The following is a 52,591-nucleotide window of genomic DNA, read 5'->3' as shown; positions in this document are numbered from 1 at the left end:
AGTTCGCGCTCCTCTCGGCGACGATTCTGGACAAGGAGGCGTTCTGTCGCGGCGTCGGGCTCGACCCCTCGAACGTGGCACTCGTCGACGTGCCACACACCTTCCCGCTGGACAACCGCCCGCTCTACGACGTGACACAGGGGAAGATGACCTACGAGCATCGGGACGAGACGGTGCCGAACGTCGCGCGACTGCTCGTCCGCCTGATGGCCGCCCACCCGTCGGAGAAGGGCATCGTCCACTGTCACTCCTACGCGATTCAGGAGCGACTGGCCGACCACCTCGACGACTTCGGCGTCGCGGCGCGTGTGCGGACTCACGACCGGGACGACCGGGACGCCGAACTGGAGTCGTGGAAAGCAACGGGCCGTCCCGACGTGTTCCTCTCGGTGAAGATGGAGGAAGCGTTGGACCTACGGGGTGACCTCGCGCGCTGGCAGGTGCTCTGTAAGGCACCGTATCTCAACACGAGCGATTCGCGGGTGGCGCGCCGCCTCGAAGACGGGCAGTGGAGCTGGTACTACCGGGTCGCGCTCCGGACGGTGATTCAGGCGGCGGGCCGGGTCGTCCGCGCTCCCGACGACCACGGCGCGACCTACCTCGCGGATTCGAGCCTGCTGGACCTGTTCGACCGGGCGCGGACCGACATGCCTGACTGGTTCGCGGACGCCGTGGATGCGATGAGTCGCCCCGACTTGCCCGAGTTCGACCCGCAGGCGGCGCTTGCCGAGACGAACGGCGCGGCGTCACGTGGAAACGGACGGACCAAGCGGACACAGACGCGCCAGTCGTCGAACGGGGGCGGCGCGAGTGGCGGCGACGACGGGGGCGACGACAGCCACCCCCTCTCGGACGTGTGGGGAGAATGAGGCATGGGTGACAACGCCACCCACAAAGTGGCCATTCGTTTTTCAATCACCGCTCGATTGTGGGATTTGAGCAATTCAGTCTACGAAGCCTTAGGTACCGTCGAATCGTAGGTCGAGTCTACTCAAATGCGTAGCCACTCGTTTCGGTCGTCGGTGACGCTGTATCGCAACGGAACTCTCACGCTCGCGCAGGCGGCGCGACACGCTGGCTGTTCGGAGGCGGCGATGGCCGCGGCGGCGACGACGCAGTCTGCGCGGACGACATCAGACACGAGCGCCGACGGCACCGCGCTCAGTCGCTCCGTCGACGTCTGACTGCCCTCACTCGGGCAGGACGTGAAGTCCGGCGCGAGTTTTGACGACGGGCGTCGTCTCCGCGTCGGGGTCGAAGAAGTCCGGGCGCGGCACCGTTTTGGCGGCGTACGTCTCGGGGTCGAGTATCTGGACGGCGTGGTCGTCCTCGACGGTTACCACCGTCGTCTCGACGGCGTCGTCGCGGGTGGCGAGACGGTGCCCCGGCGTGTCGCCCTCGAAGGGTTCCTCGTAGTCGTCGCCCGTCGCGAGGCGGACACCTTTCAGATTCCCGGTGACGCTGGTGACGAGGACGGGGCCGTCGTCGTCCTCTGGGTCGATGATGTCGCCGGGCGTGAACTTGGGCAGGCGGACCGCGTAGGTGACGCGATACACCTCGTTGCCGTCGCCGTCCTCCGTAACGAGGGTGGGGAAACTCTCCACGTCGCCGCCGAGCTCGCGCGTGATGCGACGGGACACCTCCTCGCCCAGTCCGTTGGTCGAGAGCTTCACGTTCGGGCCGTCGTCGGTCTCTTTGACCTCGGTCACGAACGCCTCGCGGTCACCGTCGCCCTCCTTGTCGGCGACGTGTGACTCGGCGATTTCGACCGCGCGGGACCGCTCCTCGGGGGTGGGCGTGCGGTCGGTCGCCCGAACCTGGACGGTGCTGGCGTAGTAACCGCCGGCGATGCGCCCACAGCGGTCACAGGTGCCCCGCGAGATTTTGACGGGGACGACCACCGACTCCTCGAGCGGCGTCTGGCGGACGACGCCGGTGAACTGGCAGTGCATGCGGATGGTGGTCTCGTCGACCTGTTCGGGGTCGACCGCCCACGTCACGTCGCGGGCGTCGACGTGGACGCCGAGGGCTTCGCTCACCTCGTCGATGGCCACGTCGGTGTAGTCGCGGGCGTCGACGTCGACCCAGCGGTTGCCGCGCTGGACGGCGCCACAGCCAGAACAGACGAGCACCTCGATTCGGTCAGGTGCGTCGACCAGGTCGAAGTCGTCGAAGTAACAGGCGTCACAGAGCCGCCGGTCTCGGTCCCGCGGCTCGCCCGGTAACGGCTCCGCACGGGTCGGGACCGGGTCGCCACAGCGGGGGCAGAACTCGCGAGACTCGCTATCGCTCATCGGCCGGCAGTAGTCGGTCGTGGCGGTTAAGCCCCGCGACATGGCGAGCGATACTGTTTACCTTCGGCCGCGAATATCGGTAGGTATGGAGTGGAAAGCCGACTGGGGACTGCGAGGGCGGATGGTCCTGACGATGTTCCTCCTCTTTGCCCTCTACATCGTCTTCATCGCCATCCTGTCGCAGTACATGGGCCTGTTCGGCATCGTCGTCGTGATGGGGCTGTTCTCGCTCGGCCAGTTTTTCTTCAGCGACCGACTGGCGCTGTACAGCATGGGCGCCCACCGGGTCGACGAGAGCGAGTATCCCGACCTACACGCGACGATTGGCCGACTGTCACAGCAGGCCGACCTGCCGAAACCCACCGTCGCCGTCGCGGAGACGGAGGTGCCGAACGCCTTCGCGACGGGGCGCTCGCCGTCGAACTCGACGGTCTGTGTGACGAAGGGATTGCTCCGCAGCCTCGACGACGACGAACTGGAGGGGGTGCTGGCACACGAACTCGCCCACGTCAAGAACCGGGACGTGATGGTGATGACCATCGCCTCCTTCCTCTCGACGATTGCGTTCATGGTCGTCCGCTGGGGGTGGCTATTCGGCGGGAACCGCAACCGACAGGGCGGCGGGGGCGTGTTCGTCGCCATCCTCGTCTCGCTGGTAGTGTGGGCCGTCTCCTTCGTCCTCATCCGGGCACTCTCGCGATACCGCGAGTACGCCGCGGACCGCGGTGCGGCGGCGATTACGGGCAACCCGTCGGCGCTCGCCTCGGCGCTCATGACCATCTCCGGGCGGATGGACCGAGTGCCACAGGAGGACCTGCGCGAACAGGCGGAGATGAACGCCTTCTTCGTCATCCCCATCAAGAGCGGCGTGGTCGGCCGCCTGTTCTCGACGCACCCGCCGACGGAGAGGCGGGTCGAACGGCTTCGCGACATGGCGCGTGACCTGGAGACGTAGATGGGGCTGTTCGACACCCTCCGCTCGGTGCTCGGCTTCGGCGCCGACGCCGCCGCGACGCGAGACGCCGACCCCGAGGACCTGTTCGGGATGAGTACCGCCTACGTCACCATGGAGGCGGACCTCGATTTCGTCCCCGCCGGTGCCGCGGCGCTCTGTTTCGCTTCCGTCGACAGCACCGACTTCGACGCCGCCGTCGACGAGGTGTCGACGATTCTCGACGCCGGCGCCGAGGAGACGGGGACCACCTTCCACCACCACGAGGACGACCACGGCTATCACTGGGTCGTCCTCGAAGACGACGACCCGGAGGACCTGGTGACGAGCGTCCACTTCGCGGCGGACACGTTCGAGGAGGCGGATTTCGGCTCTCGACTCCTCGCCGCCGTCTTCGGGTTCGTCCGCCCGCGCGACGACACCCGCGCATACTGGGTCTACTCCTTCCGGCGCGGGGCGTACTACCCGTTCGCCCCGACTGGCGGCCACGAGCGAGACAACCGCGTGGAGTTCAAACTCGCCTCGGTCCTCGACGGCGAACTCGACGTGGAAAACGACGAGAGCTACTGGTACCCGATGTGGCCCGACGCCCCCGACGGCCACCCCTGGGAGTAGCGCGACTTCGCTCCTAAACGTTCGCGTGACGCGTCAGCGACCCGCATGCCGTCATCGAGTTTCACTTTCACCACGGTGTTAACGAGGCTTTATGTACGGGCCGGCACAAGCGAGGGAACATGGCAGAAGACGATTTGGAGAAGCTTCCGGGCGTAGGGCCGGCGACGGCAGACAAGTTGGTCGACGCGGGGTTCGAAAGCTATCAGAGCATCGCAGTCGCCAGTCCGGCGGAACTCTCGAACACCGCCGACATCGGCGAATCGACGGCGAGCGACATCATCAACGCGGCGCGTGACGCCGCGGACATCGGCGGATTCGAGAGCGGGGCGGCCGTCCTCGAACGCCGCGAACAGATTGGCAAGCTCACCTGGAACGTCCCCGAGGTGGACGAACTGCTCGGCGGCGGCGTCGAGACACAGTCCATCACGGAAGTCTACGGCGAGTTCGGTGCCGGGAAGTCACAGGTCACGCACCAGCTCTCGGTGAACGTCCAGTTGCCCAAAGAGTACGGTGGCCTCCGGGGGAGCGCCATCTTCGTGGACAGCGAGGACACGTTCCGCCCCGAGCGCATCGACGACATGGTGCGAGGGCTGGACGACGAGATAATTCAAGCGACGATGGACGACCGCGGCATCGAGGGGTCGCCCGGCGACGAGGAGGCGATGGAAGCGCTCGTCACCGACGTTCTCGACAAGATTCACGTCGCCAAGGCGTTCAACTCCAATCACCAGATTCTGCTGGCGGAGAAGGCAAAGGAACTCGCGAGCGAACACGAGGACACCGAGTGGCCGGTGCGTCTGCTCTGTGTCGACTCGCTCACCGCGCACTTCCGCGCCGAGTACGTGGGCCGTGGCGAACTCGCGGACCGGCAGCAGAAACTCAACAAACACCTGCACGACCTGATGCGCATCGGCGACCTCTACAACACCGCCGTCCTCGTCACGAATCAGGTGGCCTCGAATCCGGACTCGTACTTCGGCGACCCCACCCAACCCATCGGTGGCAACATCCTCGGCCACACCTCGACGTTCCGGATGTATCTCCGCAAGTCCAAGGGTGACAAACGTATCGTCCGACTGGTCGACGCGCCGAACCTCGCCGACGGCGAGGCCGTGATGCGCGTCCAAGACGGCGGCCTGATGCCCGAGTAACTACTCTTCGGTCGTCGTCTCGTCGATTTCGAGGTCGCCCTCGTGGATTTTGGCGCCGTCCTGAACCACCTTCTCCGCGAGGACGGCACACTTGATTCGCATCGGACTGATGTCGACGCCGAGCATCTCCACCACGTCGTCGGTGTCCATCTCGGCGACTTCGTCGAGGGTCTTCCCGGGGAGACGTTCGGTGAGCATGCTGGCGCTGGCCTGACTGATGGCACAGCCGTCACCGGAGAAGCTGACGTACTCGATGGTTTCACCGTCGTCGGCGAGCTGGACATCTATCTGGATGGTGTCACCGCACGACGGATTCTCGCCGACGTGAGAGAACGACGGGTCCTCGAGAGCCCCGTGATTCCGGGGGTTCTTGTAGTGGTCGAGAATCTGCTGTCGGTACATATCCGAGCCCATACCCATAGTTACCTCCGGGTAGGTGGCTGCCGAGTAAAAGGATTCCGGGAGTTAGGCCGCGAGGGCCCGGTCGGCGTCCTCGTAGGCTTCGAGGAGTTCGCGGTAGCGGTTGCGGATGGTGACCTCGGAGATGTCCGCCACCTCACTCACTTCCTGCTGGGTGATCTGCTCGTTGGTGAGCAGGGGTGCGGCGTAGACGGACGCGGCGGCGAGGCCGACGGGGTTCTTCCCGCTGTGGACGCCGCGTTCCTTCGCGGCTTCGAGCATCTCGCGAGCGAGGTGTTCGGCCTCGTCCGAGATGTCGAGTTCGGAGGCGAACCGAGTGACGTAGCTCACCGGGTCCGCGGGCGCGACTTCGAGGTTGAGTTCGCGCACCACGTAGCGGTAGGTGCGTTTGAACTCCTCTTCCTCGACGCGGCTGACGCGGGCGACTTCGTCGATGGTTCGGGGGACACCGGCCTGTCGGGCCGCGGCGTAGAGCGAACTCGTCGCGACGCCCTCGATGGAGCGGCCGGGGAGCAGGTCGTCCTCCAGCGCGCGGCGATAGATGACGCTGGCCGTCTCGCGGACGTTCTCGGGGAGGCCGAGCGCGGAGGCCATCCGGTCGATTTCGCCGAGCGCCTGTCGGAGGTTTCGCTCCTGATGGTCACGGGTCTGGAACCGTCGGTTCCAGGTGCGAAGTCGCTGCATCTTCTCGCGCTGATTCGAGCTCAGCGCGTTGCCGTAGGCGTCCTTGTTCTGCCAGTCGATGGTGGTCGACAGACCCTTGTCGTGCATCATCTGGGTCGTCGGGGCACCGACGCGGGACTTCGAGTCCCGTTCGCTGGAGTCGAAGGCGCGCCACTCGGGGCCGTGGTCGATTTCGTCTTCCTCGACCACGAGGCCACACTCGCTACAGGCCGTCTCGCCGTGTTCCGCGTCCGTCACCAGCGAACCGCCACACTCCGGGCAGACGTGTTCCTGTTCGCTCTCGGTTGTCGATTGCTGTTCGTCGATGGTCCGCGTCTCGTTTGCCGTCCACGTGTGTGTTTCAGTCATGATAGGGTGGGACGCCACGAGGTGCCGAGCGGGGGGACCGGCCCTCGTAGCGCTTCTTACCAATAGTAAGTCTGACAAGTATATAAAGATTTCGCTGAAATAGCCGAGTGCATATAAGGACACCGAAATATACACCAACTATACTGACATATCCCCGTCTGTCGATTACATCTACTATAAAAATCCTTTGTGCGTTGTTGACACGGACGGGAGACTCACGAGTTCGGAGAACGGAGACAGAACCGCAAGGGCGTCGTGCCGTCCGTCGGACGACGCTCGTGGCGTTACTCGCTCTGGATGCGCGGCGCGAGCATGAACGTCACGTTGCCCATGCCCTCGGCGAAGTCGTAGTGGAGTTTCACCGGGAACTCCTCGCCGAGTTCGATGGTCACCTCGGCATCGCCCGGAATCGCCTTGTTCATGTCCTTGAGGTAGTCAAGGGAGAACAGCGAGTCGGCGGGCCCGGCGTCCAGACGAATCAGGTCGTCGGTCCCCATTTCGAAGTCCACGTCGTCGGTGTCGCCCTCGGCCTCGATGTGGAACGTCTCCGCGCTCTCGTCGACGCGGAGGTTGATGTGGTCGGAGACCATGTCGGCGGCGGTGATACCGCGGTCGAGTTGGTTCCCCTCGACGACGATTTCGGCCGGCAGGTCGAGGTCGGGGATGTCCGGTTCTTGGCGGATGGAGTCGGGGTCGATGAGCGCCAGCGTGTAGGAGAGACCGTCGATTCGGATGTGAAGTTTCCGAGTCTCCTCGTCGAGTTCGAGGTGGACGAGGTCGCCGGCGTTCCCCATGCCCGCGATGTCTTCGAGACGAGCGAGGTTGACGCCGATGACGCCGCCGTCGGCCTCGTAGGATTCGAACGCCCCCGCGTCAAGCGAGAGGTCGACCATCCCCACGTTCGCCGGATCGACGGCGCGGATCGACAGCCCGTCCTCGTTGAGCCGCATCTTGCACTCGTCGACCAACACGCTCACGGAGTCGAGGGCATCCCGGAGCGTCGACGCGCTCACGATGGCCTTGAACATGTATCGAGTGGTGTGCTCCATGCGTTAAATAATACCCGCTGTTCGGTCGCGGCCGCGCGCGACCCGCGCGGGTGAGCGTCGCAACACGATATGTTTATCACGGAGAGCTCGCGGCCGAACCAAACTTGGTTAACCAAGCATACCTGCTATGACCCTTCGTAAGCAAGTGCCCAACGGACTATCTATGGGTGTCATAGTTGACGTACGAATTCCGGCTCACGACTTCGAGTTCGGTCGTCGATTCCCGATACGGGACGGCGACGCCGAGCTCGAACGCGTCGAGCCGAGGGGGGACGACGATGTTGCGATTTTCTCGCTCTCGAATCCACCGACGAACCGAACGGACGGGGGTGAAAATCCCTTCACCGGCACCGACGGATATCAACTCGACCGGATTCACTTAGGCGACGAGCGGACGCTTCACGTCCTGGAGTGGGACGCGGACGCGGACCCACTCGTCCGACTCCTCGAGGAACACGACGGGTCGATTCGCCGCGGCACGGGGAGCACCGACGCCTGGACGTTCGAGACGCAGTTCCCGACACACGAGGCCTTTGACTCCTTTCGCTCCGCAGTCGACGGCGCCAAGGCGAACGTCGAGGTGCTACGCGTGTACAACCCGACGCGACAGGGGACTGGTGCCTGGTACGGACTCACGCCGCGCCAGCGTCGGACGCTCGAACTCGCCGTCGAGCGCGGTTACTACGACATCCCCCGCCGGTGCACGACCATCGAACTCGCCGACGAACTCGGCATCTCGGACCAGGCAGTCACCGAACGGCTCCGTCGCGGCATCGTGACGTTCGTCACCAACGCGCTCTTGCTCGACGATGAGTGACACTGAATCTGACTGTACGGCGCGTCGACACATTGATGTACGAACCTATCGAATCCTGGTTTGTCCCAAAGGGGGGAGAGGATGACGACGTCGAACGCAAATCAACACAAGCGGACGACGGTCGAAGGAGTGGGCGGGAACCGATACGAGGAGGGCCGCGTCGACGCCGTATTCGACGTACTTTCGGACGCACGCCGACGCCGCGTCGTTCGAGTGTTGCGAGACCACGGCGACGCGACGCCGGTGTCCGACCTCGCGGCCGCGCTCGCGGTCCGAGAACCCGGCGAGCACGAACCGGAGCGACTCACGGTGTCGCTCAGACACGTCCACCTGCCGAAACTCGAGGCGACCGGCGTCGTCGAGATGGTGGACGACGGCGCCGCGGTGCGCTACGGCGACGCACCGCTGGTCGAGACGCTGTTAGAGCAAGTGTAGGCCGGACGAGACGGGCCGTCACGGCAGGTGTCGAATTCGGCACGTCTTTCCGGTTCGACCGCCTCGTTACGACCATGATTCGAACGTCCTCAGACGCACGCGACGGGTGTGTGAGGCGGGTGTGTGTGTCATGACCGGGAAAGACGACTACTACAACCGCTCGAAACAGGAGGGCTACCGCGCACGGTCGGCGTACAAGCTCAAACAGCTCGACGAAACGTCGAACCTGTTCGCGCCGGGCGACACCGTCGTGGACCTCGGTGCGGCGCCCGGTGGGTGGCTCCAAGTCGCCGCCGAGGCGGTCGGCGAGAGCGGAACCGTCGTCGGCGTCGACCGCCAGCGAATCCGGGCGCTCGACTACGAGAACGTGTCGACGGTCCGGGGCGACATGACCGAGGACGCGACGCTCGACCGCCTGCGAGAGGTCGTCGGTGACAGCGGCGTCGACGCCGTCGTCTCCGACATGGCCCCCAACATGACCGGCGAGTATTCGGTCGACCACGCGCGGTCGATTCACCTCGCGCGACAGGCCTACCAGGTCGCGCTCGACCTGCTCGTGCCCGGCGGCGATTTCGTGGCCAAGGCCTTCGATGGCCCGGACCTCGCGGACCTCCGCGAGGAGATGGAGGCCGACTTCGAGTACGTCCGCACGGTCCGGCCCGACGCGTCACGCGACGCCTCCTCGGAGCTGTATCTGGTGGCGAAGGGGTATCTCACCGCGCCCATCGCCGCGGGCGACGAACTCACCGTCGAAATCACCGACGAGGGTGACGAGGGTGACGGCATCGCCAGCGTCGACGGGTTCACCGTGTTCGTCCCGGACGGGACGATAGGCGAGGAAGTCGAGATTCGAATCGAGGACGTGAAACCGCGGTTCGCGTTCGCCGAGCGCCGTTAGTCTCGGTCAGTCGCGGACACGGCGGCCTTCGCGGCGGCGTCGTCGCGCGAGCGAACGAGGCCGACGACAGCGTAGACGAAGGGCGTGTCGACGAGGGCGATGAGGAGTTTCAGGAGGTACTGACCGATCATCAGCGTGACCACGACGGACCACGGCGTGGTCGGGCCGATGCCGGCGTACTGGGGCAGAAGGTAGAAGGCGACGCCGACGAAGATGACGGTGTCGAGAACCTGACTCGTCGCCGTCGAGACGATGTTTCGGAGCCAGAGGAAGTCGCCCTCGGTCGCCTCGCGGAGGCGGTGGAAGACGACCACGTCCCAGTTCTGACTGACGATGTAGGCGAGGAGGCTCCCGGCGACGATGTTGGTCGCGGGAGCGAGGACGCTCTCGAACTGCGCGGCGAACTCGGCGTTACGGCCCGGGGCGAAGATGGTGGACCACACCAGCGCCAACAGGACGAAGTTCATCACGAACCCGACGTTGACCATCACCTGCGCGTCGCGGCGGCCGTAGAGTTCGCTGTAACAGTCGGAGGCGAAGAAGGTGAGCGCGTACGCCAGCGCCGCACCGGGGAGGAGGATGGAGCTACCGACACGCGGTAGCGCGACGGGCAGCGGAATCGCGAGCACTTTCGAGGCGGTCAACTGGGAGGTGACGAGCGCCGTCACGAACAGCGACAGGATGGCGACGCGGCCGACCGGCCACTCGGTTCGAGCACTCATTCGTCCGTCTCCAGTCGGTCGTGGCGGGCGTCGATTTCGTCGAGCAAGTCGAGCGTCTTCCGGACGGACGCGCGGATGGCGTCGCTCCGGTTTACGAACTTCCCGTCGTCACCGACGTGGTCGTCGAGGTCCGCGAGCAGCTCGTCGGGTATCTCGACGCTTATCTTGGCCATGCTGGAGTATTATCCAGCGAATATCTACGTCTTACGCTTTCGCCGTCCGGCCGCCGAGGTTCCGCCGCCCGCCGAAGGTGACGAGGAACAGTATGGCGAGGCCAACGCCGTAGGCGACCATGAGCGGAATCGTGACCATGAGCATCGTCGTCACGTCCGCGGGCGTCGCGAGGGCAGCGAAGGCCATGATGCCGACGGTCACCTCTCGCCAGCGCTCGCGCATCGTCCGGTAGGTGACGCCGGCGGAGTTGAGCAAGAGCATGAGGACGGGCACGTCGGCGAGGATGCCGATGCCCGCGGTGGTGAGGAAGATGAGCCAGAAGAAGTTGGTGATGCGGTAGGCGATGACCATGTTCGCCCGGACACCGTCGGCGACGAGATAGGAGATGACCGTCGGCGCGACGATGGAGTATCCGAGCGCGAACCCGGCGAACAGACCGACGACGAGCGCGGCCGCCCACCCGAAGATGAGGTTCCGATTGCCGTAGACGATGCCCCGCTCTCGCAGCGCCGGCCACGCGTAGTACGCGACCATCGGGAACGTGACGGCGGCGGCGATGAGCGTCGAGAACTTCACCTCGAAGATGAGCGCTTCCATCGGGTGGAGCGCGACGACGTTGATGTCCTCGGGCGTCACCTGCTGGGGTAGCTGCGAGAGGAACTGCTCGAAGACGCGGCCGATGCCGCCGGTGTAGAGCCACCCGAACGTCGCCGCGAGGACGATGCCGAACACGGCGACGATGCGGAAGGCCCGCGAGGTGAGGCTGTCGAGGACGAACCGGATGTCGGTGTAGTAGCCGCCGATGTCGTCCTCGTCTTTCTCGCCGTCGGTGAGTTCGTCGAGGAAGGTGCCACTGGCCCGGGACGCTCGGTCGCCGATTTCCTCGGTGGTCGATGCATCCTCGGCTTCGCCTTCAGCCTCCTCGTCCGCCGTCTCGACTTCGTCGAAGCGGTCCAGGATGGCCCGCCCTTTCTCCTTGTCGCCTTCGTCGACGGCGTCGCCCGCCATCGACACCGCGTCGTCTTCGCTCAGTTCCGCGAACGCCTCCGGCGGCGCGGCCCGAATCCCGTCGGCGTCGAGCTCCGAGAGGTCGATATCGGCGGGGTCGCCGACGGCCGTCGGGTCGACCGCGGCGTCGAACTCCGTGTAGACGTAGTACATGAACGCCGCCACCCCGGCGACGAGGCCGCCGAGTGCGCCCCAGAGTCCGAGCGCGGCGGCCCGAGAGACGGGCAGCGTCGCACCGGGTTGGGCGAGGCGTCGACTGCTATCCAGCCACGCCAGCGCGTCGTTGGCGGCGGCCAGTCCGCCGCGAGTGAGGAAGGCGTACGTCGCCAGTCCGCCGAGGAGCGCGATGCCGAGGATGATGTTCCAGTGCCGGAGGGCGGCGACGCGGACGCTGACCTGTTCGCTCCCCCGCTTGGCGGTGACGACGATGCGCGTGAAATAGAGGCTGAAGGCGTAGAGTGCGATCATGGGGATTGCCCACATAATCTGCGTGAAGGGGTCCGGCGGCGTGAACAGCGCACCGAAGAGGACCATGGCGACGACGGCGTGACGCCAGTAATCGCGGAACGCCTCGTAGGAAACGATTTCGGCGTACGCGAGGCCGCTCATCGCCAGCGGGAGTTGCGCCGCGAGGCCGAAAGAGAGCGTGAGCAGGAAGATGAACTGCGCCCAGAGGACGATGGAGTACGTCGGCGTGAACCCGGCGGTGATCGCGTTGTTCGCGAGGAAGGCGAACATGACGGGGAAGAAGACGAGGTAGCCGTAGGCGAGGCCGAGGAAGAAAAGTCCCGTCGCGATCAGGCCCCCAACGGCGAGTTTCCACGGCGTGACGGGCGAGGAGGGCCACAGCCCTCGAACTTTGAGGGCGTCACGCGAATAGTAGAGGAAGACCGGGAGACAGAGGATGATGCCCGTGACTAAGCCGATTTTCGCCTGCAGGAGGATGACGTCGAACGGCGTCTGCGCGATGATCTGGAGTTCGCCCGACGTCGCGGCGTCCATCTTCGACCGCGTGACTGCTTCAAGGAACTCCCAGATGTAGAGCCGAAGGGCGTAGAACGAGCCGATGAACCCGACGAGAAAGACGATGAACACCTTCTGGAGGTCCTTCTGTGCGGACCGGAGCATCGCGCCGGCAGTCTCGCGGCCGGCGTCCAGTGTCTGACGGGTGTCCTCATCGAGCGCGCTCGACATGCACGAACGAAACCGTCTCGTTGCTATCAATCTTTTTCTCCGCGTACGGCCGAACGCCGTCGCGCCACGATGGAAAAAGGCCTATAACAGCACGGGAGATATGTCGGGTGAATGGCTGAGGAACCGGAGTCGGGGAGTCCGTCAGAGTCGCCGACGGACGGGGACTCCTCTCGGTCGTCGACGGACGCCGAGAGCGACGAGGACGACATCCCCGGCGGGTCCATCGAGGACTTCGTCGACGACGAGTCCGTCATCCGGACGGACGAACAGGCGCCGATGGGGGCGACCGGCACACCCGACCCCTTCGACCCCGAGGAACGCAAGAACGTCTCGGACGCCGTCGGCGCGCCCGTTCCCGACTCCGAACTCGACGACGACCCGGACATCGAACTCGACCCCAGCGTCGACAGCGAGGAGTCCGTCATCGAGACGGACGACGACCCGAGCGACGAATCGGTCATCGACACCGACGAGGACAATTCGGTCGTCGAACGCGACGACGAGTCGGTGACCGGGGGCGAGTCGCAGACGGAAGCGCCGACCGAAGCGTCGGAAGCGCCGGCCGAAGCAGTAGCGACGGAGACGCCGGCCGAGCCGGCGGCACCGGAGACAGTCGACGAACCGGCCGACCCAGCGCCCGACGGCGACGTTGCCGAGGACGGCATCCTCGGCGAGGGGCCGGCCTCGGACGAGGAGATGCCCCTCGCGGACCACATCGAGGAGATGGTCCGTCGACTCGGCGTCGTCCTCGTCGTCGGCGGTATCGTCGCTCTCGCCGTCTTTCCGTTCGCCGACCAGATTATCAACTTCCTCTGGAACTCCCACATCCCCGGCGCGCAGACGATTACCGACCGCCGACCCCGGCTGTACGGTCCGCTCGAGCTCCTCGTGACCGAACTGAAAGTGTCGGCGCTCGCGGGCTTCGTCGTCGGACTCCCCATCGCTGTCTACGAGACGTACCTGTTCATGCGACCCGGGCTCTTCCCCCGCGAACGCCGTTACTACCTCGCCGCCGTCCCGACTAGCCTCGTGTTGGCGCTCATCGGCGTCGCCTTCGCACATTTCGTCGTCCTCCCCGCCATCTTCGCGTACTTCACCTCCTACACCACCGGCACCGCCGTCGTCGCGTTCGGTCTCAAGGAGACGTTCAGCCTCATCCTCGTCCTGATGGGGTACATGGCGCTCGTCTTCCAGATTCCGCTGTTCATCATGCTCGCAATCATGATGAACCTCACCACCCGGGCGTGGCTGGAACAGCGCCGCTTCCTGTTCTGGGGTGGCTTCCTCGGCGTCGCCTTCCTCGTCAGCCCGGACCCGACGGGAATGGCGCCCATCATCGTCGCCGCGACGATGATTGGCCTGTTCGAGGGCACCCTCGCGCTCCTGCGCTGGACTGGCAACTGACGGGTCGTGTGAGAATCTATCTCGTCCGGAGCGGACCTGTGTGATTTCTCGGCGTCCCGAGGAAGGCTCTTGTATGGCACTGGTGTAGCGACGCCCATGCCGACCGTACTCCTCGCCCGCCACGGCGAGACGACGTGGAACCGGGACGGCCGCCTGCAGGGGTGGGCACCGACGCCGCTGACAGACCGCGGCCACGAGCAAGCCCGTGCGCTCGCAACCGCCGTCGACACCGAGTACGACGTGGACCGAATCCTCACCTCGGACCTGCGGCGCGCCCGCCAGACCGCCGCCCATCTCGGCGAACGGACGGGGGTCGACCCCGTCCACCGGGCGGCGTGGCGCGAACGCGACTTCGGCCGGTATCAGGGGCTTCCGCACGACGAGGTCCTCGAGGACCACGACCGCTTCGCGATTCCCCAGGCGGGCCGGGACGCGGTGGACGCACGGCCCGAGAGTGGCGAGAGTCTGCGCGACGTGCGCGAACGCGTGCTGTCGGGGTGGGACCACGTCCTCGCGACGAGCGACCCGGACGAAACGGTCGCTGTCGTCTGTCACACCGGGCCGCTCGAACTCCTCGTCGGCGAACTCGACGGGCGCGACATCGTGGACGCGATGCTCGAGGGCGAGCAAGACAACTGCGGGCTGAACGAACTGCGCGTTCGCGACGGCGAGACGCGACTGGTCAGCGAGAATCGGACGGACTTCCTCGACGCGCCGCGGGCCTAGTCGCGAACCGGATACTCCTGTTCGAGGTCCGGCCCGTCGCCCTCTTCTGCCGGACTCACGCTCCCCGTCCGGTAGCCCTGCAGGTCGAGGGTGACGTGGTCGAAGCCGGCGTCGGTGAGGTGTTCGCGGGCCGCGCGGGCGAAGTCCGAGTCGAGGGCCGCGTCGAGTTCGTCGGGGGCGACTTCGATGCGCGCGAGGCCGTCGTGGTCGCGGACGCGGAACTGCGAGAAGCCCCACGTCCGCAGGAGGCGTTCGGCTTTTTCGACGCGTGAGAGCTTCTCCTCAGTCACCTCCAGTCCCGTCGGGATGCGCGAGGAGAGACAGGCCATCGAGGGCTTGTCGGCGACGGAGAGGCCGTAGCGCTCGGCGGCCTCGCGCACCTCGTCTTTGGTGATGTCGTGGGCGAGGAGCGGCGAGAACACTTCGAGCTCCTCGACGGCGCGGAGGCCGGGGCGGTGGCCCTCGCCGGGGTCGGAGGCGTTGGTGCCGTCACAGACGGTCCCGATGCCGAGGTCACGGGCCACCTCGTACATCTTGCCGAGTCGCATCGTCCGGCAGTGGTAACACCGGTCGTCGTCGTTGGCGACGAAGTCGGGGTTGTCGAGCTCGGAGAAGGTGACCGTCTCGTGGCGGATGCCGATTTCCTCGGCCACCCGCGTGGCGTCGTCGAGTTCTTCGGCGGGGAGGGTCTCGCTGCGGGCGGTACACGCCACGGCGTCGTCGCCGAGAGCGTCGTGTGCGAGGGCGGCGACGACGCTGGAGTCGACGCCACCGGAGAAGGCGACGACGACGCCGTCGCGGTCGGCGAGAGCGTCGCGAACGGCGTCGAGTTTCGCGTCGAGGGCGGGAGCGCTCATTACGCCCCCGTACCGCGCCGACGGCCAAAAGCGCGTTGTCTAGCCCGTCGGCCGCGCGGCGTGACGGCCAATCGACCCGCAACGTTTTGCCGGATGGGGCGATACACTGCGCCGAATGGAGTTCACGGCCATCCCGGGCGTCGGCGAGAAGACGGCGTCGGCGCTCGCCGACCTCGACGACGCCGAACGAGCGCTCCGGGAGGGCGACGTGGCGGCACTCTCGCAGGCACCCGGCCTCTCCGCGGGCCGGGCCGCGGCCATCGCCCGCGCCGCCGTCCGCCACGAACACGGCGCTGACGGGGAGTTCCTCGCGACCGACCGGGCGCGCGACGTCTTCGAGAACATTCTCGCCCTACTCCGCGAGCGAACGGTGACCGACTACGCCGCCCGGCGCTTGGAGACGTTCGTCCCCACGGGTGCGCCCTCCCGCATCGAAGAGGTTCGAACGCTGGTCGACCGCGCGACGAGTCGGGAGGTGTCGGCGGCGACGATAGACGCCCTCTCGGCCGTCGAACCCCTCGACACCCCGCCGGCGACGCGGGTCCGCGACCGCTGTCTCGCGACGACCGACGCCGAGCGATACGCCGAGGCCGACGACGCTTTCCCCGAACTCTCGGTCGAGGTGGTCGACGACGCCCGCGACCTCGCGGAGCTCGCGCGGTCGTACGCGACGGTCATCGCCCTCGACGAGTCGTTCGCGGGCGTCGACGTGGAGGGGGACGTGCGCGTGCGCCCCGATGCCTTCGAGAACCCGGCGGACATCGTGCCCGAACGACCGCTCGCCTTCTTCGCCGCGAACCGCGACTCGTTGCTCGCGGCGGCGCGCGTCCACGAGACGGCGGGGATGGACCCGCCCTGTGACCTCGACGCGCTCCGGGACGCCCTGTCGCGTCTCGACGACGACGGCACGCCCGTCGGCGACGACGAACTCGACCGACTCACGACGGCGGTCGACGACCTCGACGCGGCGGTCAGCACGGCAGAGTCGGTCGCCAACGACCACCTCCGCGAGGTCATCCGCGAACGCGACGTGACCATCGAGGGGACGGACTTCCTCTCGTTGGTCGAACAAGGGGCGCGCGTCGACGCCCTGCTCTCGCGAGAGCTCGCCGACGACTTCGACCGGGCGCTGGAGAAAGCGCGAGGTCACCTCGTCGACAGCCTCTCGCTCGAAGACGAGTCGGGCCTCGCGGAACGCGTCTTCGACGACGACCCCACCTTCCCGCTGGAGCGAAACGACGAGGCCGTCTCGCGCCTGCGGACGGAACTGAAGGCGACGCGGGACCGCCGCGCGGCACGCCTGAAGACCGAACTGGCCGACGACCTGGACGCGCTCCGAGAGCCGGCGGAGACGCTGGTGCGGGCGGCGCTCGAACGCGACGTGGAACTCGCGCTCGCCCGGTTCGCCGACGACTTCGACTGCACGCTCCCCGAAATCAGCGACGACGTGGCGGGCGTCGCCATCGAGGGCGGGCGCTCGCCGCTCCTCGACGTGGCCTTCGAGGACGTGGAACCCGTCGACTACACCGTCGCCGGCGTGACGCTCCTCTCCGGGGTCAACAGCGGTGGCAAGACGTCGACGCTCGACCTGCTGGCGCTGGTGGCGATTCTGGCCCACATGGGCCTGCCGGTGCCCGCCGAATCGGCGCGGGTCGAACGCGTCGACGAACTCCACTACTACGCGAAGAGTCAGGGCACCCTCGACGCCGGGGCGTTCGAGGCGACGCTCCGGGACTTCGCGGAGTTGGCCCGGGGGACCGACTCGCGCCTCGTCCTCGTCGACGAACTGGAGAGCATCACGGAACCCGGCGCGAGCGCGAAAATAATTGCGGGCATCCTCGAATCTCTGGACGGCCAGTCGGTGACGGCCGTCTTCGTCTCCCACCTCGCGGGCGAGATTCGGGACGCCGCGAGCGTCGACATCGCCGTCGACGGTATCGAGGCCGTTGGCCTCGTCGACGGCGAGCTCGAGGTGAACCGCTCCCCCGTGACCGACCACCTCGCGCGCTCGACGCCCGAGCTCATCGTGGAGAAGCTGGCGACGGAGGACGACGCGGCGTTCTACGGCCGGTTGCTGGAGAAGTTCTGACGGTGACAATCCCTATCTGCCCAGCCCCGTAACGGGTGGCAGATGCACGCTGTCTTGGCGCAGTGCAAGCGGCCGCTCCGCTACGTCATGGGCGCACTGTACGTCGTCGCGGGCCTCCTGCATTTCGTCGTGCCGTCGCTGTACGTCCAGATAGTGCCGCCGATACTGCCCGCACCGCTGGCGCTGGTTTATCTGTCCGGTGTCGCCGAAGTCGGCGTCGGGGTGGGCGTGGTGGTGCCACGGACGCGCCGGTACGCGGCGTGGGCGACCATCGCCCTACTCGTCGCCGTCTTCCCCGCGAACGTCTACATGGCCGTCTCGATGGTTACCGTCGAGGGACTGCCGGGCGGGGACCCCTCCCCGCTCGTTCGCTGGGCGCGACTGCCGCTACAGGGCGTGTTGATACTGTGGGCGTACTGGTATACGGACTGACCGCAGGGCCTGTCGTGAGCGTACGCCGGGAACGCGTCGTAGCCACCACCTATACGGGCGCCGAAGTCGAATGGTAACGTATGTCGACCTTCGAAGTGTACGAGGACGCGGCGGGTGAGTGGCGCTGGCGACTCGTGGCGCGGAACGGTGAAATCGTCGCGGACAGCGGCGAAGGCTACGGGAGTCGAAGCGGCGCACGCGAGGCGGCAGAGCGGGTTCGCGGCGGGGCGCCCGAGGCGGACCTCCCCGACATCGACGGCCCGGCGTTCGAGGTGTACGAGGACTCGGCCGGCGAATGGCGCTGGCGGCTCCGCTACGCGAACGGCGAAATCGGCGCGGACAGCGGAGAGGGGTACGGAAGTCGGAGCGCCGCGCGCGACGCCGCAGAGCGGGTCCAAGACGGTGCCGACGACGCGGACATCGAGACGGAATAGGCGGTTCGCGGCAACCATTAAGTGGTCACGCGAGCGAGGTGAAAGTAATGACAGAGGACCCCGAGGAGGGGATGCTGTCGTGGGACGAGTCCGTCTTTCGAGACGAACACGTCTTCGAAATCGACTACGTCCCGGAGACTTTCGACCACCGAGAGACGCAACTCGAGAGTCTGAAGTACGCGCTCCGACCGGCGGTCCGTGGCTCCCGCCCGCTCAACACGATGGTCCGCGGGCCGCCGGGGACGGGGAAGACGACGGCGGTGTTGAAGCTGTTCGGCGAGCTCTCCGGACAACCGGGCGTGCGGACGGTGCGGGTGAACTGCCAGCTCGACTCGACGCGCTACGCCGTCTTCTCTCGGGTGTTCGAGAACGTCTTCGACTACGAACCCCCCTCCTCGGGCATCTCGTTCAAGAAACTGTTCGGACAGATTACGGACCGCCTCGTCGACGACGACGAGGTACTGGTGGTGGCGCTCGACGACGTGAACTACCTCTTCTACGAGAACGAGGCGTCGGACACGCTCTACTCGCTGTTGCGCGCCCACGAGGGGTCGACGGGCGCCCGCATCGGCGTCATCGTCGTCTCCTCGGACCTCGGCCTCGACATCATGGAGGAACTCGACGGGCGCGTCCAGAGCGTCTTCCGGCCGGAGGAGGTGTACTTCCCCGTCTACGACGCGGACGAAATCGTCGACATCCTCGGCGAGCGCATCGAACGCGGGTTCCACGACGGCGTCATCGGCACGCAGGAACTCGACCGGGTGGCCGAACTCACCGCCGAGAGCGGTGACCTCCGGGTCGGCATCGACCTGTTGCGACGCGCGGGTCTCAACGCGGAGATGCGGGCCAGTCGGACCGTCAACATCGAGGACGTGGAAGCGGCCTACGACAAGTCGAAGTATGTCCACCTCTCGCGGTGTCTGCGCGAGCTCTCGGAGTCGGAGCGCGCACTCGTCGAGACCATCGCGGAACACGACGGCCAACAGGCCGGGACGGTGTACGAGGCGTTCCACGAGGCGACCGACCTCGGGTACACGCGCTACTCGGAAATCGTCAACAAACTCGACCAGCTGGGCGTCATCGAAGCCGACTACGCCGACGTGGAGGGCCGAGGCCGGTCGCGGTCGCTGACACTCTCCTACGATTCCGACGCCGTTCTCGACCGATTGTAACGGAGCCACGAGTCAGGCGGAACACATTTAGCCGCGGAATCCCGCGTGTGTGTAGACCATGTCACGTGAGTTGTTCACACGCCGCGAGTGGCTCGCCGTCGTCGCTGGCGGTGTGACCGCCGGGTGTGGCGGCCGGGCGGCCGAGCGTGACTCGGAAACGGCGACGGCGACGGCGACGACGCGGCCGACGGCGACGGCGCCGCCCACGACGACGGCGGCGGCCTCGGGGGCGACCGACGGCGTCGAGGAGTCGATGTCGGTCGACGCCGACTCGTTCGAGCAGGGACCGGGCGACTGCGCGTTGGCGGCCGACCCGGTGCCCGAGGGGACGTGGCCGATGTCCCACCGCGACCCCGCGGGGACGAACGCCGCGCCCGCGGCCAACGGCCCGACGGGCTTCCCACTCAACGAGCGCTGGACTATGTCGGCGCTGGAGGCGCAGGTGACCATGCCGGTCGCCGACGACAAGTACGTCTATCTCGTCGCCGCGGACCCGGAACCTCAGCCCGGCGTGCCAGTCGCGGCGGTGCTGTGTCACGACCCGCGACGCAACGGCGAGATTCAGTGGCGCCACCGCGTGGACGCCATGCCCGTCGGCCCGCCCGTCGCGGCCGCGGGGATGGTGTACGTCCCCTTCGGCCCGGCGGAGAACGCGCGCGTCCTCGCCATCGACCGCTCGGAGGGAACGCTACGGAACTCCTACACCCTACCCGGCCGGTTCGTGGGCGAACTCGGCACGGCCGGGACGAGTCTCGTGATGCCGAGCGAGGACGCGTACCGCGTCGTCGACGCGCGCAGCGGCGAGTTCTGCTGGTCGTTCGCCCCCAACGACGTGACGGGCACGGACCGCCAAGACCGGAAGATTCGCGCGGCCGCCGTCGGCGACGGCGTGGCGTACGTCGGCACGGGGTATCCGGACAGCCAGCCGACGACCGAAGTCGGACACGTCTACGCCGTCGACCCCGACATTTCGGGGATGCGGTGGCACGTCCCGCTCGACGGCCCGGTCGGCCGCGTCGCCGTCGCCGACGACACCGTCACGCTCACGACGGGCAACGGCGTCGTCGGCCTCGACCCCGCGTCCGGCGAGCAACGCTGGCGCGCGAGTAGCGACACCTCGATTCGCCCCGATACGCTCGCCGTCTCGAACGGACTGGCCGTCTACGGCACGCGCCGGCAGCTCTACGGCCGCGACGTTGCCACCGGCGAGCAGCAGTGGTCGCTCGGCTTCGGCGTCCGGGGCGACGTCATCTTCGTCGAGAACACGCTCTTCGCCGTCGGGCGGGCGGACCCGACGAGCAAACGCATCCTGCTGGCCGCAGTCGACGCCCGGTCGGGCGACGTGCGGTGGACACAGGAGATTTACGACCCGCTGGTGGACGTGATGGCCGCCAACGGCTACCTCTACGCCATCACCTCGGACGGCCGGCTGTTCGCGTTCACGAGCGTCTAGGCCGTCCCGAGACGGGTTCCGACCCCGACGAGCAGCGCATCGAGGAGCGCGAACGCGACGCCGACGACGGCACCGACGACTGCCGCGACGGGCGCCCCGACGAACGCGAAGACGGCCACGAGGACGAGTTCGCGGACGACGACGCCGATGACGACCAGTATCGCGAACAGGAAGCCGACGCCGGTGACGGCGCCCCACGTCGCCGCCGCGGTGAGTGCCTCCCGCCCGGCACCGAACGAGGTAGTTGCCAGCCACCGCGCGTTTGTCCGCCACGTCAGCCCCCAGAGCGACAGATAGAGGGCGACGCCGGTGGCGGTGTGGACGCCCTGCAGGAGCGACCCCAGCGCACCGACCGCGTAGAGGACGGCGACGCCCGCGACGACGAGGGCGGCGGTGTGAAAACTCGAGAGCACCCACGCGAGCCGCGCGTCCGGGTCAGCCATGGGCCATCACCGCCGCGAGGGCGACGACGAGCGTCAGGGCGAGCGTCGTGACGGCGTAGCCGCGTTCGAGCGTCGCCGTCGCGGGCGTGGCGGCGTCGCGGGCGGCGTGGACGGCGGTGCTCCGGACGGCCGACCCGAGTGCGAGCGCACCCACAAATCCGAGTTTGGCGAGGAAGGCGGCGCCCCACGCCCCGCGGGGGATGGCGGGCGCGAGCGCACCGAGGTTGCCGACGCCGGTCATCACGAGGACGCCGAAGGCGCCCCAGAACGCGAGTTCGTACGTCGTCGCGACGGCGAGTGTCGTCTCCGCGTCGGCGGTGTGGCTCACGGCCCACGCGAGGGCGCCGCCGCCGAGGGCGACGGCCATCGCCAGCACGTGGAGCCAGCGGACGGCCAGGGCAAGGGGGACCATGCGCGCCTCGACGCGGTCGAGCGCCGTATACCTGTGGCCGCACCGGGTCGCTTTTGTCGCCGCCGGTGGAGCGTGAGCGTATGAAGACACCCGGCGGACCGGACGCGGCGAAGCGTCGCGCGGGTGAGCACGCCGCCGCCCTCGTGACCGACGGCGACACGGTGGGACTGGGGACGGGGAGCACGGCGGCCCACGCCATCCGCGCGCTCGGACGAGCGGTCGACGACGGCCTCGACGTGCGCGGCGTCGCCACCTCCTACGCATCGCGTGACCTGGCGCGTGAGGTGGGGGTTCCGCTCGTGGGACTGGACGCCATCGAGACGCTCGATATCGCCATCGACGGCGCCGATCAGGTGAGCGACGACCTGGCGCTCATCAAAGGAGGCGGCGCGGCCCACGCCCGCGAGAAAATCGTCGACGCGGCGGCCGAACGGTTCGTCGTCGTCGCCGACCCGACGAAGGAGACGCCGGAACTCGACCGGTCGGTGCCGGTCGAGCTGTTGCCCGACGCGCGGGCGACAGTCGAGCGGGCGGTCCGCGAGCTCGACGGGACGCCGACGCTCCGGGCCGCGGAGGGGAAAGACGGCCCCGTCGTGACCGACAACGGCAATCTCGTCCTCGACTGCGCGTTCGGGACCATCAGCAATCCGGGGGCGCTGGCGACGGACCTCGCGACGATTCCGGGTGTGGTGGCCCACGGCCTGTTCGTCGGCCTCGCCGACGAGGTACACGTCGGCACCGACGACGGCGTGACCGTCCGCGAGCGATAGCGGTCGCTAGCGGACGCGAAAAAACGGAGAAGACTGGAACCGCCGACTTGTGCGGATTACTGTAACTGTTTCCGGTGGTTCGCCGAGAGGGCCGGCGAACCTCCGGGACTGACGTACAATAAACCGTCTTAGAGGTCGCGCGGCTGGACCGTCTTACGGTCGTTCTGCTCGGCACGACGGGCGGCGTCGTCGAGCAGTTCCTCGACTTCCTCGTCGAGGGCACTGTAGAAGTCCGAAGAGACGTTCTTGTCCTGGAGCGCTTCCTTCACGGCGGCTTTGACGATAAGGTCTGCCATACACCCCACACAAACCAACCCTTATTAATAAGATTTCCCAAATCGGCCGCGCGTGCCGCCACAGGGGCCGTTCTCGCGCGTTTCGCGCCAGATATATAAATACTGGGTCCAGAACCGACACCTACGAGTGGTTCAGGACCGGACGCGGGGTATGCGCGATATTCTCGACGCGGTGGCGAGCGGCGACCTCTCGCCCGCGGCCGCGGAGGCGCAACTCGCCGGCTACGCGACGACCGAGGCGGGGCGGTTCGACGCCGCCCGCGAGACGCGCCGTGGAATTCCGGAGGCGATTCTCGCCGAGGGCAAGACGCCCGACGAGGTGGCGTCGATGGCGCTCGCGGCGCTGGAGACGACCGGCCGGGCGCTGATCACCCGCGCCGACGACGACCACGTCACCGCCGTCACCGACGACGTGCCCGCGGACGCGACGGTCGACCGCGACGAACGCGCGCGGACGCTCGTGATTCGCGCTCCCGACTTCGAACCGCCCGACATCGACGCGCGAGTCGCCGTCGTCACCGCGGGCACCTCGGACGCTGCGGTAGGGGGCGAAGCCGCGGTGCTCGCCCGCGCTGTCGGCGCCACCGTCGAGCGAATCGACGACGTGGGCGTCGCCCACCTCGGCCGAATCGTCGACCACCTCGACACCCTTCGAGCGGCGGACGTGGTCGTCGTCGCGGCGGGTCGAGAGGGCGCGCTTCCGACCGTCGTCGCCGGGTTGATAGACACGCCGGTCATCGGCGTCCCGGTGTCGACGGGGTACGGCCACGGCGGCGACGGCGAGGCGGCGATACTCGGCATGCTCCAGTCGTGTACGGTGCTGTCGGTGGTCAATGTCGACGCCGGATTCACTGCGGGCGCACAGGCGGGGCTCGTCGCTCGTGCCGTTGCCAGCGCTCGCGAAGAATGAGCCCGGTGTGGCGCCTCGACAAATATTTTTATCGCGTATTTCTGGACATTTGTCTTATTCTTTCGTGCGCGCGCGTTTCCCTTTACGTGTGGGAACCCTACACAGAACCGTCGGCACCGGTGGTAGCCGGCACAACCATGGCACGCTGCGATCACTGTGGGTCACACGTCTCGGAGCGCTTCGCGCGGGTGTTCGCCGACGCGAGTGGGCGACTGCTCGCCTGTCCAAGTTGCTCGGCGAACGCCGGTATCGCGGAGGCGTCGAGACGCCGGACCCCGAACGCGTAGTCAGGGTAACGACGTCTGACCACCACGCGAAGCCTTCTCGGAACGCCTACGTGCGGGCGGGTCCTCGCACCGACGATGCATTACGTCTACGTCCTCGAATGCGCGGACGGCACCTACTACACGGGGTATACGACGGACGTGGAGCGACGCGTCGCCGAACACGACGCCGGCGAGGGGGCGAAGTACACCCGCGGGCGGACGCCGGTCGACCTACGCCACGTCGAGGAGTTCGAGACGCGGTCGGCGGCGATGTCTCGGGAACACGAAATCAAGTCGCTGTCGCGGTCGGAGAAGGAGCGACTGGTCGAGGACGGGACGCCGCAGTAAGGTCGGACTCGTCGACGGCTGACGCCCATCTTTTTCTCGGCGGCGCGAAAGGGTCGGACATGGACGCCATCTCATTCGGGACGGACGGGTGGCGCGCTCGCCTCGACACCTTCACCGACGAGCGGGTGCGGATGGTCGGACAGGCGGTCGCGGACTACCTCGCCGACGTCGGTCACGACGCCCCGGTGGCGGTCGGGTACGACGCGCGAGCGACCTCGGAGGGCTTCGCCGAGTCGCTAGCCGATGTCCTCGCCGACAACGGAATCGACGTCCTCCTCCCCGAGCGCGACTGCCCGACACCGCTCGTCGCGTGGACCATCGTCGACCGCGACCTCGCCGGTGCGCTGATGGTCACCGCCTCCCACAACCCGCCGGAGTACAACGGCGTGAAGTTCATCCCCGGTGACGGCGCACCTGCGCTCCCGGAGGTGACCGACGCCATCGAGGAGCGACTCGCCTACCCGCGAGCGGAGGGGTCGCGCGGCTCGATAGAGCGCGTCGACTTCGTGTCCCCCCACGCCCAACAGGTCGAGCGACTGGTCGAGCCAGACTGCTCGGGGCTGACTGTCGTCTACGACGCGATGCACGGGAGCGGTCGGGGCGTCACCGACGAACTCCTCGAAGCCGCGGGGGCGACGGTGATTCGCCGGCGCTGTGAGCGGGACACCTCCTTCGGCGGCACGCCCCCCGAACCCAGCGCGGACCACCTCCAAGGCCTCGTCAGCGCCGTCGAGGCCCACGACGCCGACCTCGGTATCGCGAACGACGGCGACGCCGACCGCCTCGCGGTGGTCACGCCGAAGCGCGGCTACCTCGACGAGAACCTGTTTTTCGCCGCGATGTACGACTCCCTGCTCGAAGAGGAGTCGGGGCCGGCGGTCCGCACCGTCTCGACGACGTTCCTCGTCGACCGAGTCGCCGAAGCCCACGGCGAAGAGGTAGTCGAGACGGCGGTCGGGTTCAAGTGGGTCGCCGAGGCGATGATGGCGAACGACGCCCTGATGGGCGGCGAGGAGTCCGGCGGCTTCTCGATTCGGGGGCACGTCCCCGAGAAGGACGGCGTGTTGATGGCTGTCCTCGCCGCCGACGCCGCGGCGACGGAGTCGCTGGACCGCCACGTCGACGACTTGCTTGCCACCCACGGCGACATCGTCGCGGACAAGGTGAGCGTCGACTGCCCGGACGAACGAAAGGAGCCAGTCATCGAGGCCCTCGGCGAGGCGATTCCCGACCGAGTGGTCGGCGAGGCGGTCGAAGAGGTAGTGACCCTCGACGGCTTCAAACTCCTGCTGGCCAACGGCTCGTGGCTCCTCGTCCGGCCGAGCGGGACGGAACCGAAGATGCGCGTCTACGCCGAAGCGGGGAGTCGCGAGCGAGTGGACGCACTCCTCGAGGCCGGCCGCGACCTGGTGGAGTCACACCTCTGAGGCGGTAGGCGACCGAAGCGCCCATACTCGTGGCGGCGGAGCGTTCGAGTATGGACAGCGAGGTGACGGGTGCGTGAGCGAAGCGCCGGCTGGGTCGCGCCTGCGACGACGCCTGCTCGACGAAAGCGCCGCCATCCGCTGGTGGTGTCTGGTCGTCGCGGGCGAAATCGCGCTCGTCACCGCCTATCTCTCGGTGACGGGCACCATCGTCACCGAACCGCGCTACGTCGTCTACCCGTTCGTCTGGATAAATCTCGGCGTGTGGGCGATGCTCCGCGTCGACGTGCCGAGCGTCGATAGCCGCCACCGGGCCGTCGCCACCGCCGTCGCCGCCGTCTACCTCCTCGTGCTCTCGTGGGCCGGCGGCCTCGTATTGCTCGGCGTGAGCGGCCCGCTCCCCGGCGGCGCCGTCTCGTCGATTCACTGGAACGTACCCGGCTGGGGGCCGACGCTCGTCTACGGCACGCCACGGCTCCGACTGACACTCATCCCGTTCAAATTCGTCGGCTACGTCGCGATGACCTACCTCGTCTACGTCCGCCTGCTCGACGCGACGCGGGCGGTGCTCTCGGGCGTCCTCGGCCTCGTCTCCTGTGTCGGCTGTACGTTCTCGATTCTGCTTCCCCTGCTCGGTGCCACGACCCTGTTCGGGTCGACGCTGACGGGGCTGTCGTGGGACCTCTCGACGCTCGTGTTCTGTCTCACCGTCGCCCTTCTCTACTGGGCGGACGAGGTGGGCGCGGCCGTCTCGTGCCGGCTATAATCGCCCGCTGAGGCGGTCACTGCCCGCTATCGGCTCGATATCGAAGCCCAGCGACTCGTAGAAGGGTCGAACCCGCGGGTCGAACTCGGCGACGAGGCGGTCCCGGTCGGCGGCCGCGGCCGACACCAGCGCGGTGCCGACTCCCTGCCCGCGGCGACGCTTCCGAGTCGCCACCGCGGCCACTCGGTCGCCGTCGCGGACGAGGGCGCCGACGACTCGGTCGTCGAGAATCGCGACCGACACCTCGCCGGTCCCGATACGGTCGCGCACCGTCGCGGCGTCCACGTCCAGCATCGCGCCGTCGAGAATTCGCATCACGTCGAGGTGGTCCTCGGGCGTCGCCGCGCGCACGGATACGCCGTCGGCGACGGCGCCGCCTTTCACGAGTCTGAGGATGCGCACCTCGTCGTGGTCGACCCGTCGGTCCTCGGGCACGGGCGAGTCGTCGACGAGGACCGTCGCCTCGTGCGGGCTGAAGTCGAGTTCGGCGAGCAAGTCGCCGTACGTCGCGTCGGCGTCGAGGCTGACCTCCTGTGTCTCTTCACCGACCACGTCGGCGCGCACCGTCGGCATGCGTGAGCGCAGGCGATGGACGGCCCTGAACCTTCGGGTGTGCCCGTGTGAATTTTCCCCACGGAGGCCGTAGCGCGCGTATGCGTCTCCGGAACCGCGACGGCACCGCCGTCGACGCCGTGCCCTTCTTCGTCGTCGCGGCGATGGCCGCCCTCGTCTGCTTCTCAGTCGGCCCGATATACGCGCTGGCGGTGGGGCTGGAGGGCCCGGCGGTGTTCGGCCTCCCCGGAGTGGCCTGTCTCGCCGCCGTCGGCGTGGCGTATCACCGCCTCGTCTACACCGCTCGACCCGAAATCAGGGGCGAGATTCCGCCCGAGCAGCGCATCCGCGGGCTGTTCTACGCCGCCATCGTCGGGACGGCAGTCCTCGGCGCGCTGTCCCTCCCGTTTTTGGTGCGCTGACTCGAAGGATGCGTCGATGCGCGAGGTCGAGGTGTCACGGTTCGTCCGGGCGACGCCGACGGCGGTCTGGCGGGTGCTGACGCCCGCGACCGTCGTCGAGAGCGAGGGGAGTTTCACGGTCCGCGACGTGACCGAAACCGACGACGGAACGCTCGTCACGGCGGGCGCGCGAGGGCTGGAACTCACGCTCCGATTCGAGGAGCGACCGGACGGCCTCCACTACACGCAGGCGGGGTCCGCGGGGCCGTTCGACGCCATGACGACCGACCTGACCGTCACGGCCGAAGACGAGGGCGCCCGCGTCACCGCGCGGTCGTCGGTGAGTCTCGGGCTTCCGCTCTCGACGCTGACGGACCGACTGGCGACGTGGAAGCGACAGGGAGAACTGAACCGCCTGCTGGACGCGCTTGCGGACGAGGCGACGTGACGACTGTGCGCCGCGCGCGGACAGCCGGCCGTGGCTTTACCTGTCGAGACACGAACGTGTCGGTATGGGACTGTTGAACACGATTACCGAGACGCTGGCGGCGTCGTCGTCCGCGTCGAACCGCGGCGAGGGGTCGAGCGAGTCGGCGGGGGCGTACTGGTGTCACGACTGCGAGGAGCGGATTCTCGACCTCGACGTCAAGGGTGACGACGCCCCGACGTGCCCGACCTGTGGCGACGAGATGGCGTTCGAACGCTCGCCCGGGTCGACCGGGTGTGCCTGCTAACGCGTCGGTTCGGTCACGACGAGTTCGTTGCCCGCGTCGGTGGGAAATGGGTTCTCGAAGTCGTCCCACGCGGCGGCCATCTCGTCGTCGGTGAGCAAACAGTCGTCGAGCGCCGCGATTAGCGCGTCGTCGTCCATCTCGCGCCCGATGACGACGAGTTCGGTCCGGCGGTCCCCCCACTCCTCGTCCCAGTCGAGGTCCGAGCGGTTGCGCCGGTAGGCGTCCTGTTCGAATTCGGGAAGGCTGGCGACCCACGGGCCGGCGGCCTCCACTCGAACCGAGGGGCCGGCCTGCGCCAGCGTGTAGGAGAGGTCCGCGCCGGTGGCTATCCAGCAGGTGCCCTTCGAGCGCACGACGGCGGTGGGCAGGTCGTCGAGGACGGTGTAGAGGCGCCGCGGGTGGAAGGGGCGGCGTCGGCGGTAGGTGAAGGAGGTGACGCCGTAGACAGTCTCGGGGTGGGCGTGGTCGTGGTCGGCGTGGTCGTGCGAATCGTCGTCGTCCGCCAGCGTCTGCTTCCAGCCCGCTTCGTCTGCCGTCGCGGGGTCGTACCGCCGCTGGAAGACGGTGTCGGGGTCGACGCGGCTGTGTTCGGTGCGGACCACCTCGGCGTCGGGGCGGAGCGTCCGCACCATCTCCTCGACGGCGTCGAGCTCCGCGGCCGTGACGAGGTCGGTCTTGTTGAGGACGACGAGGTCGGCGAACTCGACGCCCTCGACGAGGAGGTCGGAGAGCGGTCGGGTGTCCGAATCGCTGTCGCCCCGGCGGGTCGCGACGCCCGCGTCGCCGAAGGCGTCGTGGAACTGGCGGGCGTCGACGACGGCGACGACCGACGACACCTCGTAGCGGGCGGCGGCGCGCGACCCCGTGGTGAACAGGCGGGCGACGGGGCGGGGTTCGGAGATGCCCGACGCCTCGACGACGAGGTGGTCGAAGTCGCGGTCACGGGCGAGGCGGACGACGGCGGTTTCGAGGTCGTCCTGCAGTTCACAGCAGATACACCCGTTGGATAGCTCCGTCACGCCGTCGTCGACGGCGAGGTCCGTGTTCTGACTCACGAGGTCGGCGTCGACGTTGACGTCGCCCATGTCGTTGACGAGGACGGCGATATCGCGGTCTCCGGCGTCGGTGAGCAGGTGATTGAGCAGCGTCGTCTTCCCGGCCCCGAGGCTCCCGCTCAGAATCGTGACGGGAATGGCGTCGTGCATACGCCCGGATGGGCGGGGGACGGACTTAACGCCGCGGACAGAGGGTCGCGCCGCAGGCCTGTTCCGGCACGCGCAGGCGATAGGCCCTGACGACACGTTTTTCTCCGCGTGGCGGCGAGACGAGGTATGGACCTCGCGGAACGCATCGCTACCGTCCGGCGTGTCGCCGAGGAGTGGCTCCGTGGCCTGTATCACGGCATGGTGACGCACCCGGCCTACGAGAAAATCGAGGCGGAGGCCGAAGACCGGGAGGACACCTTCATGCTCGCGTGTTTCCCCGACGCCTTCGGCATCCCGAGTCCCGTGTCCTACTACACGGCGGAGCTCCTGCCGTATCTCGAAGACGAGTTCGAGGCATGGGAGCGGCGGATGTGGGACCGTGGGTCGCTGCTGGAACGAAAGGGCAAGCAGTACCACTTCTGATGGACCGCTTCGTCTTCTTCGGCGGCAAGGGCGGCGTCGGCAAGACCACGGTGTCGAGCGCCTACGGCCTGAAATGTGCTCGCGCGGGACTGGAGACGCTGGTCGTCTCGACGGACCCCGCCCACAGCACCGCCGACGTGTTCGACCAGCCGTTCGACGACTCCCCGAAACCCGTCGAGGGCATCGACAACCTCTCGGTCATGGAAATCGACCCCGACGACGAGGTGGAGCGCCACCTGATGGAGACGAAACGCGCCCTCGGCGACCAGGTGAGTCCGGCGATGGTCAACGAAATCGACCGGCAGATAGAGATGGCCCACCAGACGCCGGGCGCGTACGAGGCGGCGCTGTTCGACCGCTTCATCGACGTGATGCGCGACCCCGACCCGTACGACCGAATCGTCTTCGACACGTCGCCGACGGGCGGCACCCTGCGGCTGTTGAGCCTGCCGGAGTTCCTGCAGGGCTGGGTCGAGCGTCTCCTCCACAAGCGCAAGGAGAGTGTCGACCTGTTCGAGCGTGCGGCTATCGGGAACCAAGAACCGCGGCGAATGATGGAGGGCGACCCGATTATCGCCCGACTCCAAGAGCGAAAAGAGACCTTCGAGTTCGCGAAGGAGACACTCCAGAACGAGGCGACGTTCGTCCTCGTGGTCAACCCGGACGAACTGTCGATTCGGGAGACGCGCCGCGCCATCGACGGCCTCTCCGACCACGGCCTGTCGGTGGCGGGGCTGGCGGTGAACAAACTCACGCCGGAACCCGACGACGACGAGTCGGGACGCGGGGCGCGCTTCCTCCGCGAGCGAGTGGCGACGGAGCGAGAGCGCCTCGACGAACTCCACGAGACGTTCGACGCGCCGGTGGTCGCCGAAATCGAGACGCGCGTCCGCGAAGTGAAGGGGTCGCTGCTCGACGAGGTGGCGGCCGAACTCGACGTGGACGTCTGAGCAGACGCCCAAAACGGGTCGTGTCAGCACCTAAATCGGAGGAGATAGGTCCGCTGAGGCGTCGCAATGCCCAACGCTTAAGTAATTATTTTTCGTGATTTGACGGTGGGACACACATGGTACAGGCAATAACAGTGGTGGTTCTCACGCTCGTGACGTTCTCGGTCGCGTACCTCGGGTACTCTCGGTACCTGTCGCAGTTCGTCGACCTGGACGACGAGCGAGAGACGCCAGCACACAAGTATCGGGACGGGCAGGAGTACGTTCCGTCCAAGAAGCCGGTGCTGTTGGGGCATCACTATTCGAGCATCGCGGGTGGGGCACCGATTGTCGGACCGATCACCGCGACGGTGGTCTGGGGATGGGTGCCGGCGTTCCTCTGGGTCGCCATCGGCAACCCCCTCTTCGGGTCCGTCCACGACTTCATGTCGCTGACGGCGAGCATGCGCCACGAGGGGAAGTCGATCGGCTACATCATCGGCGAGTACGTGGGCGAACGCGGCAAGGACATGATTCTCTGGTTCGCGTTCCTGACTATCGTTCTCGTCGTCGCCGTGTTCGGCCTCGTGATTGCGGTGGTGTTCAACGCGTATCCGCAGGCCGCGACGGCGTCACTCGTCTACATTCTCTTGGCGCTAGTCTTCGGCGTCTATCTCTATCAACTCGACTTACCCTTCCTGCCGGGGACGGTGGCGTTCGTCGCCGCCGTCTTCGCGGGCGTGTGGGTCGGCGTCCAGTACCCCATCGCGCTGGTGCCGGGCGACTACCCCGCGAGGACCATCGTCCTCCTGTCGGGCAGTCCGCTCCCGCCGGTGCTGGGGAGCGTCAACATCGCGACGTGGATTCCGGTCGTACTCGTCTACGGGTTCATCGCCAGCATCCTCCCGGTCTGGGTGCTGCTCCAGCCGCGTGACTTCCTGACCTCGAGCCTGCTGTACGCCGGGGTCGGTGGCACGTTGCTGGCCGTCATCGTCGGCACGGTCACCGGCGGCGGCTCGCAGCTCGTCATCGACGTGCCCGCGTACGCCGGGTTCTGGGGTGGTGCGCTCGTCAACACGACGCTGCCGCTCTTCCCACTGCTCTTCGTCACCATCGCCTGCGGGACGATCAGCGGCTTCCACTCGCTGGTCTCCTCGGGGACGACGGCCAAGCAGCTGGACAAGGAAACCGACGCCCGGACCATCGGTTACGGTGGGATGCTCGGTGAGGGCCTGCTCGCGACTGTGTCTATCATCACCGTCGGCGTGTACGCCCAGACACCATCGAGCGGCGGTATCGGGCTCGCACTCCCGAACTTCGCCTCCGGCGGCGGCCTCATCCTCAACGTCGGCTTCGGCATCCCCGAGGCCATCGCCGCGCCGTTCATGGCGCTGGTGCTCGTGAGCTTCCTGCTCACCAGTACTGACACTGCTGTCCGCCTCGGCCGATACATGGTCGAGGAACTCGTCGGGACGCCCGAGACGCAGGTCCAAGAGGTGGCGGCCAACCGCTACGTCAACGCCTTCCTGCAGGTGGCGCCGGCATACATCCTCGTCGCCTCCGGCCGATGGGCGGACCTCTGGCCGCTGTTCGGCGGCGCGAACCAGACCCTCGCGGCGCTCGCGCTCCTGGTCGCGACGGTGTGGCTCGCCAACTGGGACGATCAGAAGCAGCTCATCTCGACCGGCGCCCCGATGGCGTTCATGCTGGTCATCACCACGTTGGCGCTGCTGTATCTCGCGCTGTATCAGAACCTGTATCAGAAGTTCGTCCTCGACAACTGGGCGAACGGCGGGACAGTCATCGAAATGGCGTCTGCGGGCGTCCAAATCGTCATCGCACTCGTGTTGATTTGGCTCTCGCTCTCGCTGGCCTATATGGGGATCAACAACATCCGCAAGGCCCGCGGGGCGGGCGCCGCAGTCGCCGACGGCGGCGAAGAAGCGGACGACTAACCGCGCAGACCTTTTTTATCCGAACGACACTCAGCCGAGGAGTCGTCGCTTGAGGCGTTCGAGCGGTCCGGGCGTGTCGGCGTCGATGGGTTCCCAGACGGTGAGCGCTTCGTCGACATCGGCCCGGCCGCTGGTGACGACGACCTCTTCCTCGGGGGCGACGACGGCGAGGTGTGTCTCGTAGTAGCCGTTGTAGCCGTACTTGAGCATCGTGCGGTCGGTGAAGCCGGTGACGAACTCGCGGACGGCGTCGGGAATCGTGGGGGCGACGAGGACGAACGTGAACTCCGTGGCGTAATGCTCCTCGTCGGCCTCTATCCAGCGGTCGGCGAGGTCGGCGGCGAGGTCGACGTAGCGTTCGAGCGTCTCGACGCGGGCCGCGTCGGTGCGACGGAGAAACAGGTGTTCGAAGGAGGCGTGGTGGCCGTAGGTGATGGCCGGGTGGAAGAACTTCTTCTGCGTGTGGATTTCGAGGCGGCCGTAGAGGTCGAACGACTCGGCGTCCAGGTCGTACGCCCGCTCTAGGTCGTAGTTGAACATCAACCGGTCGCTGACGCGGTCGACGTACTCGTCGTCCCACTGGGGAACGTCCTCGGGGACCTCGTCCGTGTCGTCGTGCCCCGTCTCGACCCCGGCGTCGTCGTCAGTCACGGCTCGTAGGCGTGGACCTCTCCCTCGACGGCCGGCGCCCCGACGGCGATGACGTCCACGGGGTCGTCGGCGTCTTCGGGGTTGTACGCGAACTGCGGGCTGTCGGGTTCGATGGTGACGAGGTGGTCCGGGCCCGCCTCCAGCGTCCCCTCGGGCGTCTTCACGTGGAGCGTCCCCGAGAGCACGTAGAAGGCCTCCTCTTGCTCGTCGTGGTAGTGGTAGGCGAGCGGGAGTTCCTCGCCGGGGGCGGCGGTGTAGCGATTGATAGCCATGTTCGAGAGATTGCCCAGGTCGGACAGCGACCGGCGCGTGCAGGGGCGGTCGGGGTCCGGTTCGACGTCGTCGGTGTCGATGACGTGGTAACCCATACGCGGCTACTGTAGTGGCAGGAGGAAAAGCGCGTCGTCACCGGCACACGACAAGGTTTAATCGGTCAGCGGCCGTACGCGAGGCCACGATGGGTGGCAAAGACGCCGAAGCGTGCGGCCGCTGTGCGATGAGCTCTGTCGTCGACGCGACGGTGGAGGAGTCGAACGACCCGTACGCCGGTGACCGAATCGAAGTCGACGACCGACAGCTGCGCGCCGTCTCGCCGGCGGCGTGGGTCGGGCGTCTCAAGCGTCGACTGGACGAGTACGCCACGCGACTAACGTACGGCCGATAACTGTTTTGTACCCGAACACCGTGGACGGTCGATAAGCGATGGAAGAGAGTGTATCCGGATTCAAACGCCGGGGGACGTGGGCAGAAATCGTCGAGCACGGGGAGCGAATCACCGCCGCGCTCCGCGAGGCCGGCGCCGAGAGCGAGGCGTTCGAGGAGTGGAACGAGTGGCGCCCCAAGACACACGAACGCCTCGGCGAGGACGTGAGCGAGAAGACGGCCGAACAGGCCAGCGTCGGCGAGGGGAAAGGCGAGAAGGCGGGCAAGAACCCGGACGAGGACCTCCGGACGGCGGGCGAGAAGCTCTCGGAGTCGTACAAGCACGTCGAGGACGGCGACAACGAGGGGGCAGTCTCTAACTGGCAGGACTCGCTCAACTACGTCGCTCGCGCCGCCGACTCGGCGGGGCGGAAGGCGTTGCGCGCCGTCGAGGGCACCGTCTACCGGAAGGTGATGACCCAACTGGCGCCGTACTACTTCGACAACGAACTCGTGAGCGCGAACGTCCAGAAGACGGCGCGGGGCGGCGACGGCGACCAGTTCATCTTCGAGGTGAACATCAACGACGACGAGCTGAAGGAAGCGGTGAGCGAGTCCCTCACGGAGTACGAGGACGACGTCGACCGCTGGCACGTCGACACCGAGAAGGAAACGGAAGTCGCGGAAGTCGTCGAGGGCGTCGAACCGCCGCGAGACGGCGGCGACTCCAAGTCGACGACGAACTGACGGCCCCACGAGCGCCACACCTTTCTCGGCGCCACGTCAACGGGCGGCCATGCACGTCGAGTACGACCGCGACACCTGTATCGGGATGTTCCAGTGCGTCGAGGAGTGGGGAGCCTTCGAGGAGAACCGCGACGACGGCAAAGCCGACTTGGCGGACAGCGAGGAGACAGACGAGGACCTGTTCGTCCGCGAGGTGCCCGAGGACGCGGAACTGGACGCGGAGTTCGCGGCGCGGGCCTGTCCCGTCGACGCCATCCGCCTCTACGACGACGACGGGGAGCGAGTCGTTTGAGGCGGCGTACCGTCTCCGAACGAACCGTGATATCACTTTCACCGCGGTTCGCCAACCCTTAACCGCGACGACGACGAATATCGGCCGATGGCGGCCACGGACGCGTACGTCGACCACCCGCTGCTCGAACCCGACTTCATCGAGCAGCGTCGCTACCAACTCGAACTCGCCAGCGACGCGCGCGACACGCACACGCTGGTCTGTCTCCCGACTGGACTCGGGAAGACGACGGTGAGTCTGCTCGTGACCGCGGACCGACTCACCGACATCGGCGGGACAGCACTCTTTCTAGCCCCGACGAAGCCACTCGTCCAGCAACACGCGACGTTCTATCGCGAAGCCCTCTCGATGCCGGACGACGACATCACGGTGTTCACGGGCGAGGTACGCCCGGAGGACCGGGCCGACCTGTGGGAGTCGAGTCGCATCGTCATCGCGACGCCACAGGTCGTCGAGAACGACCTCATCGGCGGGCGCATCTCGCTCTCGGACGTGACCCACCTCACCTTCGACGAGTGTCACCGCGCCACCGGCGACTACGCGTACGTTTACATCGCGGAACGGTACCACGCGGACGCGACGAACCCGCTCGTGACGGGGATGAGCGCCTCGCCCGGCGGCGACGAGGAGGCCATCCTCACCGTCTGCGAGAACCTCGGCCTGCAGGAGGTGGCGGTGATGACCGAGGACGACGCCGACGTGGCCGACTACACGCACGACACCGAGGTGGAGTGGGAGCGCGTCACACTCCCCGACGCGGTGCTGGAGATTCGGGACGCGATCAACGAGGTGATCACGGAGCGTCTGGAGACGCTGAAGGAACTCGGCGTGACGAACACGACGAGTCCGGACCTCTCACAGCGCGACCTGAACCAGATGCGCGGGCAGTTACAGGACCTCATCGACGCCGACCAGTCGGAGGGGTACGAGGGGATGTCGGTCCACGCCGAAGTGATGAAGCTTCGGCGCGCGGTCGAACTCGCGGAGACGCAGTCGGTGGAGTCGCTGCGGCGGTACTTCGAACGCCAGCGCAACGCCGCGCGCGCCTCGGGGGCGTCGAAGGCGAGTCAGCGCCTCGTCGCCGAACCGAAGGTTCGGGAGGCGATGCGGAAGGCGACAGAGTTCGACGACCTCCACCCCAAGTTCCGGCAGACGCGGGTGTTGCTGGCCCAGACCCTCGGCATCGGCGGTGGCGAACGCGTCATCGTCTTCACCGAGTCCCGCGACACGGCGGAGGCGCTCACCGACTTCCTGAGCGAGAGCTTCGACGTGCGGCGGTTCGTCGGGCAGGGCGACAAGGAGGGGTCGGACGGCATGACACAGAAAGAGCAGGGCGAGACGCTCGACGCCTTCCGGGCGGGCGAGTTCGAAGTGCTCGTCTCCACCTCCGTCGCCGAGGAGGGACTGGACGTGCCCGAAGTCGACCTGGTGCTCTTCTACGAACCCGTGCCGACGGCGATTCGCTCCATCCAGCGGAAGGGGCGGACGGGACGGCAGGACGAGGGGCGCGTGGTCGTGCTGATGGCCGAGGACACCCGCGACGAGGCGTTCTTCTGGATATCCCGGCGCCGCGAACAGGAGATGGAGGACGAACTCGCGTCGCTGAAAAGTGCCGCTGACGAGATGGAAGCGGAACTCGACGACTCCCAGACGGCGCTGGACGCGTTCGACGCCGACGATAGCGACGCGGACGACCACGGCCTCGAAGAGTTCGGCGCGGACGACGCGGACGGAACAGAGACGGGAGACGACGAGACAGAAGAGGACACCGAGGCGACCGATGTCGAGGAAAGCGTCGTCGCCACCGCCGGCACCGACGACGACACGGTCGAACTCGTCGTCGACCAGCGAGAACTCGACTCGACCATCGCCCGCGACCTCTCGAAACGAGAGGGAGTCGAAACGCGGCTGGAGACGCTGGAAGTCGGCGACTACGTCCTCTCGGACCGGGTAGCTGTGGAACGAAAATCGGTGTCTGACTTCCTCGACACGCTCACCGGCGGCGACCGCTCCCTGTTCGAGCAGGTGGGCGACATGGCGCGTCACTACGCCCGCCCGGTGGTCGTCCTCGAAGGCGAGGGCCTCTACGAGGAGCGCAACGTCCACCCGGACGCCATCCGTGGCGCGCTGGCGTCGCTCTCGGTCGATTTCGGCGTGAGCGTGATACAGACGGCCGACGAGGGAGACACCGCCGACATGCTGGCGGTCATCGCCAAGCGCGAGCAGACGACCCGCAACCGCACGGTGAGCGTCCACGGCGAGAAGAGCGCGAAGACGCTGGCCGAACAGCAGGAGTACGTCGTCGGCGCCATCGCGGACATCGGGCCGGTGACGGCGCGGTCGCTACTCGACCACTTCGGGAGCGTCGAGGGCGTGATGACGGCGCGAGAAGAGGATTTACTGGAGGTGGACGGCGTCGGCGAGGTCACCGCCGACCGGATTCGGTCGGTCGTCGGGAGCGACTACACGGGCGCCGGCGATTAGTCGAGCGCCGCGAGCGTCTCCGCCGCCTCGCGGGCGGCGGCGAGGAGTTCCTTCGCGCGCCGGGGGTCGTCCGTCTCCTCGGCTGCCTGCGCGTACTTCACGAGCGTCCGCGAGAGCGACGCCCGAGCGGTCGCTCGCGGGTCGCCGCCGGCCTCGGTGCGCGGAGCGGGGCGGTCCGCGACGGGGGCGGCGTCAGTGGAGGCGTCGCCACCGCTCGGCGATTCGCGGGCGGTGTTCGGCGTCGGCGTCGCGGGGGCGTCACGCGCCGGTTCGGTAGCGGCGGGCGACGGCTCGGCGTCCGACGAGTCCTCGGCGGAAGCGGCCTCGGCGTCGGTGGCGGCCTGTTCACCGCCGGCGGCCTGACACGTCGGGCAGAAGGTCTGCCCGTCGTGGCGAAAGAGGGGGTCGCCGCAGGTGTCGCAGTGGCTGTTGGTCATCGTCGCCCCCTTCAAGAGCAGTTCGCTCATGCGCTGGGTGGCCTCGCGTTCCTCCTGATTCTCCTCGTACTTCTCCCGGAGTCGCTCACGCTCGGCCTCCTCGTCGAACCCGCTCATGGAGACGAACAGGCGGGCGACGTCGAAAAACCTCACGACATTTCGACACGAGTCGAACGGCTGCGTGCCGACTGCGGGCCGAATTCGGGGCATCCGAAGCGTTTAATCGGAATCCGACGCCACCGATAGACGATATGACGAAAGTGAGTGTCATCGGCGCGGCGGGGAACGTCGGGGCCGCGGCAGGCTACAACATCGCCCTCCGGGACATCGCGGACGAAGTCGTCTTCGTGGACATCCCGGATATGGAGTCGGAAACCGTCGGCCAAGCCGCCGACACGAATCACGGCATCGCCTACGACTCGAACACGGTCGTTCGACAGGGCGACTATTCGGCGACGGAGGGGTCGGACGTCGTCGTCATCACGGCGGGCATTCCCCGCAAACCGGGCCAGACGCGAATCGACCTCGCGGGCGACAACACTCCCATCATGGAGGACATCAGCTCGTCGCTCGCGGAGTACAACGACGACTTCGTGTCCATCACCACCTCGAACCCGGTCGACCTGCTCAACCGCCACCTCTACGAGGCGGGTGACCGCGACCGACACTCGGTCATCGGCTTCGGCGGCCGCCTCGACTCCGCGCGCTTCCGCTACGTCCTCTCGGAGCGCTTCGACGCGCCAGTCCAGAACGTCGAGGCGACTATCCTCGGCGAACACGGCGACGCGCAGGTCCCCGCGTTCTCGAAGGTACGCGTCGACGGCCGCGACCCCGAGTTCGACGCCGACGAACGCGAGGAGATTCTCGGCAACCTGCAGGAGTCCGCGATGGACGTCATCGAGCGCAAGGGGTCGACCGAGTGGGGTCCGGCGACGGGGGTCGGCCACATGGTCGAGGCCGTCATCCGCGACACGGGCGAGGTGCTTCCCGGGAGCGTCGTCCTCGACGGCGAGTACGGCTACGAAGACACCGCGTTCGGCGTCCCCGTCAAACTCGGGTCCAACGGCGTCGAGGAAGTCGTGGAGTGGGACCTCGACGACTACGAGGCGGACCTGATGGACGACGCCGCGGAGAAGCTTCGCGACCAGTACGACGAAATCGCCTGACCGACGCCCGACGTTTATCACCGATAGCGCGGCCATCCGCCCCGTGACCTGACGACTGGTCGCGGGGCGCTTGCGAACGCGTGGCGCCACGCCCCGCGACGACGCCGTGGCGCCACCTGTTCGCACTCACAGTCGCCCGGCCAGTTCCGCTGCCGTCTTTTCGCCGACACCCTCCACGTCCAGCAGGTCGGCCCGCGACGCTGCGCGCACGTTCTCGACGCTCCCGAACCGCCGGAGGAGTCGCCGGCGCGTCTCGGGGCCGACACCCGGCACGTCGTCGAGGGCTGTCGACACCTCGTCGCGGACGCTGCTGTGATACTGGACGGCGAAGCGATGGGCCTCGTCGCGGACCCGCTGGAGGAGGTGGAGGTAAGAGGCGTCGGCGGGCCAGTCGTGAACGCCGTCTGGCGTGACGACTCGCTCTTCGGCCTTGGCGAGTGCCACGGCGGGCACGTCCCACCCGGTTTCGGCGAGGGCGTCCCGAGCGGCGGCGAGTTGGCCGTCGCCGCCGTCGATGAGGAGGAGGTCCGGGTCGGGTCGGTCGTCCCGGCCCTCGACGGCGCGCTCCGCTCGCCAGCGCACGAGCGTTCGCATGTTCGCGTAGTCGTCGTTGCGCTCGGCGAGTTTCTTCCGGCGGTATGCAGACTTCTCGGCGCTCCCGTCGACGAAGCAGACGTTACTGCCAACCACGTCCGTGCCCCCAGTGTGGCTCACGTCGAACCCCTCGATTCGCTCGACGGTATCGAGACGGAGTTCGTCGGCGAGGCGGGCGCTCGCGTCGTCGGAGCCCGTTCGCTTGCGGGCGTTCTTCAGCGCGAGGTCGACGAGTTTCGCCTCGCGACCGGCGCCCGGGACGCGGACGGCGACGCCCTCGGCTTCCAGCCACGCGCGCACGTCTGGGTCGGCGGGCTGTTCGGAGCACAGCACGGCGTCGGGGAGTTCGCGGTCGGCGTAATACTGGGGGATGAAGGCCGCGAGGAGGGCGCCCACGCGGTCCTCGCCGTCGGGGGCGTCGAGTCGGTGTCGCGAGCGGTCGACGAGTTGGCCGCGTTCGCTGTGGAGGCGGGCGACGGTCGCCCGGTCGCCCTCGATGGCGGCACCGAGCACGTCGACCGTCCGCTCGTCGCCGGGCGTCGAGACGGCGTCGCCACCCGACCCGTGGAACGATTCGACGGTTTCGAGTCGGTCCCGGAGGTTGGCGGCGCGTTCGAAAGACTGCGCTTGGGCGGCGGCCTCCATCTCCCGCCGGAGGGGGTCGGCGACGACGCCCGTCTCGCCCTCGAAAAAGCGGGTGGTGGCCTCCACGTCCTCGGCGTAGGCGTCGAGGTCGATTTCGCCGGTGCAGGGCGCGCTACAGAGCCCCATCTCGTAGTCGAGACACGGGCGGTCCCGGCCCTGGTACTTGTGGTCGGAACAGCCACGGAGGCCGTACGTCTCCCGGAGCGCCTTCACCACCGTCTCGACGCGGCCCTTGTCGGTGAAGGGGCCGAAGACGGTGGCGCCCTCGGCGGGGTCGCGCGTCACCTCGATGCGCGGAGCCGGGTGGTCGGTGAGTTGGACGAGCGGGTAGGACTTGTCGTCCTTGAGGCGGACATTGTACCGCGGCTGGTGGCGCTTGATGAGGTTGGCTTCGAGCAAGAGCGCCTGCGTCTCGGTGTCGGTGACGGCGATGTCGATTCGGTCGGCGCGGGTGACCATCTGCCGGATGCGGTCGCTCCGCGGGTCGGCGTAGGAGCGCACCCGGTCGCGAAGGTCGACTGCCTTGCCGACGTAGCGGACGCTCTCGTCCTCGTAGAAGAGATACACGCCGGGTTCCCGCGGCAACTCGGCTGCCCGCGACCGTACCGCCGTCGCGTCCATCGTCGTGTGGTAGCCGCCGAACGCCAATGAGCCTGACGCGTCGAGACGTTCACGTGACGGAGCACCAGAGATAACCACGACGGTGACGAGAGTCGACCATGGCCGAGACGGAGCGACTGTGGCTGGTCGAGCGCACCTACGACGACAAGGGACTCATCTCGCTCGCGTACGCGACGACCGACGGGACGTTGGCCCGGCGGATGGAGCGAGCGCCCATCGCCGTCGAGCGGTCGGGTGGCGTAACTGCGGCGGTCGAGGCAGAGCGCGACGAACTCACGGCGGTCGAAGACGAGGACCGGCGCGAACGCTACGCACACGAGGCGACGCGGATGGCCGAGCGCCACGACCCGGACGAGCGCGTGTAAGATACCTAAACCCTTTAACAGAGACTGGCCCAAGGCATGGGCATGGCCGCAATCGAACTCGACGGCGTGACCAAGCAGTTCGGTGACGTCACGGCCGTCTCCGACCTCGACCTCACGGTCCCCGAGGGCGAGGTGTTCGGGTTCCTCGGGCCGAACGGTGCGGGAAAGTCGACGACGATCAACATGTTGCTCGATTTCGTCCGCCCGACAGCCGGCGAGGTGCGCGTCCTCGGTCTGGACGCCAAACGCGAGAGCGTCGCCGTCCGCCGGCGGACGGGCGTCCTCCCCGAAGGCTACGACGTGTATCACCGCCTCACGGGGCGCAAACACGTCGAATTCGCCATGCGCTCGAAGGAAGTCGACGGCGACGTGGACGCGATTTTGGAGCGCGTCGGCATCGCCGACGCCGCCGACCGCAAGGCCGGTGGCTACTCGAAAGGGATGCGCCAGCGCCTGACGCTCGGGATGGCGCTCGTCGGCGACCCGGATCTGCTGGTTCTCGACGAGCCCTCCTCCGGTCTCGACCCGGGCGGCGCTCGTGAGATGCGCGAAATCGTGCGGGCAGAGGCGGACCGCGGTGCGACCGTCTTCTTCTCCAGTCACGTCCTCGGACAGGTCGAATCGGTGTGTGACCGCGTCGGCATCATGCGCGAGGGCGAGCTCGTCGCCGAGGACAGCATCGAGGGCCTCCGCGACGCCGTGGAGGGCGGCGAGACGCTGGTCATCACCGTCGACGCCGCGAGCGAGGAGAACCTCGACGCGGTGCGCGCACTCGACGGCGTGACCGACGCGACGACGGACGGCGGCACGGTGACGGTCACCTGCGACCCGGACGCGAAGACGGCAGTCATCGGCGCCCTCGAAGACGCGGGCGTGAGCGTCAAGGACTTCCAGACAGAGGAGACGTCGCTCGAAGACCTGTTTATCGCCTACACGGAAGGGGAGGTGTCAGCATGACGTGGCAGGCCGTCGCGCGCAAGGACTTCGAGGACGCTGTCCGGTCGCGGTGGGTGCTCGGCCTGTCGGTGCTGTTCGTCCTGCTGGTGTCGCTGGCGGCGTATCTGGCGCGGCCGGCGCCGGGACAGACCATCAGCTCGAATCAAATTCTCAACTCGCGGCTCATCCGTGACGCGCTGGTGACGACGCTGATCCCCCTGATCGCGTTGGTCGTCGCCTACAACGCCGTCATCGGCGAGCGGGAATCGGGGTCGCTGAAGCTCCTGCTCTCGCTTCCCCACTCCCGGGCAGACGTGGTGTTCGGGAAGGTCATCGGCCGTTCGGGCGCCATCGCCGCACCCGTCTGTGCCGGCTTCCTGCTCCCCGCGCTCATCTTCGTCATCGTCCCCGCGGTGAACTTCGACGTGGCGTCGTATCTCGGCTACACGGCGCTGACGGCGATACTGGGCGTCGCCTTCGTCGCCATCGCCGTCGGCTTCTCGACGGCCGCGTCGTCGAGTCGGCGCGCGGTGGGGGGCGCCATCGGCACCTACTTCCTGTTCGTGCCGCTGTGGGGCGCCGTTCAACTCCCGCTCCAGCTCTATCTGGGGATGAGCGGCTCACCGTCGTGGCTCCCGCTGACCGGTCAGCAGGTGCTTCGGATGCTTCGATTGCTCAATCCCACGGGCTCGTTCAAAATCGTCTCGAACGCGTTCCTCCAGGGTGCGCTGTACACGCAGGGGAACGTGAGCATGCAGGTGTCGGCGACGCTCATGCTCCTCGTGTGGATTCTCGTCCCGCCGCTGCTGGGACTGCTGTGGTTCCAGGAAGCCGACCTATAGGTCGGCGACGTCTTCGATAGCGTCGGTCAGGGTGCGGATGCTCTCGACGGTGTGTTCGCCCATGTGACCGATTCGGAACGTTTCCTCGCCGATATCGCCGTAGCCGTTCGAGAAGACCATGTCGTAGCGCTCGGACACCTCCTCGATGGTGGCGGCGACGTCGATGTCCTGCGTGTTCTCGATGCAGCTCACGGTCTGGGACTCGTAGCCCGCCTCGGGATAGAGGTCGAAGTGCTCGCGTGCCCACTCGCGGGTGTACTCGGCCATCTCGCGGTGGCGACGGGCGCGGGCCGCGTGCCCCTCGTCGAGCATGTGCTTCATCTGCTGGCGGTAGGCGAGCATGATGGGGATAGCGGGCGTGGAGTGGGTCTGGCCCTTCCGGTCGTAGTAGTCGAGGGCGCGCTGGAAGCCGCCGTACCACGAGGCGGAGTCCTTCTCGAGTTCGCGCTCGTAGGCGTCGTCGCTGACGACGCAGACAGCGAGTCCGGGGGGCATGGCGAAGGCCTTCTGGGTCGATGCGAAGATGACGTCGATGCCGTGGGCGTCGATATCGACATGGTCGCCGCCGAGTGCGGAGACAGCGTCGACGACGAAGTAGGTGTCCGGATACTCGGCGACCACGTCGCCGACTTCCTCGATGGGGTTGCGGACGCCGGTCGAACTCTCGTTCATGACGCAGGCAACCACGTCGTAGTCGGTGTCGCTGGTCTCCAGAGCCTCGCGAACGTCTTCGGGTTTGACCGCCTGCCCCCACTCGTATTCGAGGCGGTCGACGGACTTGCCGAGTCGCTCGGCGACGTTGGCGTGGCGTTCGCTAAAACTGCCACAGGTCGGCACGAGGATGTTCTCGTCGACGAGATTGAGCGTCGACGCCTCCCAGAACTCCGTGCCGGACGCGGTGAGAATCATGACCTCGTTGTCGGTGCCGAGGAAGTCCTTCGTGTCCTCGACGATGGTCGTGTAGAGGTCGGTCATGCGGTCCATCCGGTGACCGAACATCGGCTGAGCCATCGACTCGATGACGTCCTCGCGCACCTCGGTCGGTCCGGGGATGTACAGGGTCTTGTCGGGGTAGTCGCCCGAGTATTCGCGCTCGTGCGTCATTCGTGCGAAGGGAGGCGGACGAGCGGCAAGGCGTTTATGATGGAGTGCGTAACTGTTGGTTATAAGTTATTAGAGAAATATGCGCTACACACATGACTGATGGCTTTCACACCCGGAGCCTCCACGCTGGGCAGGAGCCAGACCCGGCGACGGGTGCGCGAGCGCCGCCAATCTACCAAACGACATCGTACGTCTTCGACGACGCCGAAGACGCGGCCGAACGCTTCCGCCTCGACGTCGAGGACAACATCTACTCGCGGTTCTCGAACCCGACGGTCCGGACCCTCGAACGCCGACTCGCGTCGCTGTCGGGCGGTACCGACGCCGTCGCCACGGCGTCAGGGATGGCCGCCCTCGACGCGGGGACAAGCATGCTCGCCGCCGCCGGCGACAACGTCGTCGCCTCCGCGGACATGTACGGCGGGACGAGCACCTACTTCTCGAAGATGGCGTCGCGCCGGGGCATCGAGTTCCGGACCGTCGATACGCTGGACTACGACGCCTACGCCGAGGCCATCGACGAGGACACCGCATTCGTCCACGTCGAGTCCATCGCCAACCCGTCGCTGATGACGCCGGATTTCGAGCGCATCGCCGGCATCGCCCACGACCACGCCGTCCCCCTCGTCGTCGACAACACCTTCGCCACCCCCTACCTGTGTCGCCCCATCGAACACGGGGCCGACGCCGTCTGGGAGTCGACGACGAAGTGGATTCACGGGTCGGGGACGACGCTCGGCGGCGTCTTCGTCGACGGCGGCACCTTCCCGTGGGACCACCCCGACGCGGACTACCCCGAACTCGCGGGCGAGAACCCGGCGTACGGCTTCGACTTCAGCGAGCGCTTCGGTGACCGAGCGCTCGCCGCCGCCGTCCGCTACCGGTCCCTGCGCAGTCTCGGCAGCGCCCAGTCGCCGTTCGACGCGTGGGCGACCCTACAGGGACTCGAAACCCTGCCGCTTCGGATGGACCGCCACTGCGAGAACGCGGAGCGAGTCGCGGCGTTCCTCAACGACCACGACGCGATTGGCTGGGTGAACTACCCCGGCCTCGACTCCCACGAGACCCACGACACGGCCGAGAAGTACCTCAACGGCTACGGTGGCATGGTCACCTTCGGCCTCGCCGACGGCTACGAAGCCGCGAAGGAGCTGTGTGAGACGGTGGAACTGGCGAGCTTCCTCGCCAACATCGGCGACGCGAAGACGCTCGTCATCCACCCCGCCTCCACCACGCACTCGCAGTTGAGCGAGGAGGAACAGCGCGCGGCCGGCGTCACGCCCGACATGATTCGACTCTCGGTCGGACTGGAGGACGCCGACGACATCATCGCCGACCTGGAACGAGGGCTATGACCTCCGTCGAGAGCGGCACGCGGAGTCTGGGCGCGTTCACCTTCGAGTGTGGCGAGTCCATCGACGACCTAGAGATTGCCTACGAGACGTACGGCGACTTCGAGGCCCACGCCGACGGCGGGAGCAACGCGGTCCTCATCTGTCACGCACTCACTGGAAGCCAGAACGTCGCGAGCGAGGGCGTCGCGGGCACGTCCGGACAGGCCCGAGCGTGGTGGAACGACATCGTCGGCCCGGGGAAGGCCATCGACACCACCGAGTACTACGTCGTCTGCGCCAACGTCCCCGGCTCCTGTTACGGGTCGTCGGGGCCGGCGTCGGAGAACCCGGAGACGGGCGACCCGTGGGGCACCGACTTCCCGCCCGTGACGGTGAGCGACTGGACGCGGGCCCAGCGACGCCTCCTCGACGAACTCGGCGTCGGGCGCCTGCACGCCGTCGTCGGCGGGAGCGCCGGCGGCATGAACGTCCTCGACTGGGCGGTCCAGTACCCCGACGACGTGGCGCGAATCGTCCCCGTCGCGGCGGCGGCGCGTCTCGACGCCCAGTGTCTCGCGCTGGACGCCATCGCCCGCCGCGCCATCACGAGCGACGACGACTGGCAGGGCGGCGACTACTACGGGTCCGAGCCACCGACCGACGGCCTCGCACTCGCCCGCCAGATTGGCCACGTGATGTACCTCTCGAAGACGTCGATGCAGGAGCGGTTCGGGCGGCGCGCGGCGGGCCGCGACGCCGTGCGTTCCTTCCCCGCCGACCGCGCCGCGGGCTACTTCCCGTACCGGGAGGTGGAGTCCTATCTCGACTACCAGGCGGAGAAGTTCGTCGACCGCTTCGACCCCAACTCGTACCTGTATCTCACGCGGGCGATGGACGACTACGACCTCAGCGAGGGGTACGAGAGCGACGCCGACGCTCTTGCGGCCTACGAGGGCGAAGCGCTCGTCATGTCCTTTACCGGCGACTGGCATTTCACGGTCGCGCAGTCGGAGTCGGTCGCCGAAGCGTGCCGGAGCGCGGACGTGCCGGTCGCCCACCACGTCGTCGAATCCGACCACGGCCACGACGCTTTCCTCGTCGAACCGGAGAAGGTGGGGCCGCCGCTCCGCGATTTCCTCGCGGCCGGACTGGAGGGTCGCGCCATCCACGACACCGCCGAAGCGGACGAAGAGACGGACAGCGACGACTTCGCGCCGGTCCACAACTCGCTGTTCGGCGGGTGAGGCGTCGCTAGGCAGGAGATTCGGCGCGAAAAGGATGGTCTCGAAAGAAGTGGCCGCTTAGTCGCTCGTGATGGAGGTAGCGGGCGCGTCGGCGTCGGCCGAGGGCGTGACCTGCGTCAGGTCGACCGTCTCCTCGGTGGTGTGCTCGGCAACCGAGCGGATGGAGGCGAAGCCCCAGTACTCGTCGGCGGACTGCGGCGTCTCGTCGACGACCAAGACGCGTTCGACGCCGTGGGTGCGCATCTCGTCGACGACTGTCTCGAGCGACGTCATCGGCGACACCGCGACCGGCGGCGACGACATGATTTCGGAGACCGACACGGGGTCGGTCGTCTCGGCGACCATCGCCACGAAGTCAGATTCGGTGACGACGCCCTCGACGCCGTCGTCCTCGACGACGAGGAGGGACACGTCGGAGTCGCGGAGGATGCGAGCGGCCTCGGTCGCGGAGGCGTCGGGCGAAACGGTGCGGCCGTAACCCGTGAGGGCCATCTCGGCTGCAAGGGATTGCATCATACTTCTATCGATTGGCGCCATCCATTTTAATCTCTGTATGTACGTGTAGTAGTACCTTTACTGACCTAATATGGGAATGGAAATCATGAAACAAAGATAAGGCAAGACACGCCAGCGAGGGACACGGACTCAGTCGCTGGCGGTCTTGACCGCGCCGCCCGCGGACGCGTCGATTCGCGTGGGCGACCCGTTCCACGACACCTCGATGGTGTCGTCGGCGAGGTGGGGGTCGACCGACTCCGTCGAGACGAAGCCCCAGTACTCGCCCTGGTCGACGACCAACACCTGCTTGACGCCGTACGTGCGCATCTCGTCGACGACTGTCTCGAGCGGCGTCGTCGGCGACACCGCGACCGGCGGGTCGGACATAAGTTCCGACACCGGCACCGGGTCAGTCGTCTCGGCGACCATCGCCACGAAGTCAGATTCGGTGACGACGCCCTCGACGCCGTCGTCCTCGACGACGAGCAACGGAACGTCGGGGTCCCGAAGTCGCTCTGCCGCCTCGTTCGCGGATGTCGTGGGTGATACCGTTTCGCCGTATCCCGTCAGCGCCGTTTCGACCGTTATCTCGAACATCGTGTGAGTACATCAACGATTCCGAGTACTTAACTCTCTGTATGCATGTCTTGATAATCCTAGTATTTCTAGATATACCTGATCCTAAATCGCGAATTAGTTTTTGTTATTTTCAATTTTTCGTCGATAGAGGCACGAATATTCATTTTGTTTCTTCGATGACGTTCGGCAGCGGTTTTAGGATGGAGGCGGTGCAATTGGGGGGGTATGGCAGACGACGACAGTCCCGGATTCTACACGCGAAGCCTCCACGCAGGACAGGACCCCGACCCCGCGACGGGTGCGCGGGCGCCGCCAATCTACCAGACCACCTCGTACGTCTTCGACGACGCCGAGGACGCGGCCCAGCAGTTCGCGTTGGAGAAGGAGGGCCACATCTACTCGCGGTTGATGAACCCCACCGTGGGCACGCTTCAGGAGCGACTGGCCTCGCTGGAGGGTGGCGTGGGCGCCGCGGCCACGTCGTCGGGGATGGCCGCATTCGACTTGGCGACGTTCCTCCTCGCCGAAGCGGGCGATAACATCGTCACCGCGTCGGCGCTCTACGGCGGGACGTACACCTACCTCACCCACACGGTGGAGCGCCGCGGCATCACGACGCGCTTTGTCGACACGCTGGATTACGAGGCCTACGAGGAGGCCATCGACGACGACACCGCCTACGTCCACCTCGAAACCATCGGGAACCCGGCGCTCGTGACGCCCGATATCGAGCGCATCGCTGACATCGCCCACGACCACGGCGTCCCGCTACTGGTCGACAACACCTTCGCCACTCCCTACCTCTGCCGGCCCCTCGAACACGGCGCGGACCTCGTGTGGAACTCGACGACGAAGTGGCTCCACGGCGCGGGGTCGACCGTCGGCGGGATTCTGGTCGACGGCGGCACCTTCCCGTGGGACGAGTACGCGGAGGACTACCCCGAGATTGCCGCGGACAATCCCGCGTACCACGGCATCAACTTCCACGAGACGTTCGCACCCGCGGGCTTCACCTACGCCGCCATCGCCCGCGGCCTGCGTGACCTGGGCAACACCCAGTCACCGTTCGACGCGTGGGTCACCACGCAGAAACTGGAGTCGTTCCCGATGCGGATGGAACGGCACTGCGAGAACGCCATGGTCGTCGCCGAGTATCTGGAGGACCATCCCGACGTGAGTTGGGTGAACTATCCCGGCTTGGAGTCCCACGAGACTCACGAGATGGCCAGCGAGTATCTGGAGGGTGGCTACGGCGGCATGATTACCTTCGGCCTCGAAGCCGGCTACGAGGCGGCGAAGGAGACGGCCAACAACCTCGAACTCGCCTCGATGCTCGCCAACGTCGGCGACGCGAAGACGCTCGTCATCCACCCCGCCTCGACCACGCACCAGCAGCTGACCGACGAAGAACAGGAGGCCGCGGGCGTCACGCCCGACATGATTCGGCTCTCGGTCGGACTCGAAGACGTCGAGGACATCGTCGCCGACTTAGAGCAGGCCATCGACGCCGCGACTTAGAGCAGGTCCCGTTCCTCGAACACCTCGCCGAGGCGGTCCATCGACGCGACCACCACGTCACAGGCGGGCCGGACGGCGGGTTTGGGGAGGAAGCCGACCGAGAGGCCGGCCACCTCCAGCATCGGGAGGTCGTTGGCACCGTCACCGATGGCGACGGTCCGCGAGAGGGGGACGTCCACCTCCTCGGCCAACGACTCAAGCGCCTCGTCTTTCGTCCCCTCAACCAGCGGTCCCTCCACCTCGCCAGTCAGTTTCCCGTCCGCCGCTGGGAGGCGGTTGGCGACGATGGTGTCGACGTATTCTTCGACCCCGGCACGCGTCAGCGCCGCCTCGACGCCGCGTTCGAAGCCGCCGGTGAGGATGGCGGTGTGGTGGCCGGCGTCGTGGAGGCGTCCGAGCACGTCGGCGGCGCCCGAGCGGAGGCGGACCTGTGCGAAGGCGTCGTCCGCCCGCGCGAGACTGAGGCCGTCAAGGAGGCCGGCGCGCTCCCGCAGGCTCTCGGCGTAACTTATCTCGTCGTTCATCGCCCGTTCGGTCACGTCGGCCATCCGGTCGGCGACGCCGCACTGCTCGCCGAGGAGGACCGTCATCTCGGAGTCCGAAAGCGTGCCGTCGAAGTCGAACGCGACGAGTCGCATACGTCATCGTCGCCGTCGGAGGATTTGAATCTCCCGCCGCGAGCCGGTTCTTGGAAACCCTTAACAGCCATCCGTCGTTCGATTCGAGTATGAAGGTACTCGTCACGGACCCGATAGCGGACGCGGGCCTCGACCGCCTGCGGGCGGCGGGCCACCAGGTCGAGACGGCCTACGACGTCGAGGGGGACGCCCTGCTCGACGCCGTTGCAGACGCCAACGCGCTCATCGTGCGGTCCGGGACGGACGTGACCGAGGCGGTGTTCGAGGCGGCGCCCGACCTCGTCATCGTCGGGCGGGCGGGCATCGGCGTCGACAACATCGACATCGACGCTGCGACCGACCACGGCGTCATCGTCGCCAACGCCCCCGAGGGGAACGTCCGGGCGGCGGCCGAGCACACGGTGGCGATGACCTTCGCCACCGCCCGCTCCATCCCGCAGGCCCACGCCCGCCTCCGCGCCGGCGAGTGGGCGAAAGGCGACTACCTCGGCACGGAAGTCAACGCCAAGACGCTGGGCGTCGTCGGCCTCGGCCGCGTCGGCCAAGAGGTGGCGAAACGCCTCGGGTCGCTCGGGATGGACCTCGTCGCCTACGACCCCTACATCGGCGAGGAGCGCGCCGACCAGCTCGGCGCCGAACTCGTCGAGTTCGAGGCGTGTCTGGAGCGCGCGGACTTCCTGACGGTCCACACCCCCCTGACGCCGGAGACGGAGGGAATGATCGCCGAGGACGAGCTCGCGTTGCTGGAGGGCGGCTATCTCGTCAACTGCGCGCGCGGTGGCGTCGTCGACGAGACGGCGCTCGCGGCGGCCGTCGAGGACGGCACCCTCGCCGGCGCCGCCGTCGACGTGTTCGCGGACGAACCCGTCGACCCGGACAACCCGCTGCTGTCGGTCGACGACATCGTCGTCACGCCCCACCTCGGCGCGTCGACGGAGGCCGCACAGGAACACGTCGCCACGAGCATCGCGGACCAGGTGGTCGCCGCCTTCGACGACGAACCCGTCGCGAACGCGCTCAACGCCCCCTCCATCGACGAGAGCGCGTTCCCCCGCGTCCAGCCGTACATCGACCTCGCGGAGACGGCGGGGAAAGTCGCCGCCCAGATGTTCGAGGGACGGATTTCTGAGGTCCGGGTGCGCTACGAGGGCGACATCGCGGAGGAAGACGTGGAGTTCGTCACCGCGAGCGCGCTCAAGGGCGTGTTCGAACCGCTGGAGTGGCAGGTCAACGCCGTCAACGCCCCGAAAATCGCCGAGGAGCGAGGTATCGAGGTGACGGAGGAGAAGACGCGACAGAGCGAGAACTTCCAGAGTCTCGTCACCGTCACCGTCGGCGACGGCACGGATTCGGTGCGCGTCTGCGGTACGCTCTTTACCGGAGACGACCCCCGAATCGTGCGCATCGACGGCTACCGAGTCGACGCCGTCCCGCACGGGCAGATGCTCGTCGTTCGCAACTACGACCGCCCGGGCGTCCTCGGCCTCATCGGGACAGTTCTCGGCGACAACGGCGTCAACATCGCGGGGATGTTCAACGGCCGCGAGACGCTGGGCGGCGAAGCGATGACGGTGTACAACCTCGACTCGCCGGTGCCGGAAGACGCCGCGGCGACGATTCGCGCCGACGAGCGAATCATCGACGTGAAACAGATTACGCTCGGCAACGACGACGACGAGTAGCCTACACGCCGAAGAAGCGAGCGACGCGGGCGAGGGCGCCGGCGTCGGCGGGGTCCGCGGGCGTCTCGTCTCGGGACGGCGCCTCGTCCCCGCCGCGCTCTTGGTCCAGTAACCGTTCGTACCGTTCGACGATGCGCTCGTTCTCGCGACGCTGTTGCTCGAGGGCGTCGCGGAGCGCCGCGTTCTCGCGTTCGAGTTCGACGACGCGCGTTTCGAGGTCGGTGTCGGCGCTCTGCGTGGGCCGGCGACCGGTCTCGGACTCCTCGCGGCCGCTGCTCACGGTGCCAGTCGGGAACCCGGTAGGTGCCATGCATGTGTCTAGTTGTCACACCATCAAAAAGTCTCGTCAGACGGTCGTCGGACGAAACGTATAGGGGCGCACGTCGCCGACAGTCGTCCATGAGCGACGA

General features: G+C 67.3%; 61 protein-coding genes and 1 pseudogene (2 of these 62 only partly in view). 40 read left to right on the top strand and 22 right to left on the bottom strand.

From position 1 onward, the window contains the following. Positions 1–869: the final stretch of a helicase C-terminal domain-containing protein gene (locus BLU18_RS10780; protein ID WP_092634902.1), read on the top strand. 922 nt of this gene lie to the left of the window's left edge; the window shows 869 of its 1,791 coding nt (coding positions 923–1,791); its start codon lies beyond the left edge, outside the window; it ends in the stop codon at positions 867–869. 126 nt (positions 870–995) lie between these two features. Next, positions 996–1,184, top strand: coding sequence for a DUF7317 family protein (locus tag BLU18_RS14600; protein WP_143025259.1), 189 nt, complete (start codon positions 996–998; stop codon positions 1,182–1,184). Positions 1,185–1,190: 6 nt separating this feature from the next. On the opposite strand, the gene BLU18_RS10775 is transcribed toward BLU18_RS14600, so the two are convergent. After that, complete coding sequence (locus tag BLU18_RS10775) at positions 1,191–2,294, bottom strand: 60S ribosomal export protein NMD3 (RefSeq protein WP_092634900.1); 1,104 nt, start codon at positions 2,292–2,294, stop codon at positions 1,191–1,193. A gap of 85 nt (positions 2,295–2,379) precedes the next feature. Here BLU18_RS10775 and htpX point away from each other — a divergent pair, with 85 nt between their 5' ends. The 3 genes from htpX (at position 2,380) to radA (ending at position 5,012) form a co-directional block, all read left to right on the top strand. Beyond that, positions 2,380–3,249, top strand: coding sequence for a zinc metalloprotease HtpX (gene htpX, locus BLU18_RS10770; RefSeq protein ID WP_092634898.1), 870 nt, complete (start codon positions 2,380–2,382; stop codon positions 3,247–3,249). Then, complete coding sequence (pspAB, locus tag BLU18_RS10765; protein ID WP_092634895.1) at positions 3,250–3,861, top strand: PspA-associated protein PspAB; 612 nt, start codon at positions 3,250–3,252, stop codon at positions 3,859–3,861. A 119-nt stretch (positions 3,862–3,980) separates the two neighbouring features. Next, positions 3,981–5,012 (top strand): DNA repair and recombination protein RadA, encoded by a 1,032-nt coding sequence (gene radA / locus BLU18_RS10760; protein ID WP_092634893.1) that lies wholly within the window; start codon positions 3,981–3,983, stop codon positions 5,010–5,012. Here the strand turns inward: radA and sufU are convergent, their stop codons facing one another. The 3 genes from sufU to BLU18_RS10745 all read right to left on the bottom strand — a co-directional run bounded on the left by sufU (position 5,013) and on the right by BLU18_RS10745 (position 7,492). Continuing rightward, positions 5,013–5,432, bottom strand: a complete 420-nt coding sequence (sufU, locus tag BLU18_RS10755; RefSeq protein WP_092634891.1) for a Fe-S cluster assembly sulfur transfer protein SufU — start codon at positions 5,430–5,432, stop codon at positions 5,013–5,015. Positions 5,433–5,477: 45 nt separating this feature from the next. Further along, positions 5,478–6,464, bottom strand: a complete 987-nt coding sequence (locus tag BLU18_RS10750; RefSeq protein ID WP_092635327.1) for a transcription initiation factor IIB — start codon at positions 6,462–6,464, stop codon at positions 5,478–5,480. 284 nt (positions 6,465–6,748) lie between these two features. Continuing rightward, positions 6,749–7,492 (bottom strand): DNA polymerase sliding clamp, encoded by a 744-nt coding sequence (locus tag BLU18_RS10745; protein ID WP_092634889.1) that lies wholly within the window; start codon positions 7,490–7,492, stop codon positions 6,749–6,751. 184 nt (positions 7,493–7,676) lie between these two features. Between BLU18_RS10745 and BLU18_RS10740 the strand changes: the two genes are divergently transcribed. The 3 genes from BLU18_RS10740 to BLU18_RS10730 all read left to right on the top strand — a co-directional run bounded on the left by BLU18_RS10740 (position 7,677) and on the right by BLU18_RS10730 (position 9,663). Then, positions 7,677–8,330, top strand: a complete 654-nt coding sequence (locus BLU18_RS10740; RefSeq protein WP_176791232.1) for a helix-turn-helix domain-containing protein — start codon at positions 7,677–7,679, stop codon at positions 8,328–8,330. Positions 8,331–8,411: 81 nt separating this feature from the next. Beyond that, positions 8,412–8,765 carry a DUF7344 domain-containing protein gene (locus tag BLU18_RS10735; RefSeq protein WP_092634884.1) on the top strand — a complete coding sequence of 118 codons (354 nt, stop codon included), beginning with the start codon at positions 8,412–8,414 and terminating at the stop codon, positions 8,763–8,765. A 130-nt stretch (positions 8,766–8,895) separates the two neighbouring features. Continuing rightward, positions 8,896–9,663 carry a 23S rRNA (uridine(2552)-2'-O)-methyltransferase gene (locus BLU18_RS10730; RefSeq protein WP_092635325.1) on the top strand — a complete coding sequence of 256 codons (768 nt, stop codon included), beginning with the start codon at positions 8,896–8,898 and terminating at the stop codon, positions 9,661–9,663. Here BLU18_RS10730 and BLU18_RS10725 read toward each other — a convergent pair. The 3 genes from BLU18_RS10725 to tatC are packed head-to-tail and all read right to left on the bottom strand — an operon-like array spanning position 9,660 to position 12,761. Beyond that, positions 9,660–10,385, bottom strand: coding sequence for a queuosine precursor transporter (locus BLU18_RS10725; protein WP_092634882.1), 726 nt, complete (start codon positions 10,383–10,385; stop codon positions 9,660–9,662). The two genes, BLU18_RS10730 and BLU18_RS10725, sit on opposite strands and share 4 nt — an antisense overlap. After that, a complete protein-coding gene (locus BLU18_RS10720; RefSeq protein WP_092634880.1) occupies positions 10,382–10,558 on the bottom strand; it encodes a ribbon-helix-helix domain-containing protein in 177 nt (58 codons plus the stop codon). The genes BLU18_RS10725 and BLU18_RS10720 overlap by 4 nt, the downstream gene beginning before the upstream one ends. Positions 10,559–10,589: 31 nt before the next feature. Then, the gene (tatC, locus tag BLU18_RS10715; RefSeq protein WP_092634878.1) at positions 10,590–12,761 is read right to left on the bottom strand and encodes a twin-arginine translocase subunit TatC; all 2,172 of its coding nucleotides are present in this window, start codon (positions 12,759–12,761) and stop codon (positions 10,590–10,592) included. A 111-nt stretch (positions 12,762–12,872) separates the two neighbouring features. On the opposite strand from tatC, the gene BLU18_RS10710 reads away from it, so the two are divergent. Beyond that, entirely contained in the window at positions 12,873–14,165 is a 1,293-nt protein-coding gene (locus tag BLU18_RS10710; RefSeq protein ID WP_092634876.1) for a twin-arginine translocase subunit TatC, read from the top strand. Positions 14,166–14,261: 96 nt separating this feature from the next. Continuing rightward, complete coding sequence (locus BLU18_RS10705; RefSeq protein WP_092634875.1) at positions 14,262–14,891, top strand: histidine phosphatase family protein; 630 nt, start codon at positions 14,262–14,264, stop codon at positions 14,889–14,891. On the opposite strand, the gene larE is transcribed toward BLU18_RS10705, so the two are convergent. Beyond that, the gene (gene larE / locus BLU18_RS10700; RefSeq protein ID WP_092634873.1) at positions 14,888–15,748 is read right to left on the bottom strand and encodes an ATP-dependent sacrificial sulfur transferase LarE; all 861 of its coding nucleotides are present in this window, start codon (positions 15,746–15,748) and stop codon (positions 14,888–14,890) included. The two genes, BLU18_RS10705 and larE, sit on opposite strands and share 4 nt — an antisense overlap. Before the next feature lie 115 nt (positions 15,749–15,863). Here larE and BLU18_RS10695 point away from each other — a divergent pair, with 115 nt between their 5' ends. From BLU18_RS10695 to BLU18_RS10675, 5 genes and pseudogenes are all read left to right on the top strand, one after another. Next, entirely contained in the window at positions 15,864–17,837 is a 1,974-nt protein-coding gene (locus BLU18_RS10695; protein ID WP_092634871.1) for a MutS-related protein, read from the top strand. Positions 17,838–17,879: 42 nt separating this feature from the next. After that, positions 17,880–18,269 carry a DoxX family protein gene (locus BLU18_RS10690; RefSeq protein WP_218124090.1) on the top strand — a complete coding sequence of 130 codons (390 nt, stop codon included), beginning with the start codon at positions 17,880–17,882 and terminating at the stop codon, positions 18,267–18,269. An 89-nt stretch (positions 18,270–18,358) separates the two neighbouring features. After that, positions 18,359–18,703 (top strand): annotated as a pseudogene (locus BLU18_RS10685) (YegP family protein); the annotation flags it as partial. Between the two features lie 47 nt (positions 18,704–18,750). After that, on the top strand, positions 18,751–19,875 hold the full coding sequence (locus tag BLU18_RS10680; protein WP_092634867.1) for an ORC1-type DNA replication protein: 1,125 nt from the start codon (positions 18,751–18,753) through the stop codon (positions 19,873–19,875). A gap of 58 nt (positions 19,876–19,933) precedes the next feature. After that, positions 19,934–21,328 carry an outer membrane protein assembly factor BamB family protein gene (locus tag BLU18_RS10675; protein ID WP_092634865.1) on the top strand — a complete coding sequence of 465 codons (1,395 nt, stop codon included), beginning with the start codon at positions 19,934–19,936 and terminating at the stop codon, positions 21,326–21,328. Here the strand turns inward: BLU18_RS10675 and BLU18_RS10670 are convergent. Together BLU18_RS10670 and BLU18_RS10665 are read right to left on the bottom strand one after the other, a co-directional pair. After that, entirely contained in the window at positions 21,325–21,771 is a 447-nt protein-coding gene (locus BLU18_RS10670) for a DUF7965 family protein (RefSeq protein ID WP_092634863.1), read from the bottom strand. The two genes, BLU18_RS10675 and BLU18_RS10670, sit on opposite strands and share 4 nt — an antisense overlap. Beyond that, the gene (locus BLU18_RS10665) at positions 21,764–22,183 is read right to left on the bottom strand and encodes a hypothetical protein (RefSeq protein WP_092634861.1); all 420 of its coding nucleotides are present in this window, start codon (positions 22,181–22,183) and stop codon (positions 21,764–21,766) included. The genes BLU18_RS10670 and BLU18_RS10665 overlap by 8 nt, the downstream gene beginning before the upstream one ends. 80 nt (positions 22,184–22,263) lie before the next feature. Between BLU18_RS10665 and rpiA the strand changes: the two genes are divergently transcribed. Then, positions 22,264–22,953 (top strand): ribose-5-phosphate isomerase RpiA, encoded by a 690-nt coding sequence (gene rpiA, locus BLU18_RS10660; protein WP_092634859.1) that lies wholly within the window; start codon positions 22,264–22,266, stop codon positions 22,951–22,953. 128 nt (positions 22,954–23,081) lie between these two features. On the opposite strand, the gene BLU18_RS10655 is transcribed toward rpiA, so the two are convergent. After that, entirely contained in the window at positions 23,082–23,249 is a 168-nt protein-coding gene (locus tag BLU18_RS10655; RefSeq protein ID WP_092634856.1) for a DUF1931 domain-containing protein, read from the bottom strand. A gap of 151 nt (positions 23,250–23,400) precedes the next feature. Between BLU18_RS10655 and larB the strand changes: the two genes are divergently transcribed. From larB to BLU18_RS10635, 5 genes are all read left to right on the top strand, one after another. Further along, positions 23,401–24,159: a nickel pincer cofactor biosynthesis protein LarB gene (larB, locus tag BLU18_RS10650; protein WP_092635321.1), complete on the top strand. Its 759-nt coding sequence runs from the start codon at positions 23,401–23,403 to the stop codon at positions 24,157–24,159. Between the two features lie 137 nt (positions 24,160–24,296). Further along, positions 24,297–24,446, top strand: coding sequence for a DUF7563 family protein (locus BLU18_RS14920; RefSeq protein ID WP_176791231.1), 150 nt, complete (start codon positions 24,297–24,299; stop codon positions 24,444–24,446). Between the two features lie 75 nt (positions 24,447–24,521). Continuing rightward, a complete protein-coding gene (locus BLU18_RS10645) occupies positions 24,522–24,773 on the top strand; it encodes a GIY-YIG nuclease family protein (RefSeq protein ID WP_092634854.1) in 252 nt (83 codons plus the stop codon). Between the two features lie 59 nt (positions 24,774–24,832). Further along, on the top strand, positions 24,833–26,200 hold the full coding sequence (locus BLU18_RS10640; protein ID WP_092634852.1) for a phosphoglucomutase/phosphomannomutase family protein: 1,368 nt from the start codon (positions 24,833–24,835) through the stop codon (positions 26,198–26,200). 73 nt (positions 26,201–26,273) lie between these two features. Next, on the top strand, positions 26,274–26,963 hold the full coding sequence (locus tag BLU18_RS10635; protein ID WP_092634850.1) for a DUF7546 family protein: 690 nt from the start codon (positions 26,274–26,276) through the stop codon (positions 26,961–26,963). On the opposite strand, the gene samp2 is transcribed toward BLU18_RS10635, so the two are convergent. Continuing rightward, positions 26,958–27,536 carry a ubiquitin-like small modifier protein SAMP2 gene (samp2, locus tag BLU18_RS15230; protein WP_342702048.1) on the bottom strand — a complete coding sequence of 193 codons (579 nt, stop codon included), beginning with the start codon at positions 27,534–27,536 and terminating at the stop codon, positions 26,958–26,960. The two genes, BLU18_RS10635 and samp2, sit on opposite strands and share 6 nt — an antisense overlap. 80 nt (positions 27,537–27,616) lie before the next feature. On the opposite strand from samp2, the gene BLU18_RS10620 reads away from it, so the two are divergent. From BLU18_RS10620 to BLU18_RS10610, 3 genes are all read left to right on the top strand, one after another. Beyond that, positions 27,617–27,937, top strand: a complete 321-nt coding sequence (locus BLU18_RS10620; protein ID WP_092634847.1) for a hypothetical protein — start codon at positions 27,617–27,619, stop codon at positions 27,935–27,937. 16 nt (positions 27,938–27,953) lie between these two features. Next, a complete protein-coding gene (locus tag BLU18_RS10615) occupies positions 27,954–28,364 on the top strand; it encodes an SRPBCC family protein (RefSeq protein ID WP_092634845.1) in 411 nt (136 codons plus the stop codon). A gap of 64 nt (positions 28,365–28,428) precedes the next feature. After that, the gene (locus BLU18_RS10610; protein ID WP_092634843.1) at positions 28,429–28,650 is read left to right on the top strand and encodes a hypothetical protein; all 222 of its coding nucleotides are present in this window, start codon (positions 28,429–28,431) and stop codon (positions 28,648–28,650) included. On the opposite strand, the gene BLU18_RS10605 is transcribed toward BLU18_RS10610, so the two are convergent. After that, a complete protein-coding gene (locus BLU18_RS10605; RefSeq protein WP_092634840.1) occupies positions 28,647–29,855 on the bottom strand; it encodes a CobW family GTP-binding protein in 1,209 nt (402 codons plus the stop codon). The genes BLU18_RS10610 and BLU18_RS10605 overlap by 4 nt on opposite strands. A gap of 126 nt (positions 29,856–29,981) precedes the next feature. On the opposite strand from BLU18_RS10605, the gene BLU18_RS10600 reads away from it, so the two are divergent. The 3 genes from BLU18_RS10600 to BLU18_RS10590 all read left to right on the top strand — a co-directional run bounded on the left by BLU18_RS10600 (position 29,982) and on the right by BLU18_RS10590 (position 33,162). Next, positions 29,982–30,278, top strand: a complete 297-nt coding sequence (locus BLU18_RS10600; protein WP_092634838.1) for a DUF7990 family protein — start codon at positions 29,982–29,984, stop codon at positions 30,276–30,278. Then, positions 30,278–31,228: an ArsA family ATPase gene (locus BLU18_RS10595; protein ID WP_092634836.1), complete on the top strand. Its 951-nt coding sequence runs from the start codon at positions 30,278–30,280 to the stop codon at positions 31,226–31,228. Before BLU18_RS10600 ends, BLU18_RS10595 begins: the two co-directional genes overlap by 1 nt. A gap of 116 nt (positions 31,229–31,344) precedes the next feature. Beyond that, a complete protein-coding gene (locus tag BLU18_RS10590) occupies positions 31,345–33,162 on the top strand; it encodes a carbon starvation CstA family protein (RefSeq protein ID WP_092634834.1) in 1,818 nt (605 codons plus the stop codon). A 30-nt stretch (positions 33,163–33,192) separates the two neighbouring features. Here the strand turns inward: BLU18_RS10590 and BLU18_RS10585 are convergent, their stop codons facing one another. Both BLU18_RS10585 and BLU18_RS10580 read right to left on the bottom strand, forming a co-directional pair. After that, positions 33,193–33,813, bottom strand: a complete 621-nt coding sequence (locus BLU18_RS10585; RefSeq protein WP_092634832.1) for a DUF8052 family protein — start codon at positions 33,811–33,813, stop codon at positions 33,193–33,195. Continuing rightward, positions 33,810–34,181, bottom strand: a complete 372-nt coding sequence (locus tag BLU18_RS10580; RefSeq protein ID WP_092634830.1) for a cupin domain-containing protein — start codon at positions 34,179–34,181, stop codon at positions 33,810–33,812. The genes BLU18_RS10585 and BLU18_RS10580 overlap by 4 nt, the downstream gene beginning before the upstream one ends. An 89-nt stretch (positions 34,182–34,270) precedes the next feature. Here BLU18_RS10580 and BLU18_RS10575 point away from each other — a divergent pair, with 89 nt between their 5' ends. From BLU18_RS10575 to BLU18_RS10560, 4 genes are all read left to right on the top strand, one after another. Further along, positions 34,271–34,477: a DUF8007 family protein gene (locus tag BLU18_RS10575; RefSeq protein WP_092634828.1), complete on the top strand. Its 207-nt coding sequence runs from the start codon at positions 34,271–34,273 to the stop codon at positions 34,475–34,477. 38 nt (positions 34,478–34,515) lie between these two features. After that, positions 34,516–35,202 (top strand): DUF5828 family protein, encoded by a 687-nt coding sequence (locus BLU18_RS10570; protein WP_092634826.1) that lies wholly within the window; start codon positions 34,516–34,518, stop codon positions 35,200–35,202. 49 nt (positions 35,203–35,251) lie between these two features. Continuing rightward, the gene (locus BLU18_RS10565) at positions 35,252–35,494 is read left to right on the top strand and encodes a ferredoxin (protein WP_092634824.1); all 243 of its coding nucleotides are present in this window, start codon (positions 35,252–35,254) and stop codon (positions 35,492–35,494) included. An 87-nt stretch (positions 35,495–35,581) separates the two neighbouring features. Then, complete coding sequence (locus BLU18_RS10560) at positions 35,582–37,978, top strand: DEAD/DEAH box helicase (protein WP_092634822.1); 2,397 nt, start codon at positions 35,582–35,584, stop codon at positions 37,976–37,978. On the opposite strand, the gene BLU18_RS10555 is transcribed toward BLU18_RS10560, so the two are convergent. Further along, positions 37,975–38,532: an Sjogren's syndrome/scleroderma autoantigen 1 family protein gene (locus tag BLU18_RS10555; protein WP_092635316.1), complete on the bottom strand. Its 558-nt coding sequence runs from the start codon at positions 38,530–38,532 to the stop codon at positions 37,975–37,977. The two genes, BLU18_RS10560 and BLU18_RS10555, sit on opposite strands and share 4 nt — an antisense overlap. Before the next feature lie 134 nt (positions 38,533–38,666). Between BLU18_RS10555 and mdh the strand changes: the two genes are divergently transcribed. Beyond that, on the top strand, positions 38,667–39,581 hold the full coding sequence (mdh, locus tag BLU18_RS10550) for a malate dehydrogenase (protein ID WP_092634820.1): 915 nt from the start codon (positions 38,667–38,669) through the stop codon (positions 39,579–39,581). A gap of 126 nt (positions 39,582–39,707) precedes the next feature. Here the strand turns inward: mdh and BLU18_RS10545 are convergent, their stop codons facing one another. Next, on the bottom strand, positions 39,708–41,441 hold the full coding sequence (locus BLU18_RS10545) for an excinuclease ABC subunit C (RefSeq protein WP_092635314.1): 1,734 nt from the start codon (positions 41,439–41,441) through the stop codon (positions 39,708–39,710). A 98-nt stretch (positions 41,442–41,539) separates the two neighbouring features. On the opposite strand from BLU18_RS10545, the gene BLU18_RS10540 reads away from it, so the two are divergent. The 3 genes from BLU18_RS10540 to BLU18_RS10530 are packed head-to-tail and all read left to right on the top strand — an operon-like array spanning position 41,540 to position 43,584. After that, complete coding sequence (locus BLU18_RS10540) at positions 41,540–41,806, top strand: DUF7967 family protein (RefSeq protein ID WP_092634818.1); 267 nt, start codon at positions 41,540–41,542, stop codon at positions 41,804–41,806. Between the two features lie 42 nt (positions 41,807–41,848). Next, positions 41,849–42,763: an ABC transporter ATP-binding protein gene (locus BLU18_RS10535; protein ID WP_092634816.1), complete on the top strand. Its 915-nt coding sequence runs from the start codon at positions 41,849–41,851 to the stop codon at positions 42,761–42,763. After that, the gene (locus tag BLU18_RS10530; RefSeq protein WP_092634814.1) at positions 42,760–43,584 is read left to right on the top strand and encodes an ABC transporter permease subunit; all 825 of its coding nucleotides are present in this window, start codon (positions 42,760–42,762) and stop codon (positions 43,582–43,584) included. The genes BLU18_RS10535 and BLU18_RS10530 overlap by 4 nt, the downstream gene beginning before the upstream one ends. Here BLU18_RS10530 and BLU18_RS10525 read toward each other — a convergent pair. Further along, positions 43,579–44,688, bottom strand: a complete 1,110-nt coding sequence (locus tag BLU18_RS10525) for a pyridoxal-phosphate-dependent aminotransferase family protein (protein WP_092634812.1) — start codon at positions 44,686–44,688, stop codon at positions 43,579–43,581. The genes BLU18_RS10530 and BLU18_RS10525 overlap by 6 nt on opposite strands. 92 nt (positions 44,689–44,780) lie before the next feature. On the opposite strand from BLU18_RS10525, the gene BLU18_RS10520 reads away from it, so the two are divergent. Both BLU18_RS10520 and metX read left to right on the top strand, forming a co-directional pair. Then, positions 44,781–46,043 (top strand): O-acetylhomoserine aminocarboxypropyltransferase/cysteine synthase family protein, encoded by a 1,263-nt coding sequence (locus BLU18_RS10520; RefSeq protein ID WP_092634809.1) that lies wholly within the window; start codon positions 44,781–44,783, stop codon positions 46,041–46,043. After that, positions 46,040–47,266: a homoserine O-acetyltransferase MetX gene (gene metX / locus BLU18_RS10515; protein WP_092634807.1), complete on the top strand. Its 1,227-nt coding sequence runs from the start codon at positions 46,040–46,042 to the stop codon at positions 47,264–47,266. The genes BLU18_RS10520 and metX overlap by 4 nt, the downstream gene beginning before the upstream one ends. A gap of 57 nt (positions 47,267–47,323) precedes the next feature. Here metX and BLU18_RS10510 read toward each other — a convergent pair whose 3' ends face one another. Further along, positions 47,324–47,782 (bottom strand): CBS domain-containing protein, encoded by a 459-nt coding sequence (locus BLU18_RS10510; protein ID WP_176791230.1) that lies wholly within the window; start codon positions 47,780–47,782, stop codon positions 47,324–47,326. 129 nt (positions 47,783–47,911) lie between these two features. Then, complete coding sequence (locus tag BLU18_RS10505) at positions 47,912–48,361, bottom strand: CBS domain-containing protein (protein WP_092634802.1); 450 nt, start codon at positions 48,359–48,361, stop codon at positions 47,912–47,914. Positions 48,362–48,568: 207 nt separating this feature from the next. On the opposite strand from BLU18_RS10505, the gene BLU18_RS10500 reads away from it, so the two are divergent. Beyond that, complete coding sequence (locus BLU18_RS10500) at positions 48,569–49,861, top strand: O-acetylhomoserine aminocarboxypropyltransferase/cysteine synthase family protein (protein ID WP_092634800.1); 1,293 nt, start codon at positions 48,569–48,571, stop codon at positions 49,859–49,861. Here the strand turns inward: BLU18_RS10500 and serB are convergent. Further along, the gene (gene serB / locus BLU18_RS10495) at positions 49,858–50,499 is read right to left on the bottom strand and encodes a phosphoserine phosphatase SerB (protein WP_092634798.1); all 642 of its coding nucleotides are present in this window, start codon (positions 50,497–50,499) and stop codon (positions 49,858–49,860) included. The two genes, BLU18_RS10500 and serB, sit on opposite strands and share 4 nt — an antisense overlap. An 89-nt stretch (positions 50,500–50,588) precedes the next feature. Between serB and serA the strand changes: the two genes are divergently transcribed. Continuing rightward, positions 50,589–52,181 (top strand): phosphoglycerate dehydrogenase, encoded by a 1,593-nt coding sequence (gene serA / locus BLU18_RS10490; RefSeq protein ID WP_092634796.1) that lies wholly within the window; start codon positions 50,589–50,591, stop codon positions 52,179–52,181. Position 52,182: 1 nt separating this feature from the next. Here the strand turns inward: serA and BLU18_RS10485 are convergent, their stop codons facing one another. Then, the gene (locus BLU18_RS10485; protein ID WP_092634794.1) at positions 52,183–52,491 is read right to left on the bottom strand and encodes a hypothetical protein; all 309 of its coding nucleotides are present in this window, start codon (positions 52,489–52,491) and stop codon (positions 52,183–52,185) included. A gap of 89 nt (positions 52,492–52,580) precedes the next feature. Here BLU18_RS10485 and BLU18_RS10480 point away from each other — a divergent pair, with 89 nt between their 5' ends. Beyond that, positions 52,581–52,591, top strand: the start of a protein-coding gene (locus BLU18_RS10480) for a hypothetical protein (RefSeq protein ID WP_092634792.1). Its footprint extends 292 nt past the window's final position; the window shows 11 of its 303 coding nt (coding positions 1–11); it begins with the start codon at positions 52,581–52,583; the stop codon falls past the right edge of the window.

The organism is Haloplanus vescus (genome assembly GCF_900107665.1).
Lineage (GTDB): Archaea > Halobacteriota > Halobacteria > Halobacteriales > Haloferacaceae > Haloplanus > Haloplanus vescus.
The sequence above is the reverse complement of the archived record's forward strand: the minus strand, read 5'-3'. Positions and strand labels throughout refer to the sequence as shown.

Excerpts from the sequence above, each read along its gene's own strand:
- serB (WP_092634798.1), bottom strand. The coding sequence starts at position 50,499 with ATGCGACTCGTCGCGTTCGACTTCGACGGCACGCTTTCGGACTCCGAG.
- metX (WP_092634807.1), top strand. The coding sequence starts at position 46,040 with ATGACCTCCGTCGAGAGCGGCACGCGGAGTCTGGGCGCGTTCACCTTC.
- BLU18_RS10665 (WP_092634861.1), bottom strand. The coding sequence starts at position 22,183 with ATGGTCCCCCTTGCCCTGGCCGTCCGCTGGCTCCACGTGCTGGCGATG.
- htpX (WP_092634898.1), top strand. The coding sequence starts at position 2,380 with ATGGAGTGGAAAGCCGACTGGGGACTGCGAGGGCGGATGGTCCTGACG.
- BLU18_RS10590 (WP_092634834.1), top strand. The coding sequence starts at position 31,345 with ATGGTACAGGCAATAACAGTGGTGGTTCTCACGCTCGTGACGTTCTCG.
- BLU18_RS10655 (WP_092634856.1), bottom strand. The coding sequence starts at position 23,249 with ATGGCAGACCTTATCGTCAAAGCCGCCGTGAAGGAAGCGCTCCAGGAC.
- BLU18_RS10680 (WP_092634867.1), top strand. The coding sequence starts at position 18,751 with ATGACAGAGGACCCCGAGGAGGGGATGCTGTCGTGGGACGAGTCCGTC.
- BLU18_RS10720 (WP_092634880.1), bottom strand. The coding sequence starts at position 10,558 with ATGGCCAAGATAAGCGTCGAGATACCCGACGAGCTGCTCGCGGACCTC.
- BLU18_RS10645 (WP_092634854.1), top strand. The coding sequence starts at position 24,522 with ATGCATTACGTCTACGTCCTCGAATGCGCGGACGGCACCTACTACACG.
- BLU18_RS10675 (WP_092634865.1), top strand. The coding sequence starts at position 19,934 with ATGTCACGTGAGTTGTTCACACGCCGCGAGTGGCTCGCCGTCGTCGCT.
- larB (WP_092635321.1), top strand. The coding sequence starts at position 23,401 with ATGCGCGATATTCTCGACGCGGTGGCGAGCGGCGACCTCTCGCCCGCG.
- BLU18_RS10735 (WP_092634884.1), top strand. The coding sequence starts at position 8,412 with ATGACGACGTCGAACGCAAATCAACACAAGCGGACGACGGTCGAAGGA.
- BLU18_RS10485 (WP_092634794.1), bottom strand. The coding sequence starts at position 52,491 with ATGGCACCTACCGGGTTCCCGACTGGCACCGTGAGCAGCGGCCGCGAG.
- BLU18_RS10745 (WP_092634889.1), bottom strand. The coding sequence starts at position 7,492 with ATGTTCAAGGCCATCGTGAGCGCGTCGACGCTCCGGGATGCCCTCGAC.
- BLU18_RS10595 (WP_092634836.1), top strand. The coding sequence starts at position 30,278 with ATGGACCGCTTCGTCTTCTTCGGCGGCAAGGGCGGCGTCGGCAAGACC.
- BLU18_RS10725 (WP_092634882.1), bottom strand. The coding sequence starts at position 10,385 with ATGAGTGCTCGAACCGAGTGGCCGGTCGGCCGCGTCGCCATCCTGTCG.
- pspAB (WP_092634895.1), top strand. The coding sequence starts at position 3,250 with ATGGGGCTGTTCGACACCCTCCGCTCGGTGCTCGGCTTCGGCGCCGAC.
- BLU18_RS10535 (WP_092634816.1), top strand. The coding sequence starts at position 41,849 with ATGGCCGCAATCGAACTCGACGGCGTGACCAAGCAGTTCGGTGACGTC.
- BLU18_RS10750 (WP_092635327.1), bottom strand. The coding sequence starts at position 6,464 with ATGACTGAAACACACACGTGGACGGCAAACGAGACGCGGACCATCGAC.
- radA (WP_092634893.1), top strand. The coding sequence starts at position 3,981 with ATGGCAGAAGACGATTTGGAGAAGCTTCCGGGCGTAGGGCCGGCGACG.
- BLU18_RS10710 (WP_092634876.1), top strand. The coding sequence starts at position 12,873 with ATGGCTGAGGAACCGGAGTCGGGGAGTCCGTCAGAGTCGCCGACGGAC.
- BLU18_RS10520 (WP_092634809.1), top strand. The coding sequence starts at position 44,781 with ATGACTGATGGCTTTCACACCCGGAGCCTCCACGCTGGGCAGGAGCCA.
- larE (WP_092634873.1), bottom strand. The coding sequence starts at position 15,748 with ATGAGCGCTCCCGCCCTCGACGCGAAACTCGACGCCGTTCGCGACGCT.
- sufU (WP_092634891.1), bottom strand. The coding sequence starts at position 5,432 with ATGGGTATGGGCTCGGATATGTACCGACAGCAGATTCTCGACCACTAC.
- BLU18_RS10605 (WP_092634840.1), bottom strand. The coding sequence starts at position 29,855 with ATGCACGACGCCATTCCCGTCACGATTCTGAGCGGGAGCCTCGGGGCC.
- BLU18_RS10620 (WP_092634847.1), top strand. The coding sequence starts at position 27,617 with ATGCGTCTCCGGAACCGCGACGGCACCGCCGTCGACGCCGTGCCCTTC.
- BLU18_RS10510 (WP_176791230.1), bottom strand. The coding sequence starts at position 47,782 with ATGATGCAATCCCTTGCAGCCGAGATGGCCCTCACGGGTTACGGCCGC.
- BLU18_RS14600 (WP_143025259.1), top strand. The coding sequence starts at position 996 with ATGCGTAGCCACTCGTTTCGGTCGTCGGTGACGCTGTATCGCAACGGA.
- BLU18_RS10640 (WP_092634852.1), top strand. The coding sequence starts at position 24,833 with ATGGACGCCATCTCATTCGGGACGGACGGGTGGCGCGCTCGCCTCGAC.
- BLU18_RS10705 (WP_092634875.1), top strand. The coding sequence starts at position 14,262 with ATGCCGACCGTACTCCTCGCCCGCCACGGCGAGACGACGTGGAACCGG.
- BLU18_RS10525 (WP_092634812.1), bottom strand. The coding sequence starts at position 44,688 with ATGACGCACGAGCGCGAATACTCGGGCGACTACCCCGACAAGACCCTG.
- mdh (WP_092634820.1), top strand. The coding sequence starts at position 38,667 with ATGACGAAAGTGAGTGTCATCGGCGCGGCGGGGAACGTCGGGGCCGCG.
- rpiA (WP_092634859.1), top strand. The coding sequence starts at position 22,264 with ATGAAGACACCCGGCGGACCGGACGCGGCGAAGCGTCGCGCGGGTGAG.
- BLU18_RS10775 (WP_092634900.1), bottom strand. The coding sequence starts at position 2,294 with ATGAGCGATAGCGAGTCTCGCGAGTTCTGCCCCCGCTGTGGCGACCCG.
- BLU18_RS10690 (WP_218124090.1), top strand. The coding sequence starts at position 17,880 with ATGCACGCTGTCTTGGCGCAGTGCAAGCGGCCGCTCCGCTACGTCATG.
- BLU18_RS10540 (WP_092634818.1), top strand. The coding sequence starts at position 41,540 with ATGGCCGAGACGGAGCGACTGTGGCTGGTCGAGCGCACCTACGACGAC.
- BLU18_RS10570 (WP_092634826.1), top strand. The coding sequence starts at position 34,516 with ATGGAAGAGAGTGTATCCGGATTCAAACGCCGGGGGACGTGGGCAGAA.
- BLU18_RS10740 (WP_176791232.1), top strand. The coding sequence starts at position 7,677 with ATGGGTGTCATAGTTGACGTACGAATTCCGGCTCACGACTTCGAGTTC.
- BLU18_RS10500 (WP_092634800.1), top strand. The coding sequence starts at position 48,569 with ATGGCAGACGACGACAGTCCCGGATTCTACACGCGAAGCCTCCACGCA.
- BLU18_RS10670 (WP_092634863.1), bottom strand. The coding sequence starts at position 21,771 with ATGGCTGACCCGGACGCGCGGCTCGCGTGGGTGCTCTCGAGTTTTCAC.
- BLU18_RS10600 (WP_092634838.1), top strand. The coding sequence starts at position 29,982 with ATGGACCTCGCGGAACGCATCGCTACCGTCCGGCGTGTCGCCGAGGAG.
- BLU18_RS10565 (WP_092634824.1), top strand. The coding sequence starts at position 35,252 with ATGCACGTCGAGTACGACCGCGACACCTGTATCGGGATGTTCCAGTGC.
- BLU18_RS10555 (WP_092635316.1), bottom strand. The coding sequence starts at position 38,532 with ATGAGCGGGTTCGACGAGGAGGCCGAGCGTGAGCGACTCCGGGAGAAG.
- BLU18_RS10610 (WP_092634843.1), top strand. The coding sequence starts at position 28,429 with ATGGGACTGTTGAACACGATTACCGAGACGCTGGCGGCGTCGTCGTCC.
- BLU18_RS10615 (WP_092634845.1), top strand. The coding sequence starts at position 27,954 with ATGCGCGAGGTCGAGGTGTCACGGTTCGTCCGGGCGACGCCGACGGCG.
- serA (WP_092634796.1), top strand. The coding sequence starts at position 50,589 with ATGAAGGTACTCGTCACGGACCCGATAGCGGACGCGGGCCTCGACCGC.
- BLU18_RS10530 (WP_092634814.1), top strand. The coding sequence starts at position 42,760 with ATGACGTGGCAGGCCGTCGCGCGCAAGGACTTCGAGGACGCTGTCCGG.
- samp2 (WP_342702048.1), bottom strand. The coding sequence starts at position 27,536 with ATGCCGACGGTGCGCGCCGACGTGGTCGGTGAAGAGACACAGGAGGTC.
- BLU18_RS10695 (WP_092634871.1), top strand. The coding sequence starts at position 15,864 with ATGGAGTTCACGGCCATCCCGGGCGTCGGCGAGAAGACGGCGTCGGCG.
- BLU18_RS10545 (WP_092635314.1), bottom strand. The coding sequence starts at position 41,441 with ATGGACGCGACGGCGGTACGGTCGCGGGCAGCCGAGTTGCCGCGGGAA.
- BLU18_RS10730 (WP_092635325.1), top strand. The coding sequence starts at position 8,896 with ATGACCGGGAAAGACGACTACTACAACCGCTCGAAACAGGAGGGCTAC.
- BLU18_RS14920 (WP_176791231.1), top strand. The coding sequence starts at position 24,297 with ATGGCACGCTGCGATCACTGTGGGTCACACGTCTCGGAGCGCTTCGCG.
- BLU18_RS10580 (WP_092634830.1), bottom strand. The coding sequence starts at position 34,181 with ATGGGTTACCACGTCATCGACACCGACGACGTCGAACCGGACCCCGAC.
- BLU18_RS10560 (WP_092634822.1), top strand. The coding sequence starts at position 35,582 with ATGGCGGCCACGGACGCGTACGTCGACCACCCGCTGCTCGAACCCGAC.
- BLU18_RS10505 (WP_092634802.1), bottom strand. The coding sequence starts at position 48,361 with ATGTTCGAGATAACGGTCGAAACGGCGCTGACGGGATACGGCGAAACG.
- tatC (WP_092634878.1), bottom strand. The coding sequence starts at position 12,761 with ATGTCGAGCGCGCTCGATGAGGACACCCGTCAGACACTGGACGCCGGC.
- BLU18_RS10575 (WP_092634828.1), top strand. The coding sequence starts at position 34,271 with ATGGGTGGCAAAGACGCCGAAGCGTGCGGCCGCTGTGCGATGAGCTCT.